This is a genomic window from Lutimonas sp. (assembly GCF_051011215.1).
GTDB lineage: Bacteria > Bacteroidota > Bacteroidia > Flavobacteriales > Flavobacteriaceae > Lutimonas.
Genome location: NZ_JBPCUJ010000125.1, coordinates 1 through 53,180, shown reverse-complemented (window position 1 = coordinate 53,180; position 53,180 = coordinate 1). Strand labels below are relative to the sequence as shown.

General features: G+C 38.3%; 36 protein-coding genes. 26 read left to right on the top strand and 10 right to left on the bottom strand.

The window, feature by feature from the left end; genetic code table 11:
- On the bottom strand, positions 1 to 107 hold a 107-nt coding region (locus tag ACR2MV_RS12275; protein WP_434022213.1), incomplete at its 3' end, for a 50S ribosomal protein L31.
- A gap of 137 nt (positions 108 to 244) precedes the next feature.
- Between ACR2MV_RS12275 and ACR2MV_RS12270 the strand changes: the two genes are divergently transcribed.
- Positions 245 to 1,261 (top strand): glutaminyl-peptide cyclotransferase, encoded by a 1,017-nt coding sequence (locus ACR2MV_RS12270; protein WP_434022212.1) that lies wholly within the window; start codon positions 245 to 247, stop codon positions 1,259 to 1,261.
- Between the two features lie 5 nt (positions 1,262 to 1,266).
- On the top strand, positions 1,267 to 2,793 hold the full coding sequence (locus ACR2MV_RS12265; RefSeq protein ID WP_434022211.1) for a hypothetical protein: 1,527 nt from the start codon (positions 1,267 to 1,269) through the stop codon (positions 2,791 to 2,793).
- A gap of 11 nt (positions 2,794 to 2,804) precedes the next feature.
- Here the strand turns inward: ACR2MV_RS12265 and ACR2MV_RS12260 are convergent, their stop codons facing one another.
- The gene (locus ACR2MV_RS12260) at positions 2,805 to 4,079 is read right to left on the bottom strand and encodes an amidohydrolase family protein (RefSeq protein WP_434022210.1); all 1,275 of its coding nucleotides are present in this window, start codon (positions 4,077 to 4,079) and stop codon (positions 2,805 to 2,807) included.
- A 51-nt stretch (positions 4,080 to 4,130) separates the two neighbouring features.
- Here ACR2MV_RS12260 and ACR2MV_RS12255 point away from each other — a divergent pair, with 51 nt between their 5' ends.
- Genes ACR2MV_RS12255 through ACR2MV_RS12235 form a run of 5 tightly spaced genes read left to right on the top strand, consistent with a single transcriptional unit; the run spans position 4,131 to position 9,255 of the window.
- Positions 4,131 to 4,823 (top strand): SDR family NAD(P)-dependent oxidoreductase, encoded by a 693-nt coding sequence (locus ACR2MV_RS12255; protein WP_434022209.1) that lies wholly within the window; start codon positions 4,131 to 4,133, stop codon positions 4,821 to 4,823.
- A 28-nt stretch (positions 4,824 to 4,851) separates the two neighbouring features.
- The gene (locus ACR2MV_RS12250) at positions 4,852 to 5,451 is read left to right on the top strand and encodes a SprT-like domain-containing protein (RefSeq protein ID WP_434022208.1); all 600 of its coding nucleotides are present in this window, start codon (positions 4,852 to 4,854) and stop codon (positions 5,449 to 5,451) included.
- Positions 5,452 to 5,454: 3 nt separating this feature from the next.
- On the top strand, positions 5,455 to 6,525 hold the full coding sequence (locus tag ACR2MV_RS12245; protein ID WP_434022207.1) for a mannose-1-phosphate guanylyltransferase: 1,071 nt from the start codon (positions 5,455 to 5,457) through the stop codon (positions 6,523 to 6,525).
- Positions 6,526 to 6,567: 42 nt separating this feature from the next.
- Positions 6,568 to 8,016: a DUF389 domain-containing protein gene (locus tag ACR2MV_RS12240; RefSeq protein ID WP_434022206.1), complete on the top strand. Its 1,449-nt coding sequence runs from the start codon at positions 6,568 to 6,570 to the stop codon at positions 8,014 to 8,016.
- Positions 8,017 to 8,046: 30 nt separating this feature from the next.
- Positions 8,047 to 9,255 (top strand): retropepsin-like aspartic protease, encoded by a 1,209-nt coding sequence (locus ACR2MV_RS12235; protein WP_434022205.1) that lies wholly within the window; start codon positions 8,047 to 8,049, stop codon positions 9,253 to 9,255.
- A 1-nt stretch (position 9,256) separates the two neighbouring features.
- On the opposite strand, the gene ACR2MV_RS12230 is transcribed toward ACR2MV_RS12235, so the two are convergent.
- Positions 9,257 to 10,018 carry an ABC transporter ATP-binding protein gene (locus ACR2MV_RS12230; RefSeq protein WP_434022204.1) on the bottom strand — a complete coding sequence of 254 codons (762 nt, stop codon included), beginning with the start codon at positions 10,016 to 10,018 and terminating at the stop codon, positions 9,257 to 9,259.
- Positions 10,019 to 10,759 carry an MlaE family ABC transporter permease gene (locus tag ACR2MV_RS12225; RefSeq protein WP_434022203.1) on the bottom strand — a complete coding sequence of 247 codons (741 nt, stop codon included), beginning with the start codon at positions 10,757 to 10,759 and terminating at the stop codon, positions 10,019 to 10,021. It lies immediately after the preceding gene.
- 95 nt (positions 10,760 to 10,854) lie between these two features.
- On the opposite strand from ACR2MV_RS12225, the gene pafA reads away from it, so the two are divergent.
- Positions 10,855 to 12,498: an alkaline phosphatase PafA gene (gene pafA, locus ACR2MV_RS12220; protein WP_434022202.1), complete on the top strand. Its 1,644-nt coding sequence runs from the start codon at positions 10,855 to 10,857 to the stop codon at positions 12,496 to 12,498.
- 404 nt (positions 12,499 to 12,902) lie between these two features.
- Here the strand turns inward: pafA and ACR2MV_RS12215 are convergent, their stop codons facing one another.
- Positions 12,903 to 14,243 (bottom strand): DEAD/DEAH box helicase, encoded by a 1,341-nt coding sequence (locus ACR2MV_RS12215; RefSeq protein ID WP_434022201.1) that lies wholly within the window; start codon positions 14,241 to 14,243, stop codon positions 12,903 to 12,905.
- A gap of 80 nt (positions 14,244 to 14,323) precedes the next feature.
- Between ACR2MV_RS12215 and ACR2MV_RS12210 the strand changes: the two genes are divergently transcribed.
- On the top strand, positions 14,324 to 14,875 hold the full coding sequence (locus ACR2MV_RS12210) for a hypothetical protein (RefSeq protein WP_434022200.1): 552 nt from the start codon (positions 14,324 to 14,326) through the stop codon (positions 14,873 to 14,875).
- Positions 14,876 to 14,905: 30 nt separating this feature from the next.
- Here the strand turns inward: ACR2MV_RS12210 and ACR2MV_RS12205 are convergent, their stop codons facing one another.
- The gene (locus ACR2MV_RS12205; protein ID WP_434022199.1) at positions 14,906 to 15,295 is read right to left on the bottom strand and encodes a DUF302 domain-containing protein; all 390 of its coding nucleotides are present in this window, start codon (positions 15,293 to 15,295) and stop codon (positions 14,906 to 14,908) included.
- Between the two features lie 787 nt (positions 15,296 to 16,082).
- Here ACR2MV_RS12205 and ACR2MV_RS12200 point away from each other — a divergent pair.
- The 17 genes from ACR2MV_RS12200 to ACR2MV_RS12120 all read left to right on the top strand — a co-directional run bounded on the left by ACR2MV_RS12200 (position 16,083) and on the right by ACR2MV_RS12120 (position 48,379).
- Positions 16,083 to 17,711: a glycoside hydrolase family 16 protein gene (locus tag ACR2MV_RS12200; RefSeq protein ID WP_434022198.1), complete on the top strand. Its 1,629-nt coding sequence runs from the start codon at positions 16,083 to 16,085 to the stop codon at positions 17,709 to 17,711.
- Positions 17,712 to 17,835: 124 nt separating this feature from the next.
- On the top strand, positions 17,836 to 20,640 hold the full coding sequence (locus ACR2MV_RS12195) for a triple tyrosine motif-containing protein (RefSeq protein ID WP_434022197.1): 2,805 nt from the start codon (positions 17,836 to 17,838) through the stop codon (positions 20,638 to 20,640).
- A gap of 282 nt (positions 20,641 to 20,922) precedes the next feature.
- Complete coding sequence (locus tag ACR2MV_RS12190) at positions 20,923 to 23,937, top strand: SusC/RagA family TonB-linked outer membrane protein (protein WP_434022196.1); 3,015 nt, start codon at positions 20,923 to 20,925, stop codon at positions 23,935 to 23,937.
- 4 nt (positions 23,938 to 23,941) lie between these two features.
- The gene (locus ACR2MV_RS12185) at positions 23,942 to 25,405 is read left to right on the top strand and encodes a RagB/SusD family nutrient uptake outer membrane protein (protein WP_434022195.1); all 1,464 of its coding nucleotides are present in this window, start codon (positions 23,942 to 23,944) and stop codon (positions 25,403 to 25,405) included.
- A 21-nt stretch (positions 25,406 to 25,426) separates the two neighbouring features.
- A complete protein-coding gene (locus ACR2MV_RS12180; RefSeq protein ID WP_434022194.1) occupies positions 25,427 to 28,612 on the top strand; it encodes a hypothetical protein in 3,186 nt (1,061 codons plus the stop codon).
- A gap of 29 nt (positions 28,613 to 28,641) precedes the next feature.
- Positions 28,642 to 30,282, top strand: coding sequence for a glycoside hydrolase family 16 protein (locus ACR2MV_RS12175; RefSeq protein WP_434022193.1), 1,641 nt, complete (start codon positions 28,642 to 28,644; stop codon positions 30,280 to 30,282).
- 181 nt (positions 30,283 to 30,463) lie between these two features.
- Positions 30,464 to 32,011 (top strand): sugar porter family MFS transporter, encoded by a 1,548-nt coding sequence (locus ACR2MV_RS12170; RefSeq protein WP_434022192.1) that lies wholly within the window; start codon positions 30,464 to 30,466, stop codon positions 32,009 to 32,011.
- A gap of 65 nt (positions 32,012 to 32,076) precedes the next feature.
- The gene (locus tag ACR2MV_RS12165; RefSeq protein WP_434022191.1) at positions 32,077 to 35,550 is read left to right on the top strand and encodes a hypothetical protein; all 3,474 of its coding nucleotides are present in this window, start codon (positions 32,077 to 32,079) and stop codon (positions 35,548 to 35,550) included.
- Positions 35,547 to 36,830 carry a glycosyl hydrolase family 17 protein gene (locus ACR2MV_RS12160; RefSeq protein ID WP_434022190.1) on the top strand — a complete coding sequence of 428 codons (1,284 nt, stop codon included), beginning with the start codon at positions 35,547 to 35,549 and terminating at the stop codon, positions 36,828 to 36,830. The genes ACR2MV_RS12165 and ACR2MV_RS12160 overlap by 4 nt, the downstream gene beginning before the upstream one ends.
- Before the next feature lie 89 nt (positions 36,831 to 36,919).
- On the top strand, positions 36,920 to 38,347 hold the full coding sequence (locus tag ACR2MV_RS12155; RefSeq protein ID WP_434022189.1) for an MFS transporter: 1,428 nt from the start codon (positions 36,920 to 36,922) through the stop codon (positions 38,345 to 38,347).
- Positions 38,348 to 38,418: 71 nt separating this feature from the next.
- A complete protein-coding gene (locus ACR2MV_RS12150; RefSeq protein ID WP_434022188.1) occupies positions 38,419 to 39,183 on the top strand; it encodes a glycoside hydrolase family 16 protein in 765 nt (254 codons plus the stop codon).
- A 91-nt stretch (positions 39,184 to 39,274) separates the two neighbouring features.
- Positions 39,275 to 40,732, top strand: a complete 1,458-nt coding sequence (locus ACR2MV_RS12145) for a sugar porter family MFS transporter (protein WP_434022187.1) — start codon at positions 39,275 to 39,277, stop codon at positions 40,730 to 40,732.
- A gap of 12 nt (positions 40,733 to 40,744) precedes the next feature.
- A complete protein-coding gene (locus ACR2MV_RS12140; protein ID WP_434022186.1) occupies positions 40,745 to 42,145 on the top strand; it encodes a CotH kinase family protein in 1,401 nt (466 codons plus the stop codon).
- A 69-nt stretch (positions 42,146 to 42,214) separates the two neighbouring features.
- On the top strand, positions 42,215 to 43,219 hold the full coding sequence (locus ACR2MV_RS12135; RefSeq protein WP_434022185.1) for a GRP family sugar transporter: 1,005 nt from the start codon (positions 42,215 to 42,217) through the stop codon (positions 43,217 to 43,219).
- Between the two features lie 7 nt (positions 43,220 to 43,226).
- Positions 43,227 to 44,138: a ribokinase gene (gene rbsK, locus ACR2MV_RS12130; protein ID WP_434022184.1), complete on the top strand. Its 912-nt coding sequence runs from the start codon at positions 43,227 to 43,229 to the stop codon at positions 44,136 to 44,138.
- 168 nt (positions 44,139 to 44,306) lie between these two features.
- The gene (locus ACR2MV_RS12125) at positions 44,307 to 45,920 is read left to right on the top strand and encodes an MFS transporter (protein WP_434022183.1); all 1,614 of its coding nucleotides are present in this window, start codon (positions 44,307 to 44,309) and stop codon (positions 45,918 to 45,920) included.
- Positions 45,921 to 45,943: 23 nt separating this feature from the next.
- Positions 45,944 to 48,379: a GH36-type glycosyl hydrolase domain-containing protein gene (locus ACR2MV_RS12120; RefSeq protein WP_434022182.1), complete on the top strand. Its 2,436-nt coding sequence runs from the start codon at positions 45,944 to 45,946 to the stop codon at positions 48,377 to 48,379.
- 169 nt (positions 48,380 to 48,548) lie between these two features.
- Here the strand turns inward: ACR2MV_RS12120 and ACR2MV_RS12115 are convergent, their stop codons facing one another.
- From ACR2MV_RS12115 to ACR2MV_RS12100, 4 genes are all read right to left on the bottom strand, one after another.
- Positions 48,549 to 49,421: an AraC family transcriptional regulator gene (locus ACR2MV_RS12115; protein ID WP_434022181.1), complete on the bottom strand. Its 873-nt coding sequence runs from the start codon at positions 49,419 to 49,421 to the stop codon at positions 48,549 to 48,551.
- A 281-nt stretch (positions 49,422 to 49,702) separates the two neighbouring features.
- Complete coding sequence (locus ACR2MV_RS12110) at positions 49,703 to 51,217, bottom strand: BCCT family transporter (RefSeq protein WP_434022180.1); 1,515 nt, start codon at positions 51,215 to 51,217, stop codon at positions 49,703 to 49,705.
- A gap of 166 nt (positions 51,218 to 51,383) precedes the next feature.
- On the bottom strand, positions 51,384 to 52,136 hold the full coding sequence (locus ACR2MV_RS12105; protein ID WP_434022179.1) for a head GIN domain-containing protein: 753 nt from the start codon (positions 52,134 to 52,136) through the stop codon (positions 51,384 to 51,386).
- A gap of 135 nt (positions 52,137 to 52,271) precedes the next feature.
- The coding region (locus ACR2MV_RS12100) for an adenylate/guanylate cyclase domain-containing protein (RefSeq protein WP_434022178.1) at positions 52,272 to 53,180 on the bottom strand (909 nt) is incomplete at its 5' end.

Below are 53,180 nucleotides of genomic sequence, written 5' to 3'. Positions count from 1 at the left end.
ATAGTCTCCTTTGAATTAGCAGTAGATTTTGTTAAAAAAACATCTCCGTTAGACATGTCTTTAAATGCTACCATTCTATAATTTTCTGGATGTATTCCTTTTCTCATCGTTAACTCATTTAAATTTTATACTTTCGCCTCTCTTAAAAGAAGATTCAGCACTTGCCGAATTTGAGAGTGCAAATTTAAATAATATTTTTAAATCTCAAACATTATTTTAGTTATTTTAAGTAAAAAAAAATAATATGAATAAAATTGCGTCCCTTTTAATGCTGTCATTCTTGTTTTTGATGCATGCCTGTGGCAATAAATATCAATTGAAATTAAACTCTCCTAAGACGATTCAAATTGATAAGCCATTGGAAATAAGCGTAAAAGAAAAGAGTGGAAATCCAATAGATTCTGTACAGTACTTTATTAATGGTAAAAAAATCGCAAATAATGAAGCGATCGATATCAAGGAGTATAAATTGGGTAAACAAGCTGTCTCGGCAACTATATTTTTCGAAGGAAAAAGTAAAAAGCTTAACAACACTATTTATTTTCTAAATGATACACCACCTACTGTATATACTTATGAGTTAATTAATGAATTTCCTCATGACAATCAGGCATTTACCCAGGGCTTTGTCTATCACGATGGTTATTTTTATGAAAGTACAGGTCAAAATGGAAGATCGACCTTGCGAAAAACTGAAATTGCAACTGGTAAAATAGTGCAGAAAATAGATTTAGATCGTCAGTATTTTGGGGAAGGAATGACTATCAAAGACGGTAAAATCTATCAACTTACCTGGCGGAAAAAGGTCGGTTTTGTGTATGACCTTGCCACCTTTGAGTTAGAGAAAACATTTGATTATGGCCAGAGTCTTGAAGGATGGGGTTTGACGCATAATAATAAATACCTCGTAAAGACGGATGGGACTGAGCGCATGTGGTTTGTAGATCCTGAAACGTTCAAGGAGGTTTCTTATATTGAAACCTATACCAATAAAAGAAAAGCGGAAAAGTTGAATGAACTGGAATTTGTCAAAGGAAAAATATATGCCAATATCTGGCAACAGAATTCCATCCTTATTGTTGAACCATCAACAGGCGCTATCGAAGGAATTGTCAGTTTGAAAGGATTGCAATCCAAGGCTGGTCAGGAGGGAGAAGACAATGTTTTAAACGGGATCGCATATGATACTGAGAATGACCGTTTATATGTGACAGGGAAGAACTGGAATAAAGTTTTTGAAATCAAATTGATTGAAAAGTAAATAGCATGCTTCGATTTATAGTGTTGGTTATTTTTGGTTTTTTAGTCTTGCATTCATGTAATGATGACATATTTGAAACCAGCCCGAGTACAGGGGAATTGACTTTTTCCCGAGATACCGTTTTTTTGGACACTGTTTTTACCAATATCAGTTCTAGCACCAGAACCTTTAAAATTTATAACAAAAGCAGCAATCATATTAATATTCCTGAAATTGCACTGGGCAGAGGGCAGCAATCTTTTTACCGATTGAATGTGAATGGACAATCAGGAAAGTCTTTTGAGAATATCACTATTTTGCCAAAAGACAGCATTTATGTTTTTGTAGAGGCTACCATCGATTTTTCAAAGGTTACAAATCCGATCTATACTGATTCGATTGTGTTTGATCAGGGAGCGAATCAACAAGACGTAAAACTAGTGACCTTGGTCCAAGATGCATATTTTTTATTTCCTGAACGCGATGCTGAAGGAATAAAAGAAAAGATCGTCATCGGAGTGGATGATGATGGTGAAGAAATAGCCGTAGAAGGATTTTACCTGGAAGGTGATGTTACCTGGACCGATGAAAAACCTTATGTTATTTATGGATATGTAGGGGTGAACAAGGGCAATAAGCTGACCATACAGAAAGGAGCAAAAGTACATTTCCATCAGAATTCTGGATTGCTTGTGGAGAAGGAGGCTAGTTTAAAAATTAATGGAACTCTCAACAACAGAGTGATTCTTCAGGGAGACAGACTGGAGCCTTTCTTTGAGGATGTGGCCGGTCAATGGGGAACTATATGGCTAAGGCCCGGAAGTAAGGGGCATGAAATTAACCATACCATCATTAAAAACAATACAATAGGAATTCTAATGGACTCCCTGGGAGAGGGTGCTGGCCCTACCTTAAAAATTAATAATTCAGAAATTTACAATACCTCTAATTTTGGCTTGTTTGGCAGGGCAACTCATATAAATGGATACAATCTTGTGATTGCTAATAACGGAAGATCATCCCTGGCCTGTACAGTGGGCGGTACATATAATTTTACGCATGCTACTTTTGCCAATTATTGGTCTGGAAACATTCGTGAGTTACCGGCTGTTTTGATCAGCAACTTTCAGATATCAACTTCTAGCGGAGGAGCGGAGGAGTTGATTGTAAATGATCTGAAGGCTGCCAATTTTACCAATTGTATTATTGAAGGGAATCAAAGCATCGAATATTTATTACAGGAAAATACCCAGGCGGCTTTTAATTTTAATTTTAAAAATAATTTAGTACGCTTTTTTGATCCGGGAGGGAGATTTTCTGAAGATCCGTTGTATGATTTTGAGAATACCTCTCTTTACCAGGAAGTTATTTTTAATGGTGAACCCGATTTTAAGGATGTTGATCAAAACGAATTGATCATTGGCCAGGAGTCGGATGCCAATAACAATGCTGACAAGCCATCTGCTCAAAAAGTTCCCTTTGATATTTTAGGGGTTAACAGAATTTTATCTCCAGATATCGGAGCCTACCAGCATATCATCTTCGAAGAATAGCGTTTTCCTTCTTAGTTTTTATAAATGATTCCGTCTTTCATCACAAAGACCACATTTTCAAGGGTCTTGATATTTTTTGTGGGATCTTCCTCTACGGCGATAATATCTGCATAGTTACCTGGAGTGATAAATCCGATCTGCTCATTTTTTAAAACAACTGCATTCACTATTGTCGCTGCCTGTATGGCGTCCATTTCTGTCATCCCGACTTCTACCATATAGTGAAATTCTTTACCATTGATCCCGTGAGGGAATACACCTGCATCTGTTCCAAACGCAATTTTCACACCTTTTTTATAGGCTCTTTCGAAGGTGCCTTGAATTTTCGGTCCAATTTCCAGGGCCTTTGGAACAATGATGTCGGGATAATAACCTTTAATTTTAGCCTTATCACTCACTTCTTTTCCTGCGGTTAAGGTAGGCACATAATAAACATCATGTTCTTTCATCATTTCCATGGTCTTGTCGCTCATGAGCGTTCCGTGCTCGATGGTTTTTACACCTCCCAGAATGGCGCGTTGCATTCCTTCATCTCCATGGGCATGGGCCGCCACATGCATGTCGTAATCTTTGGCAGTTTCGCAAATTGCCCTGATTTCTTCAAAAGTGAACTGAGGGTTTTGACCACTTTTGGCCATGCTTAAAACACCTCCGGTGGCTGTTATCTTGATGAGGTCAGCACCGTTTTTATAGCGTTGTCTTACGGCTTTTTTTGCATCTGCCGTGCCATTCACCACACCTTCTGCCGGTCCTGGATCTCCCATGATCTCTTTTCGTACACCATTGCTGGGGTCTGCATGGCCTCCGGTTGTGCCAAGCGCCTTTCCAGCAGTATAAATTCTCGGGCCCTCTACAAAGCCATTATTGATCGCATTTCTTAGTGATATATTAGCGCCACTACCTCCTAAATCTCTTACCGTAGTAAATCCTGCCAATAGTGTTTTTTTTCCATAAAATGATCCTCTTAATGCCCTGTCCGAAGTGTTGAGTGTAAATTTTTGTAAATAAGATGTTGGATTGGATTCTCCCTCTAAATGAACATGCATGTCGATGAGTCCTGGTAAAACAGTTTTATCCTTTAAATCAATAATTTGGTCTTGGTCAGAATTTGCCATTGCAAAACCATTCTCAACCTGAGTGATCTTATTGTTTTCAATAGTAATGGTCATTTTTTCCAGAACTTTTCCATTTTTTGTATCAATCAGTTTCCCACAATGGATCAAGGTGTTTTGACCGATCATAAAAGAAGTAAAGGATAAAAAGAAGAGGATGCTTAAATATTTCATATTTTTGGTGGTTTGATTGCTATAAATATAACAAGCTTAATTGAATATTAAATGAATCCTAAAAAAATTATAGTCACTGGCGCCAGCAGAGGAATAGGAGTGGAGCTGGTGAAACAACTGCATGCTATGGGCCATGAATTGTTGGCCTTGAGCAGAAATGTTGCTTCTGTTGATGCTGCTTTAACCGCCAAAAATGGCATCACTTTTTTGGAAACAGATATTGTATCTGAAGCAGGATTGGATGAAGTAGTTTTATTTGTTGAAAAACATTGGAAACAGGTGGATGTCATTATTCATAATGCCGGTGCGCTTCTGCACAAACCATTTGCTGAAACAACAACAGAAGACTTTTTGAAAATTTATGGAGTGAATGTTTTTGCAGTAGCGGCATTGACCCGGAGACTGGATGCTTATTTAGTAAAAAACAGTCATGTGATCGGTATCAGTAGTATGGGAGGAATTCAGGGAAGTATGAAGTTCCCTGGGCTTGCCGCCTATAGCTCTTCAAAAGGAGCCTTGATTACCTTGATGGAATTGTTGGCTGAAGAGTATAAAGAACGTGGAGTTTCTTTTAATGCACTGGCCTTGGGAGCCGTTCAGACAGAGATGCTGAAGGAGGCATTCCCCGATTATGAGGCGCCGACAACTGCCGAACAAATGGCTCGATACATTACCGATTTTGCCATCAATGGAAGCACTGTTTTTAATGGGAAAGTGTTACAGGTTTCAAATTCAACACCATAATATTTTTTTCTGATAAAATTATAATTGTTTGAGTACAAAGAAAGAAATTCTTGAAAGATATGTTCCGGCTGAGGCATTGACCTTGGTGGTCGATATGATTGATCGCTATCCCTGTCATCTTAAAATTGTCAATAAAAGAGCGACCAAACACGGTGATTTCAGACGTTATACCGATGGAAAGATTCAAATCACCATCAACAATGATTTAAACCCTTACCGCTTTTTGCTCACCCTTGTACATGAATATGCGCATCTGGTGACTTTTGAAGAATACAAAAGGGTGAAGCCGCACGGGGCAGAATGGAAGCGTAATTTTAAGATGTTAATGTTGCCTTTTCTCAGACCGGAAGTTTTCCCTGAGGAACTTTTAGCGGCACTGGCATCGCACTTGATCAATCCGAAGGCAAGCAGTGACAGAGATGTTAATTTATCCTTGGCATTTCGGAAATATGATGGGGTTCATGATCAAACCCTTATTTTTGAACTTCCTGATAACAGCAAGTTTCAATACCGAAACAGGACTTTTATCAAAGGGAAAAAAAGAAGAACTAAATTTGAATGTGTTGAATTACTAACAGATAAGAAGTATATATTTCATCCTCATGCAGAGGTCGAACTAATAAAATAGAATATGAATAAGAATTATTATGCCGTCATTATGGCGGGAGGAGTAGGGTCCCGATTTTGGCCGGTAAGTACCCCAAAAAACCCTAAACAATTTCACGATATGCTGGGAACAGGGCAATCATTGATACAACAAACCTTTAGCCGTTTGTCAAAAATCATACCGGCTGAACAAATTTTAATTGCTACCAATCAGCGCTATAAGGATCTGGTGATGGAACATTTACCGGAAGTAACCGAAAATCAAGTCTTACTTGAGCCTGCAATGAGAAATACTTCGCCTTGTATTTTGTACAGTGCCTTAAAAATAGCAGCGCAAAATAAAGATGCGGTAATGATTGTAGCTCCTTCTGATCACTATATAGAAAATGAGGAGGAATTTGTAAAAAATGTTGAAACTGCGTTCCAGACCTGTCAGAAAAACGATTTTTTGATGACACTGGGTATCAAACCTACTGGGCCCAATACTGGTTACGGTTATATTCAATTTGAAGCATCAGAACAAAGTGTCAAAAAAGTAATCAATTTTACAGAGAAACCTGATCTTGAGACGGCGCAAAAATTCCTGGAACAAGGAGATTATGTTTGGAATGCAGGTATTTTTATCTGGAGTGTACAGAGTATTTTGAGCTCTTTTAAAAAGAGTCTTCCAGCTATGTATGCCTTGTTTGAACAAGGTGCTTCATGTTGGAATTCTGAGGAGGAAGCAGCATTTATAGAAGTCAATTATCCAAAGGCGGATAATATTTCCATCGATTATGGAATTATGGAGAAAGCCGAGAACGTATATGTTATAGGTACGGATTTTGGATGGAATGATTTAGGAACCTGGGGTTCTTTGTATGATAAATTACCAAAGGATACACATAACAATGCCGTTGTGAAAGCCAGAGGTCATTTTATTGATGCAGCCAATAATATGGTGAGTACTCAGAGCAATAAACGAATTGTTGTAGAAGGTTTAAGTGATTACATTATTGTTGAAACGGCTGAGACCATTATGATTTATCCTAAATCTCAAGAGCAAAACATCAAACAAGTGTCCAAACAGATGGATGAGCAATTTCCTACTGATTAATTTTTAGTACATTTACTTATAAGATTTACAGCACCCTCATTTATGGATGAAAAAGAAAAAAGTCAGATAGAAGAAGACAAGAAATTCAAAGAGCAGAAGGAAGATGTTCAAAAGGAATTTAAAGGGTTTTTTCAGAGTCTGAAAGAGTACATTCCTCAGCTATTAAATATTAAAAGCGATACCGATAAGGAAGCAACTGCTAAAACCATCCGAGAAGGTATTTCTATTAAAGGTCAGACGGCGTGGATTTTAGTTTTTTCTATACTCATTGCGTCTATTGGCTTAAATGTGAGTTCAACTGCTGTAGTTATTGGAGCCATGCTTATTTCACCATTGATGGGTCCGATTTTAGGTATTGGATTTTCGATAGGTGTAAATGACGTGGATACCTTAAAGTCTTCAGTTATCAACTTTGGTGCCATGGTTTTTCTGAGTTTGCTCACCTCGTTCCTATTTTTTAGCGTTCCTTTATTTAAAGAAGCAACTCCTGAAATTTTGTCAAGAACAAAGCCAGATGTAAGAGATGTGCTGATCGCCATGACAGGTGGTCTTGCCTTGATAATTGCCATTAGTAGGCCCAAGGCCCAGTTTAATACTGTAGCCGGTGTTGCGATTGCCACTGCCTTAATGCCTCCGCTATGTACGGCAGGTTTTGGTTTGGCAACGGGTCAATTCAATTATTTTGGAAGTGCCATTTTTCTGTTTACCATTAATTCGATATTTATTGCCTTAGCTGCATTTGCAATTACAAAATATTTAAGATTTCCCATGCTTAAATATATCAATCAGGCCAAACGAAAAAGAATATCGAGAATTGCTTCTTTGATAGCGGTTATTATCATGGGTTTTAGCGTGTATCAGTTTTATCTTTTATACCTGATCAATGATTATGATACGAAAGCCGAGCGATTTATTAAGGAATTACAGGAGCAGGGGGTCAATATCATAGGTGACCCAAGTGAAAGTATTGATTATGCGGGGAAAGAATTAAAATTATATGTTTTTGGCAACAATTTTAATGCAGAGGATAAAGAACGTTGGCAAGACGATTTGGTTGACTTAGGCTTAAAAGACACCAAGCTAACGATATTGCAAAGTCAAGATGATTCTAGTATTAGAGAAGATATTGATCAGATTAAAGATATGTATATGGATAGTAATCGCATGTTGATTTCTAGAGATGAAACCATAAAAGAGAAAGAAATTAGAATTAGTAAATTAGAAAAGGATTTACGCCGGTATTATGACAACGAAGTACTCTTTGATAGGGTCGTAAAAGAGATCGGTATTAATTATAGTGGCTTAAAAAAAGTGAGTTTCGCTCAAGAGTTTGTCTCCGATTTTGAAAAAATTGATACGGCAAATATAATTTCTGTCAAATGGAAGCCTTTGGTGGCCAAGAAAAAAAGAAGGCAAGACGAGAAGAAGCTGAAAGAGTGGATGGAAGCTCGTTTAAATCTGAAAAATATTGAGATTAGAGAACTTCCATAAGAATCACATCTAACACTATTCATTGATTTTATGAAAATTCGAATTATAGTTTTATTCTTTGTTTTTTCATTGAATATCTATGGTCAAAAAGTAAAGTTTAACAAGGGGAAGGCCTTGCAGCGAAACTACTATACCGAGCTGGCTTATGAGCAGTTAAAGAGCAAATTGATTATTCCGGTTGAGATTGAAGGCAATAGCTATCGCTTTTTATTTGATACAGGGGCTCCCAACTTAATCAGTCATTCCTTAAGAGATATAATTCAGACCAGAATGCTCAGCAGCATTGATGTGAAAGATGCCAATGATAAAAAACAACCTTTGGATGTTGTTGTAATTCCATTGTTGACTCTTGGTGAAGTTAGTTTTAAAAATGCACCAGCCATCGTAAATGATGCGAATAGCAATTTTTTGTTCGAATGTTTAAAAATTGACGGCATTATTGGTAGTAATTTACTGAGAAAATCGATTGTTCAGGTAGATTCAAAAAGAAAACGATTGATCATAAGTGACCAACTTGATAAGATGAATCTGCAGGACTTGAATTATCTTGATATGGCGCTGGATGCCAATCAGAGCAGTCCTTATATTTGGATCGATCTTTCAGGTGCAGGTAAGGCAAGAGAACAGGTGCTGTTCGATACGGGAGCCGAAGGCTTTTATGACCTGTCTTTTAATAGTTTTAAAAAATTAAATGAGCTGGGTGTTTTTTCTCATATGGAAAAGGCGGAAGGCTTTAAAGGATTGGGGCTGTTTGGAGTCTCGGAATCAACAGTGCATTACAGGGTGCAAGTTCCTGCCATAGGGGTGCTGGGGGCCGTATTTTCAAATGTTATCAGTGTTTCAACTCCGGCAGTAAAATCAAGGTTGGGAGCCGATATCTTTGATTATGGAATAGTGACCTTAAATTTCAAAGATCAAAGGTTCTATTTTGAGCCCTTTGGCAATAAGGTAGATCTTCATGAAGAGGTGTGGGCCTTTAGTCCAACAGTACAAGACGGAAAGCTAGTTATTGGTTTGGTGTGGGATGATGATTTTTCTAATCAGTTAAATCCTGGAATTAAAATTCTGAAAATAAATGATTTAATTACTGATTCAATCAATATATGCGATCTTTTGGTCATGGAATCCCCGCTGAAGGGGCTGGATACATTACAGATTTTAGTTGAAAATGCAACAGGTGAAGTCTATGAGTTGCATTTAAAAAAATATAGTTTACAGGAAAACCCCAGTCAAAAATAGCTTACCCTTTATTGTAGAGTTCCCTCACTTTTTTATAGAGATTTGACGAATAAACAAAATCTGTAACTGCTTTGTTGTCAGTTTTAAAAATTGTTTTAAAGGAACCTTCCCATTCTTTAAGGCCTTGTTTTAGAAATATGATTTTTTCTCCAATTTCCATGACTGAGTTCATGTCATGAGAATTGATAATCGTGATCATCTGGTATTCATCTGTTATTTCCTGAATCAGATTATCAATTACGATGGCGGTTTGAGGATCGAGACCTGAATTGGGTTCATCACAAAACAAGTATTTTGGATTCATGACGATCGCTCTGGCAATGGCTACTCTTTTTTGCATCCCTCCAGAGATCTCTGCCGGAAATTTAGTATTTACATTTTCCAGGCGAACCCTTTTAAGAACAAAATTAACCCGCTCAAGCATCTCTTCCTCAGATTGATTGGTAAACATTTTAAGCGGAAACTTTATATTATTCTCAATCGTTTCTGAATCAAACAAGGCACCACCCTGAAATACCATCCCTATCTCTTTTCGCAATTCTCTTCTTTCAGAGATACTCATTTTACTATAATAACGATTGTCATAGCAAATATCTCCTTGTTCCGGGGAGAAGAGTCCCAGTAAGCATTTTAGAAAAACAGTCTTTCCTGAGCCACTGGAGCCTATGATCATGCTGGTATCTCCTTTGTGAAATGTGGCTGATACTCCTTTTAATATTGGCTGATCACCAAAAGATTTGTATATGTCTTTAACTTCAATCATTTATCCTAAAAGCATTTGAGTTAAGAAATAATTTAATAAAATAATGACAATACTGGTCCAGACAACGGCCTGAGTACTTGCTTTTCCCACCTCAAGCGAGCCTCCTTTTACATAGAATCCATAAAATGAGGGGATGGTTGAAATAACAAAGGCAAAAACCATGGTTTTGATAAGCGCATATCTGATCAAATAAGGTTGAAAGTCCATTTGAATACCCGCAACATAACTATCTGACGTAAAGAGTCCGGTCATAAAACCTGATACCCATCCTCCAAAAATACCTAAAAACATGGCTAGCAATACAATAAAGGGATAAAAGAATACAGCTGCAATTACCTTTGGAAATACCAGGTAGTTGAGCGCATTTACTCCCATAACCTCTAAGGCGTCAATTTGCTCTGTAACCCTCATGGTTCCTATGCTTGAAGTGATATAAGACCCTACTTTTCCGGCTAGAATGATGGACATAAAAGTGGGAGCAAATTCGAGAATAATAGACCTTTTGGTGGCAAAGCCTATTAGGTATTTGGGAATCCACGGACTGTCAACGTTCAGGGCTGTTTGAATAGCAACAACGCCACCAACGAAAAAAGAAATAAATGCCACAATCCCTAAAGATTTCAGACCTAATTCTTCTATTTCTTTGAAGAGGCTTTCTCTGAATACTGATCCTTTTTGAGGCCTTTTAAAAACCTGACCAAGCATAATAAAATAGAGCCCGATATTTTGAAGGTATTTCATAACGTTTAGAATAATGCTAAAATATTAAAATTTAGCAGACATATAGTCATATTAAAATTCTTTTATCCTTAAATTTGGCCATCAAAAAAAAGAGAATGAAAAAAACACTTTTTGTTTTAAGCCTTTTACTGAGTACGATACAAGTTGAGGCACAAGAGATTACAACGGTAGATAGGCCCAAGTTGGTGGTTGGGATAATTGTGGATCAGATGCGATACGATTATCTCACTAGATTTTATGACAGATACAGTGAAGATGGTTTTAAGCGAATTTTAAGAGAAGGTTATAATTTTGAGAACGCTCATTTTAATTATGTGCCAACCGTTACAGCCGTTGGGCATGCTTCTGTATATACAGGGACAACAGGCAGTGGTCATGGAATCATAGCTAATGACTGGTATGACAAGTACAAGGGGAAGATGATTTATTGTGTGGATGATTTTGACTATCAGGCAGTCGGTACAGAGAAGATCTACGAACAGAAGTCGCCAAAAAGATTGATGGCAACGACGGTTACGGATGAATTAAGGATGTCTCAGAACATGGGTGGTAAAACTATAGCCATTGGTCTGAAAGACCGATCTGCCGTGCTGCCAGGCGGTCATACTTCAAATGGATCATATTGGTTTGTAGGAAAAGAAGAGGGGAGTTTTATTACCTCATCTTATTATATGGAGTCGCTGCCGAAATGGGTAAATGATTTCAATAAGAAACAATGGCCAAAAAAATACATGAAAAATGATTGGGAGACCTTGTATCCGATTAAATCTTATAAAGCAAGTATCGCTGATGATAATCCATATGAAGGTGTTTTTATAGGGGAGGAAAAACCAGTCTTTCCTCATGAGCTTAAAAAATTAAGCGAGGAGAACGGACATTTTGACCTGATAAAAGAAACACCCTATGGTAATTCTCTTTTAAAAGAATTTGCCTTCGCTGCTATAGAAGGCGAGGAATTAGGAAAGAGAGATTATACAGATTTCCTGGCCATTAGTTTTTCGAGCCCGGACTATATAGGTCATAAGTATGGTCCTGACTCTAAGGAAATTGAAGATACTTATTTAAGGCTTGACTTGGAGGTTGCTGAGCTTCTTTCATATTTAGATAAGGAGCTTGGAAAAGGCAACTATAGCCTGTTTTTGACAGCCGACCATGCAGTGGTTCCGGTACCGGCCTATCTAAAATCTTTAAAAGTTCCAGGTGGATATTTTGATTATTCCAAGTTTAGAGAGTACCTCGATAATTTGACATCTGAATATTACCAGGTGTCTCATTTGGTTGAGAATGTATCCAATAATCAAATATTTTTGAATCGCGCGGTTTTAGATAGTTTAAAGCTGGATGCGACTGTGGTTGCTGAGAAATTATCACATGAAATCATCAATTATAATGGTATTTATCGGGTTGTAACAGCCAAAACACTGCAGACTACTGATTTTCAGTCAGGCATCTTGAATTATGTTCAAAACGGATATAATCAGAAGTTTTCCGGAGATATCATGATGGTTCCAAATCCGGGTATTATATCAACATATCATGAGAATTCAGGGACCACCCATGGTTCAGGGTATGCGTATGACACGCATGTGCCTATCATGTTTTTTGGTAAGGGGTTTAAGAGTGGCAGGAGCAAGGATTATGTCGAAATCATCGATATTGCTCCTACAATTTCGAATTTGCTTCAAATTTCATTTCCAAATAGCGCAACAGGAAAGGTTTTGTCAGATGCCTTAAGGTAGAACTGAAAAAAAATAACACTGTTTAAAAACAAAAAACTCTCCAATTTATTGGAGAGTTTTTCTTCTTTAACAATAACAATTTTCCCTAGTTTTAAAATAAAAAAAACTAATGAGTTTATACAACGCGACAAAGTTTTTTATATTGTTGAGATGGAAAAATAAATTAATATTTTTTTAAATTATCACTTTAAGTAGGGGTAATTTCTGAACCGTTTTTCAATAAACTAAAGCGCATAAAAAAACTCTCCATTTTACCGGAGAGTTCTCTTCTTTAACAATAACAATTTTCCCTAGTTTTAAAATAAAAACTAATGAGTTAATACAACGCATATACATTTCTAATATTGTAATGCGTTCAAAAAAAAATGCAGAAAAATTCGGATTATTTTTTCTTTGAAGAAATTCTATTTTTTTCCTTTTGTCTTTTGACCTCTGGTTTTAGGCTTTTTATACTTTTTTTTGATCTCTCTTTTATAAGATCCTCCCAGGTTCACTTTTTTATTTTTTTCGCTTTTTTCATGAAACGCGGCACCTGATTTCGTAAGGGTCTTTTTTTTGCTGCCTATTTCTTTTTCGGAACTGCGGTCCTTTTCTTCTGGCATTAATTCTTTTGAAACCTCTACTTCCTCCGGAAGAGGGTTAATAGGGATTTCCTGTTGCATTAAAATTTCGATCTCCAGCAAGGTTTCTTCTTCAGAGGGAACAAATAGAAAGATGGCATCACCGCTTTTTCGAGCGCGTCCGGTTCTTCCAATTCTGTGAATGTATTGCTCCGGATATTTAGGAGCATCGAAATTAATTACATGGCTTACACCCTCTATGTCCATACCTCTGGATACAATGTCTGTTGCAATTAGGATTCGTGCGCTGCCATTTTGAAAGTTTTCTATGGCTTGAAATCGGTAATTCTGAGACTTGTTCGAGTGAATTAAATCCATCTCTTCCGTAAAGACTTCTTCCAGTTCCTGATAGAGTCTGTCGGCAATTTTTTTATTCTTCGTAAATACCAATACTTTTTCAAAAGAGTCTGAAGGAAGCATGTATTTTAGGTAATTTACTTTGGTTTTATAATTGGGAACGGAGATTCCTGATTGCGTGATCTTTTCTAGTGGGGTTCCAACGGGGACAATTTCTATTTTTCTGGGTCTATGAAAAAAGCTATTAATCATATCCTCAACATCTTCAGTGATCGTTGCTGAGAACATGATGTTTTGTCGTTTTTTTGGCAATATATCCAGTATGTTAAGCAGTTGTGGCCTAAAACCGATAAAAAGCATCTCGTCCACTTCATCAAGAACTAGTTTTTGAATCGACGAGAGTCTCAGTACGCCTGAAACAGCCAGGTCAAAAAGTCTTCCCGGGGTGGCAACCAGGATGTCTAAGCCCTCCACGATCATTTCTTTTTGTGTGTTAATGTTTGCACCTCCAAAAACTCCTGCAATTCTGACATTTTGATAAGTGGTTAACTCTTTTGCAACAGTTACAACCTGAGCCACCAGTTCTCGTGTTGGCACCAATACCAGTATTCTTGGGTGTATTTGTTCCGAATAGGTCAGTGATTTAAGTATAGGGAGCAGGTAGGCAAGCGTTTTGCCGGTTCCGGTTTGTGCAAGACCAACCATGTCATTTCCTGAGTTCACCGCGGGAATCGATTTTGCCTGAATGGGTGTGGGAGATGTTATACCCATATCATTCAAGGCCTTTAATTGTGGTTTGTTGATTTTCAGATCCTCAAATGATTTCATAGGGAGTGTTTTGATTTTACAAAATTAATTATACATTCGGGAATTCTAACATAAGTTTGATAAATATTAATTCTTACGATATGATTCAACGTTTTGTAGTTGTTTTTCTACTGGTTTTTATGGGGTGTGTTTCTTTGGTGTCCTGCTCAGGCAGCGATACGCCTACCGAGGCTATTGAAAATGAATATGAGCTGGATCGGGAAGTTTTTCAGATTCAGACTGATATGTATCGGGTGATGGGAGATAATCAGGGGGCAATTCAGCAGTTGAGGATACGAGAGCCCTTGTCAAATGCGGAAACATTTGATGTAATTGTGATCAGTCCAAAATCAAGTTCCGGATCGCTTGAGGGCACTTATGTATATAGTCAAACGGGAGATGTAGGCACATATAATCTTGAGTTTGTCCATGCGCTTGATAATCGGGGTGATTCTGATTGGTACACATCCGGAGATGATGGCGAGCGTTTAGAAATCACCTATATGGGTAAAGAAGAAGGGCAAGATATCTACAGGGTTGTTATCTCAAGTTTTACACTCAATTATGGTTATTGGGATTTTTTAGCGAGTAAATGGGTTTCAAGTGGACAAAAGGCTTTTAAGCTTTCGTACGAAGGCATTATTGAAATGTAAGTATTTATTTGTCAGGCTAAGGAAGCTGTCTTAGATGGCTTTAATGCAGTTCTCAAGTTTTGTTTTTACCTCTTTGGCAAGTTGACCAAGGTTGTTGTTTTCTACTGCCTGCATGGATGCCATTGGGTCTACGGCAGAAATCTCTATATCACCTTTGTTTCTTTCTTGCACAATTACATTACAGGGGAGCATGGTTCCAATTTTGTTTTCCGATTGTAATGCTTTGTAGGCAAAACCAGGATTGCATGCGCCGAGAATTTTATAATTGTAAAAATCGACATCCAGCTTTTTTTTAAGGGTAGCTTTCAGATCAATTTCTGTCAAAATACCGAATCCTTCAGTTTGAAGGGCAGCTGTAATTTTTTCAATTCCTTCTTCAAAAGAAGTGTTTTTTAATGTTTTACTGATGTAATAACTCATGATATTAAATTGAAATTATTGATGGTGTTTCTACTTCTAAAGTTAGTTATTTTAGTCTTAGATTTTTAATTTTTTTTGAGTTTATTTTATAGGAGCAGTCTTGCTGTTTTGGACCGCTTTTTTTTTCGGTTCTGATCATTATTATAGAAGAAAAATGGGGTGTAGAGTGGGGTGGCCGGATTGGGTTTTTATAGTTTCTGACTTGGTTTTTACAGGAAAATGAAAATCATGCCATTTAATTGCTAAATAACTGTTAGTAAGCATATTGCATATAAAAATAACGGCAATATAGATATTCTCTATAGTGCAAAATTGACTAAAATTATAAAATAATAATTTTTAATAAAATGGTAATTACCAGCTATTTTGATAAGATTATTTTAAGTGTTGAGTTAAAATTAGTCAAAAAATAGATAAAAACTGAAAAATGATGGTTAAAAAGAGTGCAGAAGGTCAAATTTAATCAAATAATTGACATGCACAAATTGATATATGTTTTAAAAAAAAACCTGATTATTCGGGCTTACTTTTTCTTCATTTCAACATGTTGTCCAGAGGAAATTTTAGATTTTTTATGACCCTGAATGGACCGTACATTGATTGGTTTTTCAATTAAAATTGAGAGCTTGGAATTGGAGGCTGCTTGTTAATGTTTAATGTTCTGATATAATATCATATCAAAAGTTCAACGCAACATTTAATTCTTTATAGAAAGTCGAAATTCTTGAACTGAAAATTTTTTGAATCCGATTACTTTATTTAAATTCCCAAAAAAAAATACAGCGTTATGATGAACAGGTTGATGTTATTATTGATTTTTGGTTTTGGTATGATTTCTTGTGGAGGTGATAGTGATCCTGAAACGCCCCCTGTGGTGTTGCCACAGAATTTAGTTGTTACCTATGAAATTGAAGGAGCCACCAGTAGTGATCCCGAAGGAGATGGAAGTGGCAACGTAACATTTAAAGCTACAGCAAGTAATACAACTTCATTTAGATTGGAGTACGATGGAAATTCACAACCTATGCCTAATGGAGAGTTGACCGTGACTTTTGAATTACCAGGAGTGCAGGCTTATGATGTGAAAGTAACGGCTTTTGGGGCAGGAAATGCCTCCATAAATAAAAGTGTAAGTCTGGATGTAAAAAAGGAATATGAAGTACCCGCTGATATTTTGAGTCTTTTAACGAACAACGATTCACAGAAATGGAGAATCAAAAGTGAGTCTGCAGGTCATATGGGGGTAGGTCCTTTGGGGGCAAATGCACCTGATTACTGGACGGCAGCGGCGTTTGAAAAAGAAAATACAAGTATGTATGATGATGAATTTGTGTTTAGTACCGATAAATCCTTTAGTCACAAAACTGGAGGTGCTGTATACGGGAAAGCAGGTCCTTTGGAATCAGATCTGGGATCCTCTTCTGAGCCAAAGAATGACGAAGATGAGATTGAAAACTATGCCTTGGCTGATTACTCAGGTACCTGGCAATATGCGCCCATCAGAGGGCAGGATGTTTTGTATCTGTCGGATAATGGGTTTTTAGGTTTTTATGTTGGTGGAACACATGCCTACACGATTTTAGCAAAAACCGACAAAGAGCTGATTCTAAGAACTGATGGAGCAGATGACCTGAGTTGGTTTTTTATCTTGACCACGGAAGAAGAGGCGGTTATTCCTGCGGATCCTGAATATACAAATTTAGTTTGGTCAGATGAATTTGATGCAGACGGTGCTCCGGATGACAGTAAATGGACGTACGATATAGGAGATGGCAGTGGTCCAGGTGAACCTGGTAAAGGTTGGGGTAACAATGAGGAGCAATATTATACAGATAGGTCTGACAACGTGATTGTGGAAGATGGAGTTTTAAAGATCATTGCAAAAAAGGAAATCTTCGGTGGTTCCCCTTATACATCAACAAGAATGAAAACTCAGGGAAAATACGACTTTACATATGGTCGTGTTGATATAAAAGCTAAATTACCTTCAGGAGGTGGCACGTGGCCTGCCTTATGGATGTTGGGCTCTAATATTACAACTGTAAGCTGGCCAGCCTGTGGTGAGATAGATATTATGGAATATGTTGGAAATAATCCCGGAAAGGTACAAAGTGCGTTGCATACGCCTTCAAGTTCTGGAAATACAGTGAATTACAGGAAAACTGATATTGAGAATGAAAATGATCAGTACCATATTTACTCGATGATCTGGTCTGAGGATCAAATTTCATTTTTATTAGACGGTGAAAGGTTTTATACGTATAATCCGCTAATCAAAGATACTAGCAACTGGCCGTTTGATAAGGACCAGTTCCTGATTATGAATATCGCCATGGGTGGAGTTCTCGGAGGAAACATCGATGCCTCCTTTAGCGAAGCGGAAATGGTTATTGATTATGTGAGAATTTATCAGTAAAAAGAAATTTGTAGTTTAACCTTCGATTTTTTTTGCTACTATTCAAATCGACAGATTGAACAGGTTGATTTTGCAATTGTGCATATGTTGGTAGCGGAATGCTTTAAAAATGAAGGGAAGAGGCATGAGGTGTATCTTAATTACCATTTATCTATTTTTAGTTCATTTAGGACTGACAGGTCAGGAACTTCCTCCTGTACAGAATTATGGTACGATAGATTATAATGCAGGAAACCAAAACTGGTCAATTACACAAGATGCCTCCAAACACCTGTATTTTGGAAATAACAATGGTCTTTTAGAATTTAACGGCTCTTTATGGACCTTATATCCATCTCCCAACGGTACGATCATTCGAGCCGTTTATGAGAAGGATGGTTTGATCTATTCTGGATGTTTTATGGAATTTGGTTTCTGGCAAAGGGATCAATTCGGAGATTTGATCTACACCTCTTTAATAGATAAGTTATCAGTGCCTCTTATAGAAGATGAGCATGTTTGGAATATTACTTCTCGAGATAAATGGATCTTGTTCCAGACCTTGGATCGGTTATATATATACCATACGGAAGAAAAGACATTTAAAATTGTCGATTTTGAAGTGTCCAGGGCAAAAATATTCAACCTGAAGGATAAATTATTTCTGCAGAAAGGTGATGGAGGCTTGTACAGCATACAAAATGGAAAGCCGGTACTTGAATCCTCGGATAAAATCTTATTGAATAATTTTATAGTTGGTCTTTACCATGATAAAGACCGGCTACTGCTGTTAACAGAGCGTGGAGATTTTTACCATTTCGATGAAGGGGTGTTGACAGCTTGGGAGGTGGAGGCATTGAAAAATGAAACGGATCTGACCCTGTATTCCAGTCAAAAGCTGAGTGATGGTGGTTTTGTTCTGGGAACGATTTCTAAAGGATATATACGTCTGGACAAAGATGGAAAACCCTTAGAGCGGATGAATCAGGAAAATGGACTGGTGAATAATACAGTTCTGACTGTATTTCAAGATGTTGATGATAATTTATGGCTGGGACTTGATAATGGTATAAGTACGATTAATTTAGAATCTGCCTTTAAGGTTTATACAGATTCAAAAGGGAAGTTCGGTTCAGTGTATACATCGCTGGAGCATCAGGGTATCTTGTATTTAGGAACGAACCAAGGTCTTTTTGCAAGAGAATTAGGGAGCTCACAAGACTTTCGGCTCCTGAAAGGAACGTCGGGGCAGGTTTGGAACCTCTCCAGCGTGTCAGATGTATTAATTTGCAGTCATAATGAAGGGACCTTTATCATAGATGGCTTTAATGCAAGACATATTTATGCTGGTTCCGGAACCTGGGAAGTAAAAACAGTTCCTGAGCATAATGATCTGTTGTTACAGGGGAATTATGACGGTTTTAGTGTTTTAGAAAAGTCAAATGGAAGATGGACTTTTAAAGGGAAAATAGAGGGTTTCGAAATTTCATCAAAATCATTTGAATTTGCAGGCCCTGAAAAGGTGCTGATGAATCATGAATACAGTGGAGTTCATATCATCGATATGGATCCGACTTTTACCTCTGTCAAAAAAGTCGCTAACCTTGAGCCCAAGGGGGTAGACTCACAGGTGTTTAAATTTCGGAATAGAATTTTATATTCTTCCAGTGAAGGTGTTTTTAATTTTGACAAGAAGACATTGGAAATGCAGAAAGACAGCCTGTTAACAGCGGTGTTTTATAATCCGATGGATCCTATCTCGGGAAAGTTAATTACAGACAAGAAAAATAACCGATTGTGGGGATTTTCAGCAAATAATCTTATCTATCTGAGTCCTGATACTTTTGATGGTTCACCAAAAAAAATGCAATTACCTATTCCAACGTTCTTTCGAAGGAATCAAGGAGTATTGGGTTATGAAAGCATTTCATTACTGTCAGACGGAAATTATGTTATTGGATCGTCGAATGGCTATTCAATTCTTGATTTGAAAAAAAGCCATGAAAAAGAATATCGTATAACAATCAATAGTTTTTTGCAAAAATTTCTTCATAAAGACAATGAAAAACTTGATTTAAGTCAAGAACTAACTTTTAATTATGATGAGAATAACTTGATCTGTTATTACGGTATTCCTGAATATGACAATTATGCAGAAGTGAAATATCAATATAGGTTAATAGGTTTCGATGATGAATGGAGTAAATGGTATTCGGAGCCATTTATATCATTGGAGAACTTACCTTTTGGCACCTATAGTTTACGGATTCGAGGGCGTGTAGGCAATTCCTTGACAGAAAACACAGCGTCACTGGATTTTAAGGTGAGCAGACCTTGGTATTTGTCAATTACGGCGATTGTTTCTTATGTTTTACTTTTTTTAACAGCCATGCTTGTTATTAATAGATTGTTTGTTGTGTATTACAGGAGGCAACGAACCAAACTGATCGAGGATAACAATAAGCAGCTGGAATTTAACCGCTTGGAAAGTGAGCAAGAGATTATGAAGATTAAAAATGATCAGTTGAGGATTGAGCTGGAAAGTAAGAATCGAGAATTGGCAACCACAGCCATGAGTATGATCAATAAGAATGAGTTGCTCCAAGGAATAAAGAATGATCTTTTACAGCTCGAAAATAGTGCATCAAGAAAAGAAGTAGCCAAGGTTATTGATCAGAATCTCAGTAATAACAATGATTGGGAGTTTTTCAAAGAAGCGTTTAATAATGCTGATAAAGACTTTCTGCATAAGATAAAGAAACTTCATCCCAGCCTAACGGCGAATGACTTAAAATTCTGTGCATTTTTGCGACTGAATCTAAGCTCAAAAGAAATAGCTCCTTTGTTAAATATTTCTGTCAGAAGTGTCGAAATTAAACGCTACCGCTTAAGAAAAAAAATGAATTTAGAGCATTCAGAAAACCTTATTGAGTACATTTTGGCTATTTAAGCCCCTACAACTGTTAAAAAATTCTGAAATTTACTACAACATTACCACAACATTATAGCGTAAACCCTTGTTTTCGGATACATCATTGATTTTTTTTTTTTTGATTTTCAAGTTTGGTATCATGTCTTCAGAACCCTAGTATTTGCGCACAATTGATACTATTTTATCATAATTATATACTTAATTATCTTCCGTAAAGCATCAAACGTATGCTTTTTGTATAGGCTTGATTTATGGAATTGCGGTTTGAGTCGATTAATTTTCAACTTCAAATATAATTGTATGAAATCAAAAATAATTTTTTTCGTTTTCCTCTTTGTTGTTGCAGGCTTATCGGCTCAAAATGTAACAGTGAAAGGAACGGTTTATGAAAATGCTGATTCACCGCTTCCAGGTGTGAGTATTTTGATAAAAGGTACAAGTACAGGAACAGCCACCGATTTTGATGGAAATTTTGTCCTGGAAGATGTACCACTTTCTTCCGTGCTGGTCTTTTCTTATGTCGGATTTCAGGAATATGAAATGGTCATTGAGAATGGAGATCCTTTAACGATTACGTTAATAGAAGATGCAGAATCTTTGGATGAAGTAATATTGATCGGTTATGGAACCCAGGCCAAAAAAGAAATCACAGGTGCTGTTGCAGTTGTTGGATCGGAAACAATTGAGAAATTAAATCCTGTCAGGGTGGAACAAGCCTTACAGGGACAGGTTTCCGGTGTGAGTATTACGGCGCAGTCCGGGTCTCCTGGTAGTGCCTCCAACATTAGAATAAGGGGTGTGACTACAAATGGTAACAATAATCCTTTAATACTTGTAGATGGTAACGTGATTGAAGACCTGAGCGTTATCAATCCAAATGACATTGAAAGTATCAATGTACTGAAGGATGCCACAGCAGGTATTTATGGTGTTAGAGCAGCAAATGGTGTGATTCTGATTACCACCAAAACAGGTTCTAAAAGTAGTGATGTAACTTTTGATCTGGATACGTATGCAGGAGTCCAGCAAACGACCAGGGAAATACCCGTGTTAAATGCCACTGAATATGGTGTTTTGGTAAACGAAAGTTATGTAGCAGGAGGAAGTACGCCTCCGTTTTTGGATTTTACCCAATTGGGTACCGGTACAGACTGGCAAAATGAAATTTTTCAAACGGCCCCGATTGCCAATGTAAACTTTGCAGTTAATAAAGGTTGGGAAAATTCAAAACTATCAGTTGGAACCTCCTACCTAACTCAAGATGGTATTGTTGGAGGCAGCGACGCTCGATTTAAACGATTTACAGGAAGGGTTAACTATAATTTAGATTTTTTGAAAAATTTCAGATTAACTACTTCAGCCATATATACGAATACCGATAGAAAGAATCTTCTTGAAAATACTTTGGGATCCGTTTTATTCAATGCCCTGAACATGGCGCCTAATTTAACGGTCAGGGATGCCAATGGAGATTACACACTCGCTGAAGGCTTAGGGAATGAAGTGATCAATCCTGTGGCACAAATAGAAAACACCTATAATGATACCTATGTAGATAAGATTAGTGGTGTATTAGGACTTAACTATACTTTTTTAGAAAATTTTTCTGCCGAATCAAGAATTCAATTTAATTATTCCGAAGTAAATGGAAAGGTGTTTATGCCTGAAGTATATTATGGTTCAGGAAAAGTATTCAATGTGACAAGAAATAGCGTCAATGAGTATCAGAATATTTATAGAGATTATACCTGGGATAATTTTATTACCTATAAAAACAATTGGAATGAAACTCATGACCTGACAGCATTACTTGCAATGTCGGTGAGACAGGAAACCGGACAATTGTCGGGGTTCACAGGTTTTGACATACCAGATAATTCATATGAAAATGCAAGTTTGGAAAACGCTTCAGATATAGAGGATAACTATATCAACGGAGGTGATACATATGACACCAGATTACTTTCCTATTTTACAAGAGTTCAATATGGTTATAAGGGAAAGTATCTACTATCTGTTGTTTTAAGAAGAGATGCTTCCACGAGATTTGGTCCTGAAAACAGGGCAGGATATTTCCCATCTGTTTCGGCAGGTTGGGTAATGACTGATGAATCCTTTATGGAGAAAAGCTCGTGGTTGAATTTCATGAAGTTAAGAGTAAGTTATGGTATTGTGGGTAATGATAGAATTGCCGATTATGGATACGTATCGCTGCTCAATGGAGAAGGAACCTATGTTCTCAATGACGAATTAATCTATGGAAAGGCAGAAGGTGCTTTGGCAAATCCCGAGATTCAATGGGAAAAGCAAAAAACATTTGATGTTGGTCTGGATATGAAATTCTTGGATAATAAAATAGATGTTACCATGGATTACTTTAATAAAACAACTGAGGATCTGCTATTGGTGCCTCAGGTATCTGGAATTTTAGGTGCGAGTGCACCAGGATCAAGACCGCCTATTGTAAATGCTGGTTCTGTAGATAATAAAGGTTTTGAATTTTCTATCGCCTACCGGGATGATTTCTCTGATGATTTTCAATTCAATGTTAGCTTTAACATGACCTACTTACAAAATGAGGTAACAGCTGTAGCAGGTGAAAATGCTTTTGTACCAGGAGGTTCATTCGGTGTGGGACAGGAACCGCCATCAAGAATGGAAGTGGGACAGCCTATGGGTTATTTCTATGGACTTGAAACGGATGGAGTATTCCAAAATCAAGAAGAGGTGGATAGTCATGCTACGCAAACCAATGCAGCGCCGGGCGACCTGAGATATGTTGACACGAACAATGACGGGCAGATCAATGAAGAGGACAGAACATATATCGGTGATCCAATTGCCCCATGGACCATGGGTATGAATATTGGGATGAACTATAAACGTTGGGATTTTGGCATGTATTTATTCTCTTCCATCGGCAATGAGATCGTTCGAAATTATGAGCGAAACCAGCCATTGACAAACAGAAGCTCTTATTTTCTGAATAGATGGACGGGTGAAGGAAGTACAGATTCTTTCCCAAGGGTAACAACAGGAGCAAATTCAAACGGATTATTCTCAGACTTTTATGTAGAGGATGCTTCTTATTTGAGAATTCAGAATATTCAATTGGGATATACATTTGATACTGATAACTCAAAAGCGCTTAATAAATTCAGGTTATATGCATCTGTAAACAATGCCTATACATTTACAAAGTATCAAGGGTTTGATCCATCAGCATCTACAGGAGAACCGATTGGAGGAGGAATTGATCAAGGTTTCTATCCGATTCCAAGAACCTATATGTTGGGTGTAAATCTAAAATTTTAAAAAAATGAAAACACTTAAAATAAAAACAATAGTAGTTGTATTCGCTTTCGCTGCACTTACAGCCTGTAGCGATGATTTTGTGGATGTGGAATCAAAGGATCAGAATTCGGAAGATTTCTTCAACAGTGAAGGAGATTATCAGGAAGCTTTGATAGGAGCCTACGACCTGCTTCAATCTTCCTATATCAACGTTATGCTGGGTGAGATCGCTTCCAACAATACGCTTGCTGGAGGTGAAAGTGCCAATGATGTAATTGGAATACAGGAAATTGATGATATGATTCATACGCCGGTAAACCAGCAACTCAGAGATATCTGGGGATGGATGTACTCTGGAGTAAACAGAGCGAATTACATTATGGAATTTCAGGATAAAACAGATTTTCCAAATAAAAACATCGTACTGGCACAGGCTCGTTTTTTAAGATCCTATTATTATTTTGAATTGATAAAGTGGTTTGGAGATGTTCCTTTTCAGATTGATAAAAGAATTCAGTTTGGAGATCAATTTGAATTGGATAGAACGCCAAAGGCTGAAATATATGCGCAAATAGAGCTTGACCTCATCTTTGCTGCAGAGAATCTTCCGGTTTCATGGGAAGAATCAGAAACAGGTCGTGCGACAAAAGGATCCGCTCAGGCACTTTTAGGCAAGATCTATTTGTATCAGGACAAATTTTCTGATGCAGCAGGAGCCTTTGAATTGGTTATTGCCGGGCCTTACGATTTGATTGATGATTATAATACCATTTTTGAACAAGAAGGTGAAAACAATATGGAATCAATCTTCGAAGTGCAATACACGGATAAAGAAGGAGCCGGGTTTGGTTGTCTTCAATGTAGTGAAGGGAATGTAGCCGTCGGATTTAATGGCATCAGAAACTACAGCGGTCCTACGTTTGATTCAGGATTCAGTTTTAACGTTCCTACCCAGGAAGCGGCAGATCAATATGAAGAAATCGATCAGAGAAAGGATGTTGCGATACTTGATATCGTAGCTTGGTCGGCAGAAACCGGAGCAACTTATGCTGAAGGGTATGAGCATACAGGGTTTTTCAATAGAAAATACATTGCTCGTCAGGGAGATCTCAATACTGGAGATGCCAATTTAACAAATCCAAACAATTACAGAGCTATTCGTTTGGCCGATGTTTTATTGATGGCGGCAGAGGCTTATAACAGAGGAGGGCTTGATGACAGTAAGGCGCTACTTTACTTAAATCGAGTAAGAGTAAGAGCCGGATTACCTGAAGTTACACAGACAGGTACTGAGTTAACCAATACCATTTACCAGGAAAGACGATTGGAGCTATTAGGTGAAGGGCATCAGTTTTTTGACTTGGTGAGAACTGGCAGAGCTGCACAGGAAATACAAGGATTTACAAGTGGGAAACACGAATTGTTCCCAATTCCTTCCATAGAAATAGAATTAGCAGGAGATCGTTGGGCACAAAACCCCGGTTATTAAAAAATATAAAAAAGAAGAAAGATGAAATATTTAAAAACCCTTTTAGTATTAATTATTTTTGGATCGGCATTTGTTGCTTGTGAAAAAAACGATGTTTCTTATGCTTTTCAAGAAATATCAGCCCCTACGAACGTAACGAGCGTGTTTGACATTGCTCAGGATGATTCAGGTGTGGTAACGGTAACTCCTTCAGGTGAAGGAGCCCAATCATTTAATGTTTATTTTGGAGATGTTGAAGACGAAACGCCGGAAGTGGTTACTCCCGGAGGATCGTTAGACCATGTATATGACGAAGGTCAATACAGTGTTCGAGTCATAGGAGTTGGTTCTACGAACTTAACCAGTGAATTTACTCAGGTAATTAATATCTCATTCAGTGCCCCTGAAAATCTTGAGGTGGTTATAGATCAAAGCAATCCTAACCCCAAAATAATAAAGGTAAGTGCAAGCGCAGATAATGCAACGATGTTTGAAGTATACTTCGGTGATGTTGAAGATGAAGAACCATCTCAACTGATGCCAGACAGTGAAATTGAACATACCTACGAAGCTTCCGGTGATTATACCGTAAGAGTAGTAGCGATTGGAGCAAGTGCCGAAACAATAGAATCTTCAGAGGATATTACTATTGGCGAGGCTTCAGGAGCGATGGCATTACCAATTACATTTGATGATCCTTCTGTAAACTATGCATTTGGAACATTTAACGGAACAACTTTTGAAGTAGTGGACAACCCAGATCTTTCAGGTGTAAATACAGAAGAATCGAAAGTAGGTGCAGTTACAAATTCCGGTGTGAACTGGGAAGGCGTAGCCGCTACTTTAGGCACTCCGGTTGATTTTGGTGGAGACAATAAAACCATTATGATCAAGGTTTGGTCGAATGTTGAATTACCAGTGTTATTGAAATTTGAAGGTGGTGAAGACGGAGCACGTGAAAATGAAGTAACTGCTACTCATGGTGGTACAGGATGGGAATTACTCAGCTTTAATTTTGCAACCGACGCGGTTAAGAGTTATATCGACGGTAATCAAGGTGCGGGAGAGCCTTTCGTACCTACCGGAAAGTACGGCACTATGGTTATTTTTATTGACGGTCCTGGAACAGCAGCAGGAACATTCTATTTAGATGATATAGAACAAGAGGCCGCTGACCTGAGTTGTGTTGCAGAAATGGATGAAAATATTGATCCGGCTGCAGGTGATATTAACTGGACTTTTAAGACAAAAGACATCGCGCATAGTTTTGAGCCATTTGGAAATATTGCCTCAGAAATCGTTGATAATCCGAATACGACTGGGATCAATGAAAGTTGTAATGTACAGAGTTATATCAAATCAGCAGGTTGTGAAACATGGTCTGGTGTTGGTAAAGGACTTGACAATGCTATTGATTTAACAACGGCAACGAACAAAGCATTCAAATTGATGGTCTATGGTGAATCTAAAACAACAACGGTAACATTACAATTAGAGTTTGAACCGTTCCCAAATACAGAGCCATTGGTAGCCATCGATCAGGAGATGACCAAAGTTGGCGAATGGGAGGAGTTAACTTTTGATTTCTCTGCACATTCAGATAAAACTTTTAAGAGTATTATTGTTTATTTTGATAGAAATAACGCCTGTGATGATGCCGTTTATTACTTTGACAACCTGAAGCAGGTTGCGGGAGATGATAATGGTGGCGGACCAACAGGACCAACAAGTTTCCCAATAGACTTTGAAACTCCAGAAACTGGAGCAAGCTCAAAATGGGATGTTTTTGAAGCTGATACGCCTCCTTTAGAGGTAATCGCCAATCCAGATGCATCTGGTGCGAATACAACTGCCACTGTAGCTAAATTTACAGCGCCACTTGGCGGTGCAGATTATGCAGGAACGGTAACTAAATTGGCGCAGCCTTTTACTTTAGACGCTTCAAACAGTACAGTTTCTATTATGGTATGGAAATCAGTGATCAGTGATGTTGGTCTAAAATTTGAAGCGAATGCGGCTTCAACAGGAGAAATAAAAATTAAGAATACGAAGGTAAATGAATGGGAAGAGATTGTATTTGATTTTTCAGGTAAAATAGGAGAGGCTTCATCAACAAATATTGATGCGATCGTTGTTTTCCCGGACTTCGATGCAAGAACCCAGGAAAACATTGTTTATTTTGATAATATCACCTTGTCGGCGTCTTCAGGCGGAGGCGGATCAGGTCCGGATATGGCGGCACCAATGCCAACACCAGCGGAATCTGACGTGACTTCTATTTTTAGTGATGCCTATACAGATGTTGCTGGAACAGACTTTTTCCCGGACTGGGGACAATCTACTAGCTTTGAGCAAATCGATTTAATGGGAGATGCTGCGATAAAATACGCAAACATGAACTACCAGGGAATTGCCATAGGTTCAACAGTAGATGCGTCTGCACTTGGCAATATTCATATTGATGTCTGGTCGGATGATTATACTGAAGTACCCTTCTTTTTGATCAGTGCCGGTTCAGGAGAGAAAAGTGTGAACCTAATGCTGGAGGCCAATAAATGGAATAGCATAGATATTCCACTTACGGCTTTTACCGATCAGGGAATGAACGTAAATGATATCATTCAGTTTAAATTTGATGTTCAGCCAAATGTTGGAGGAGCTATTTATATCGACAACCTTTATTTCTTTGCAACTAGTTCCGGAGGCGGAGGAGGAACTCCTGCCACTGAGCCAACAACAGCGGCTCCAACCCCAGGTTTGGCCGCAGCAAATGTAATTTCATTGTTTAGTGAAGCCTACGATGCTGTGACAGTGGATACGTGGAGAACCGATTGGTCATCTGCTACACTCGAAGATGTAATGGTTGATGGAAATGCTGCTAAAAAATACAGCGCTTTGGATTTTGTTGGGATTGAAACTGTAACTTCTCAGATTGATGCTTCGGCCATGACACAATTTCATTTGGATGTATGGTCAGCAGACTTTACGGAATTCAAAGTGAAGCTTGTTGATTTCGGACCGAATGGGGCCTATGACGGAGGTGGAGATGACGTGGAGCATGAAATTACCATCACGAGTCCTGCTCAGGGAGAGTGGGTGAGTTTAGACCTGGATCTTTCCGATTTTACAGGCTTGACGACCAGAGCAAATATCGCGCAAATTATTTTGGTTGGAGCACCAACCGGAAACAATACTATATATGTTGATAACGTATATTTTCATAACTAGAAATGTCTAACCGTATAAACGACTTTAATATGAAAACAATCAATAAAATCGTATTTACCCTGATGGCCTTATTTGTCATCAACGGATGTCAGGAGGAAATTCCTGAGTTGGGTACCTTATACGTACCCACAAACCTGGCGGTTACTGCAGACATTTCCTCAGATGGTTCTGGACTTGTTAGCTTTCAGGCAACAGCTTCAGAGGCACTTAACTATCATTTTTATTTTGGTAACAGTGACAGTGAAGATCCCTATGTTTCTTCTAATGGTGTTGCTGCCAATACCTATAAAAAAACCGGTGTAAACCAGTATTTGGTAAAAATCGTTGCCTTTGGAGAAGGTGGCGTGTCGTCTAGCATTACCGAAGAAATAGAAGTATTTGTTGATTTTGAAGTTCCTTCAGAACTTATAAAATCACTAACAAATAACAGTTCTAAGAAATGGTACTGGAAACAGGATGTTTCAGGACATTTAGGTGTCGGGCCTCAGTTTGATGATGCTGGTGGTGTTGTTTCAGACCCTACATTTTATGCTGCGGCACCGAATGAAAAAGAAGGCTTGTGTTTATATGAAGATGTGCTGACTTTTACTGATAATGGCGATGGAACCTATGGATATACGTTGGAAAATCAAGGAAATACGTTCTTCCATGCCGATGAGATCCAGGATGCAATTGGCGAACCCGGACCTGGGTTTGACGCTTGTTATCCGTATGATACATCGGGAAATAAAGAGGTTTTATTTAGCCCAATTAGTTCAGGAGTGAATCCTTCAACGGGTGTGAACATGGATTTTACCAACGATGGATTTATGAGTTATTTTTTGAATTCAAGTTCTTATGAGATTATGTCGATCACAGATGCAGAAATGAAAGTCCGTGTGATTCAACAAAGGAATGGATTGGCATGGTACCATATTTTTACCAGCATTGAACCAGGGAGTGGACCTGGCCCTGATCCAGAATTTACAAACTTGATCTGGCAGGATGAATTTGATGTAGACGGTGCACCAACAACTGCCAACTGGAATTATGATATTGGAACCGGCAGAAATGGCTGGGGTAATTTTGAATCTCAGTATTATACAGATCGAGCAGATAATGTAGTTGTGGCGGATGGGGTATTAAAAATTACGGCCAAGAAAGAGAATTATGAAGGAGAAGAATATACTTCTGCCCGTTTAAAAACAGAAGGAAAATTTGATTTCACTTATGGTAGGGTTGACGTAAGAGCGAAGCTAGCTGCTGGGGGAGGAACCTGGCCTGCCATTTGGACACTTGGTGCTAATTTTTCAACAGTAGGATGGCCAAAATGTGGTGAAATTGATATCATGGAATATGTAGGGAATAATCCTGGCACGGTTCAAAGTGCATTGCATACTCCGTCTAGCTCAGGAAACACTGTTAATAAGGCAAGTACTTCCATAACCGAAGAAACGACTGAATTTCATGTGTATTCCGTTATATGGTCTGAAGGGCAAATCAGCTTTCTTATAGATGATGAAAGGTTTTATACCTATAAGCCATCTGTGCAAGATGAGAATACCTGGCCCTATACAGCCCCACAATTCTTAATATTAAATGTGGCGATGGGTGGTAATCTTGGAGGAAATATTGATCCTGATTTTGATACATCTGTAATGGAAATCGACTATGTAAGGGTATTTCAATAATTGTCGAAAGGAATTGATTTAGAGCATAAGAGAATGGGACTTATGCTCTTTTTCCTTTCGTTTAATGTCAAAATAGTATCAGGAAAAGTAAATAATTAATTTTAAATTTGACTAAAATCATACTTTTCTTAAATCGTTCAATATCGTTGAGAGATAAGAATACGAACCTAAAACCAAATCCATGCCAAAAAAAATAATATTCATTGCATTTGTAGTATCAATTGGCGGATTTCTGTTTGGGTTTGATGCCGGAATTATTTCCGGAGTCATGTCATATGCCGGCCCTGAATTTAATCTAAGTGATATTCAATCAGGTTGGGTGGTAAGCTCACCTACTTTTACGGCCATGTTGGCAATGTTGATTTCAGGAAGGTTAAGTGATATTGTCGGTCGAAAGAAAATCCTGATCGTGGTGGCATTTTTATATGCTGTTTCAGCATTGTTTTCAGCCTATGCGACTTCCTATGAAATGTTATACATCGCCAGAATGGTGGGTGGAGTAGCTTTTGGTGCAGCCTTGGTGCTGGCCCCGACCTATATCGCGGAAATATCATCAGCAGAAAACAGAGGAAAATTGGTGTCTTTACAACAATTGAATATTGTCCTTGGTTTTTTTGCTGCGTTTTTGAGTAATTATTACTTCAACAGTCTTAACTCGGGCGGTGAGTCATCATTCCTGACAGATGCCAATGTCTGGCGTTGGATGTTAGGGGTTGAATTCTTGCCGGCAGTGGTTTACTTTTTTAGTTTGTTTTTTATCCCAAAAAGCCCGAGATGGCTATTTACGCAGCATAATGATGACGAGGCTACCAAGATTTTGATTGATATTCATGGAGAAGAAAGAGCTGAAGAAGAAACAAAAACTATTTTGGCCAGTTTATCAACCGAAAGCAAAGAAGAAGAAGAAAAGGTCAAATTGACCGATCTTTTAAAGCCGGCGCTGAGATTTGTTCTTACAGTAGGATTGATCATCGGTGTGTTACAGCAGATTACAGGGATCAATGCAGTTTACTTTTATGCGACATCCATTTTTAAACAAACAGGAATTGGTACAGATGCCTCATTTTCTCAGGGAGTTTTACTGAGTTTTACCTCATTGGTTTTTACCATCGTAGCAATTTTACTGATCGATAGAATGGGACGACGTCCCTTGTTACTTTATGGACTGGCAGGAATTGCCATTAGTCTGCTCTTGTGTGCTTATGGCTTTAATGCTGCCACCTATAAACTGGAGGCCGATCAGATAGCTGGTTTTGAATTTGTGGAAAAAACGGAATTAGAGCAATATGCAGGAAAAACATTTGAGAACGATGTGGCCTTTAAAAACGCCATGAAATCTTCTTTGGGAACACAGACATACGGTAAAAATGAAGGAGCTATTTTAGAGGCTGCAACGACAATAAATGCCAACCTGGTTTTGATAGGGGTTTTAGGTTTTATTGCCTGTTTTGCATTTTCATTAGGTCCTGTTATGTGGGTCCTCTTATCAGAATTGTTCCCCAATCGTTACAGAGGATTGGCCATAGGTGTGATAGGTTTTATCAATTCCTTTGTCAGTTGGTTGGTTCAATTCATATTCCCGTGGGAATTATCCAATCTGGGAAATGCCATGAGTTTTTTAATTTTTGGATTAATTGCCCTGGCAGGATTCTTTGTCTTATTGAAAATACTCCCGGAGACCAAAGGAAAATCTTTAGAAGAAATTGAAAAGGAATTAGTAAGAAGCTAAGAGCTTAAAATCCGGGCGAAATCAGACCGGTAGAAATAGAATGTAGATGATAAAATAATTTTGTAATGAGTACGTACAAATCAATTTATTTAGGTGAAAACGAAGCTTCTTTTGAGGCACAGAAAATCAAAGGTGAGTTACTTTCTTTTGATAATGAAGATTATTATATGATCTCGAACAACGATGCAATGCGACCCTTTTTTATGAGTATTGTAAGTGATTCGAATCATTGGATGTTTATATCAAGCAATGGCGGATTAACTGCAGGAAGAAAGGATTCAGGATCTTCATTGTTTCCTTATTATACAGATGATAAAATAACTGAATCAACTGAGATAACCGGGAGTAAAACAATACTTCGTGTTGAAAAGAATAACAAATTATATCTGTGGGAACCTTTTTCAGATAAATATGAAGGAATTTATAAAATTCACAGAAACTTATACAAGAACAGCTTTGGTAACAAGGTGATTTTTGAGGAGATTAATAAAGACCTGGGACTCATATACAGGTACCAGTGGAATTCAAGTGATCGGTTTGGGTTTGTGAGAAAATCAACCTTGATCAATACGACCAAATCGAAAACCAATGTGAGTTTGGTGGATGGATTGCAGAATATTCTTCCTTATGGTGTGAATGCTCCCCTACAAAATGACAGAAGTAATTTAGTAGATGCCTACAAGAAATGTGAATTAGAAGTAGAATCGGGAATTGGAATCTATGCATTAAGTGCGATTATTGTGGATAAGGCGGAGCCAAGTGAAGCTTTAAAGGCAAGTATTGTTTGGTCTTTGGGGATGGACAAACCAACTCATTTACTAACATCCTTGCAATTGGATACCTTTAGAAAAGGGGGTGAAATTGAGCAGGAGGTTGATATGAAGGCAGAAAAAGGAGCTTATTTTGTTGGTACAGAAGTATCCCTGGGAGGTGGTGAAGAGAAGCACTGGATCATTGTTGCGAATGTGAATCAATCCATGGTGACAATTCGTGAGATCTCCGATTTGATCCAGCATGAAAAGGATCTTAGTAAGATAATACAGGACGACATTGAATTAGGTTCAAAAAACCTATTGGCCTTGAATGCTGCTTCCGATGGAATGCAATTGACGGCAGATAAATTGATGAATACAAGACACTTTTCCAATACCTTGTTCAATATTATGCGTGGTGGCATCTTTGATAATGGATATCAAATTGAAAAGTGGGATTTTGTTCAGTATTTGGAAACTGCCAATAAAAAAGTGTTTAAAAAGAAGCAAGAACTTCTTGAGAATCTTCCTGAAGTATTCAGTTTGAGCCATTTGAAAAGCCTGGCTGAAAAGGATCAGGATAAAAATTTTAAGCGATTGGCTATTGAATACATGCCATTAAAGTTCAGTCGCAGACATGGGGATCCCAGCAGGCCCTGGAACAAGTTTTCGATTAATACAACCAACGAGTTAGATGGGTCGAAAATATTGGATTATGAAGGGAATTGGAGAGATATTTTTCAAAACTGGGAAGCCTTGGCTCATTCCTATCCTGAGTTTATGGAGAGTATGATCCACAAGTTTTTGAATGCGACGACCTTTGATGGGTACAATCCTTATCGTGTTACAAAAGACGGGTTTGATTGGGAGACAATTGAGCCGGATGATCCCTGGTCATACATTGGATACTGGGGAGATCATCAAATCATCTACCTCTTAAAATTTTTAGAGTTTATTGAATATCATTATCCAAATCGACTGGCACATTACTTTGATAAGGAGATGTTTGTATATGCCAACGTACCGTATCGAATTAAAAGTTATGAAGATATCCTGAAGAACCCAAAGGATACCATTGACTTTGACCATGAGGCTGATGAAAGAATTGCTCAAAAGAGGTTGGAACTGGGAGCTGACGGAGCTCTTTTAAGAGATGAAAACTTCTTTATTTATAAAGTGAATTTGATTGAGAAGTTACTGGCAACAGTTCTGGCTAAAATCTCGAACTTTATTCCTGAAGGAGGAATTTGGATGAATACCCAACGACCGGAATGGAATGATGCAAATAATGCTCTTGTGGGTAATGGTGTTTCCATGGTAACCTTATATTACCTGAGACGCTTTTTGCATTTCTTTGAAGGCATTATTGAAAAGATGGATGAGCAGTCCATTGAAGTGTCGGTTGAATTATCACAGTTTTTCAGCCGTGTGACGACTACCTTTAAAGAGAATCAGCAAATTTTAAATGGAAAAGTCTCTGATAAGAAAAGAAAAATTGTCCTGGATGGCCTTGGGCAGGCAGCCAGTGATTTTAGGTTAGGTATTTATGATAATGGCTTTTCGAGTGATAAAGAACTTATTTCAAAAGCGGATTTGTTGGGGTTTTTGGAAATCTCTAAAAAATTCCTTGATCATTCTATTGAGGCAAACAAGCGGAATGACAATTTGTACCATGCATATAACCTGATGACGGTGGAGAATGAGAATGAAGTCTCTATTTCGTATTTACCGGAAATGTTGGAAGGACAGGTGGCTGTGTTGAGTTCAGGCTATATCAATGGAGCGGATTCTCTGGAACTTCTTGATGCACTGAAAAAGAGTGCTCTTTTCCGGGATGATCAGTATAGCTACATACTTTATCCTAACAAAGAATTGCCAAGATTTGATGTGAAGAATAATATTCCCTCTGAAAAGGTGGAGTCTTCTGTGTTATTGAAGCAACTTTTAGAAGATGGTAATGTTCAGATTGTACAGCAAGATATGGCAGGGGTATGTCATTTTAATGGTGCATTTAACAACGCGGACAGTTTAAAAGAAGCGTTGGGTAACTTGCCCGAGAAATATGACAAACTGGTTGAGGAAGATGGTCCGTTATTACTGGATATTTTCGAAAGTATTTTTGACCATAAATCATTTACCGGGAGATCAGGAACATTTTTTGGATATGAAGGCTTAGGATCTATATACTGGCATATGGTATCTAAATTAGTTTTAGGGATTCAGGAAACCTGTTTGGCTGCGATAAAAAATGGTGTGGATAAAAAAACCATTGGTAGATTATTAGATCATTATTATGAGGCAAATGCAGGAATTGGTGTACATAAATCACCAGAACTGTATGGTGCTTTTCCAACGGACCCCTATTCTCATACACCGGGAGGTAAAGGGGCACAGCAGCCTGGTATGACAGGTCAGGTGAAGGAGGACATTCTAAGTCGTTTTGGTGAATTAGGTGTTTTTGTCAGGGATGGAAAATTATCATTTTCACCCAACTTATTGCGCAGAGAAGAATTTTTAACAAGCGCACAAACCTTTCACTATGTGGATCTGGATCATAAACCCCAAACCTTGAAGGTAGGTGTTGATGCGCTTTGTTTTACCTATTGTCAGATCCCGATTATATATCAGGTGTCAGATCACACTGGTATACAGGTTGTTTATGATAAAAATAATGTTTCTACTTTTAGCAGTTTGAGCCTCGATGGGCGTACCAGTAAAAAAGTGTTTGAAAGAACCGGAGAAATTGAGAAGATTATTGTTTCCATAGAAAATTCAAGAATAAAATGAGAATAAAAGTAAAGAATGGATTATTGGTCCTGCTGCTAGTTGTATTCGTAGGTTGTAATACTTCTTCGAAAAAAGATCAGCAAACAACGATGGAAGAAAATGATACTGAGGTGAAAGAGATGACAGCAGCAGAGATTCTCGGAAATCCGGAATACTTAGCCATGTCCTATGGAGGGTACAGGCATGTTGATCATGATATTGAGCCTACCATTGAGGAGTTGAAGGAAGATATGAAATTGATGTCTGCACTGGGTGTAAGAATTGTACGAACCTATAAGGTTCACCTTCCACAAGCGGCCAACTTATTACAGGCAATTGATGAACTGAAGAAAGAAGATGCAAGTTTTGAAATGTATGTGATGTTGGGAGCCTGGATTGATTGTAAAAATGCCTGGACGGACTTAGAACCGGATCACGCTGTAGAAAGTGAGGCAAATAAACCACAGATTGAAGAAGCAGCCAGATTGGCCAATGCTTATCCGGATATTGTAAAAGTAATAGCCGTTGGGAATGAGGCCATGGTGCATTGGGCAGCTACTTATTTTGTGCAACCTTCAGTTATTCTAAAATGGGTCACTTATTTACAAGACTTGAAAGCAGCGAATAAATTACCGAAGGATCTTTGGATTACAAGCTCTGATGATTTTTCTTCCTGGGGCGGTGGCGGAGCTGAGTACCATACCGAGGACCTGGAGAAGTTATACGATGCCGTTGATTATGTCTCTATGCATACTTATCCTTATCACAATACTCATTACAATCCTGAGTTCTGGATCATAGAAGATGATGAGAAATTAACGGATATTGAAAAGGTCGATGCGGCCATGTTGCGTGCCCGTGACTTTGCCAAGGCTCAATACGACAGTGTTGCCGGTTATATGAAAAGCATTGGAGTTAAAAAGCCAATACATATCGGAGAAACAGGATGGGCCACCAAATCAAACGGATTTTATGGAGAAACAGGATCAAGAGCCACCGATGAATATAAAGCGGGAAGGTATTATAAATTGATGCGTGAGTGGACTAACAAGGCTGGTATTTCATGTTTTTATTTTGAAGGTTTCAACGAGCCTTGGAAGGATGATAAAAATCCTTTGGGATCCGAGAATCATTTTGGGTTATTCACGGTAGAAGGTCAGGCTAAATATGCCTTGTGGGAGATGGTAGACGATGGAGTTTTTTCTGAATTAAGCAGGAATGGCAATGCAATTTCAAAAACCTTTGATGGAAATAAAGAATCCCTCATGACCACGGTCTTTGCGCCACCAACCAAAGAATAAATTAGTTTTCCTTAAAAGCAATGACAAAATAATAATTGTAATTTGGGAGAGATAATCAAATCATACGTATCAATTAAAACTAAATAAATATGTCTACAGAAACTGGTAAAGTACCAATGGGTCAGAAAATTGCCTTCGGGATAGGTATGCTCGCAAATCAAATGTTCCCGGCGGCCATGGGTATCTTCATGGTAGTATTAGTACAGGACCTGGGTTTCCCTGGTTGGATGTGGGGGGTTATTTTCTTTTTACCAAGGGTATTTGATTCGCTTACAGACCCGATTATGGGTTTTATATCAGATAACACAAAATCAAAATGGGGCAGGCGAAGACAGTATGTAATGATCGGTGCCATCATCATGGGAGTTTCGTTTTCTATTTTATGGCAGTTGCAACGTGAGAATGGTGTAGATTATAATTTTACCTACTTTTTAATCTGGTCCTTGGTTTTCTATTTAGGTCTGACCATTTTTAGTGTGCCTTATGTGGCCATGGGTTATGAAATGAGTAATGACTTTCATGAGCGAACCAATATCATGGCAGTCGCTCAATGGATTGGGCAATGGGCCTGGGTGATCGCTCCTTGGTTTTGGGTAATCATGTATGATCAGGGCTGGTTTGAATCAGCGGATGTGGCAACGCGCACCCTGGCCGTATGGGTGGCTATTTTTTGTATGATCTTTGCCATGGTACCCGCTATATTTATTAAGAGTAAGTCTACTTTGGAGGAGGATTATCCACCGATGACCTTAAAAAATATTGGCAGCAGTTTTGGTGGCCTTGTGGATGGGTTTGTTGAAGCCTATAAAAACAAACCTTTTAGAAAATTATGTATTGCAACTTTTCTGGTGTATAATTCTTTTTATACTGTTTCTGCGTTTACCTTTTTTATTATTGTTTATTACCTGTTTAGCGGAGATGCAGATGCGGCAGGAATTTGGCCAACACTTTTCGGAAGTTTAGGAGCTTTGGCAACTACATTTTTGGTGATTCCGATTGTCACCAGAATGTCAAAAGCCTTGGGTAAAAAGAAAGCTTTTATGCTGTCTCAAAGCATATCTATTTTAGGATATCTATTGTTGTGGTTTTTATTCGTTCCAGGTAAACCGTACCTGTTTATAATTGCCTTACCATTTTTTGCTTTTGGTATTGGCAGCCTCTTTACGTTGATGATGTCGATGACCTCTGATGTGATCGATCTTGATGAGTTAAATTCAGGACAACGAAGAGAAGGGGTATTTGGCGCCATATATTGGTGGATGGTAAAATTTGGCTTTGCCATTGCGGGTTTATTAAGCGGAATCATTCTATCGGTAATCGGTTTTAACGCTGATGCTGCAACACAGACCGAGGGGGCGATCACAGGCTTAAGACTCTCTTTTTCTGGTCTCCCTATTCTGGGGACCTTAATCGCTCTATTCATTATGAGAGGCTATGATATGACCGAAGAAAGAGCCCTTGAAATACGAAGTGAGCTTGATAAACGCAATGAAGAAGCGGTGTCAGAAACTCAATAGAGGTGGCCCTTTTTTGGTTGAATGTAAGGTGATAAATAATTTAATAACTAGCGTATAAAATCACAATAGATATGAAGTGCAGAAAAATCATGTTAGTCTCACTACTGTTGGTAGTAATTTCGGCGGTTGGACAGGAAAGAAAGTTGGTATGGGAAGAAAACTTTGACGGGAATCAACTTGAGTCTGAGGATTGGAATATTATACAGGGAGATGGTTGTCCTCATTTATGTGGCTGGGGAAATAATGAGAAGCAGATCTATGCTGAGGCCAATCAGCAAGTAAAAGATGGTTATTTAACGATCGTTGCAAAAAAAGATGGCGACACTTATACTTCTGCAAGAATCAATACAAAAGGTAAAAAGGAGTTTCAATACGGTAGAATTGAGGTTCGAGCTCAGTTAGCGACGGCAAAAGGTCTTTGGCCTGCATTTTGGATGCTGGGATCTAACATAGACAAAGCAGGTTGGCCACTAAGTGGAGAAATAGATATTCTTGAATATGTGGGCAGAGAACCGGAAACTATTTTTACAACCTTGCACACCGCAGACAGTCACGGTAATTCTAAGAATACAAGAAAAGATAAGGTGGAAGGAATCGAAGAAGGCTTTCATATCTTTGCTGTTGACTGGACCAAAGATAAAATGGATTTCTACATTGATGACGCCTTATTCTACAGCTTTGTTCCTGAGAATAAAACGGTTGAGGTGTGGCCGTTTGACCAACCATTTTATATCCTGATTAATTTAGCCATTGGCGGAAATTTTGGCGGTGCTGAGGTAGATGACTCCGCTTTACCCAGTGAATACATAATAGATTATGTGAGGGTTTATCAATAATTTGTATCGGAATCTGATTGAATAAGATGCCTTATTAATCAAAAATAACTTCTATATTGCAGAGCAAATTTTTTAAAATCACTTATTTATTATGGGACAAACTAGTACAAAAAGAATCAATATTTATTTCGTAACCATTGTAATTACCTTAGGAGGTTTATTGTTTGGATATGATACAGGTGTGATCAATGGAACACAGTTTTACTTTTCGAAATATTTTGAGTTAACCGGATGGTTAAAAGGTTTTATTGTAAGTAGTGCTCTCTTAGGAGCTCTTGTAGGTGCTGCTTCGGCAGGTGTGATTTCAAAATCAATTGGTAGAAAAAAGTCCTTGATTATTTCAGCGATTTTATTTGCAATTTCTGCCTGGGGATCCGGGTTGCCATCTATGTTGCCCGAATCTATGGGACTCATGGTGTTTTTTAGAATACTGGGAGGAATTGCCATTGGTATGGCCTCTATGAATGCGCCCATGTATATTGCAGAGATCGCCCCGGCTAAAAATAGAGGAACCCTGGTAACATATTATCAAATGGCGGTAGTGATAGGATTTTTTGTCGTATTCCTTGCCACTTACTTTATTGGTTCAGGGCTAACTGAACAAGAGAACATTGACTATGGATGGAGATATATGTTCTGGTCTGAATTGGTGCCGGCACTTGCCTTTTTGCTATTGCTCCTTATGGTTCCAAAAAGTCCGAGATGGTTAATGATAAAAGGAAAAGAAGAAGAAGCGAAGGAAGTCTTGGTCGCTATTCACGGACAAGACGTTGCTGATAAAGAATTTGCAGAAATAAAGGATTCAATTGTAAGTGAAGGCAGCATAAAAAAGGCCTCAATTTTTCAAAAATCTTTGTTTCCAATAGTTATAATTGGAACAGTACTTTCTGTGTTACAACAGTTTACTGGTATTAATGCGGTACTGTATTATGGTGCTGACATTTTCGAACAGGCACTTGGTTTTGGAAAAGAAGATATATTATTACAACAAATTTTATTGGCAACAGTGAACCTGTTGTTTACGTTTATCGCTATGTTTACTGTCGATAAATTAGGTAGAAAACCATTGTTAATTATTGGTGGCGTAGGTATGTTACTCGGTTTTCTTATCATGGGTTTCACCCTTTACTTAAGTGATTATTCAGCAGTGAACTCTGCCGGTTTACCAGCTATTTCCAGTACGGAAGGAATTATTTGTTTGGTTGGGATTTTAATGTTTATAGGATCCTTCGCTATGTCTATGGGACCGATCGTTTGGGTATTACTAGCTGAAATATTTCCGAATAGAATCAGAAGTACGGCCATGGCAATTGCTGTAGCTGCGCAATGGTTGGCTAATTATTTTGTATCTCAAACTTTTCCGATCATTGTAGAAAGTGATGCCAATAGATTGGTGGCAGATGGTGGTACCTGGAATAATTCCCTGCCCTACTTTTTGTTTTCAGCGTTTATCATTTTCATTATTTTCTTCACCTGGAAGTGGATTCCAGAGACCAAAGGAAAAACTTTGGAAGAGATGGAAGCTATATTTAATAAGGGGAAAAGCTAAGAACTTTTAAGTATGAAAAAGAGAATGAGCAGGCTGATTAAATACTTAGCTCTGTCATTGATGCTCTTTGTTTTTTTAAGTCAGTCAAGTTGTAGTAACGACAATGATTTTGAGGAACAAGAGCAGGGACAACAAGAGCCTGGACAAGAGGAAGTTTCGGATGAAGCCGTACCCTTTATAGAAATAACCACGCAAGGCCCCATCGTTGATGACCCAAAAGTAAAGGCTAGCATTAAAATATCAGAAAAAGGCAACGTAGTTCATGAGGGTCATATTGGTATTGAGCTAAGGGGAGCATCATCTTTGCATTTTGATAAAAAATCATATGGTGTGGAAACCTGGGATGCCAATGGAGAAGATATAGATGTTTCGCTGCTTGGAATGCCTGCCGAAGAAGATTGGGTGCTTCATGGACCTTACAGTGATAAAAGTCTGATGCGGAATAAATTGATGTATGACATATCCAATGATATGGGTAGATATGCCAGTAGAACTCAATTCGTAGAACTGAAAATAAATGCCTTTTTCAAGGGGGTCTATGTTTTTATGGAGAAGCTGAAGCGGGATAAAGAAAGAATAGACATCAAGAAATTGAATATAGATGAAAATTCAGGAGAGGATCTTACTGGTGGATATATTCTTAAAATTGACAAAACTGCCGGATCGAATTTAGGAGATGGATATAACCATCAAAATTCATTCAGATCAGAACACAAACCGAAATTTTCAGAGGCCAATATTAACTTCCTGTACGAATATCCCGATGCTGAAGATATCACCAGTCAGCAAAAAGAGTATATTTCTTCTTATGTAAAAGGATTTGAGAATGCCTTGGCTTCGGATAATTTTAAGGATCCTGAAGTGGGATATAGAGCTTTTATTGATGTTCCGAGTTTTGTGGATTTCTTTATTCTGAATGAACTGTCGAATAATGTAGATGGTTATCGTATTAGTACCTATATGCATAAAGACAAGAATGGCAAATTGAAGATGGGGCCTATTTGGGATTTTAATCTTGGTTTCGGAAACGCAGATTACTGCAGTGGTGAGAGCACGGAAGTGTGGGCCTATAAATTTAATGAACGATGTCCCGGAGACTATTGGTCGGTTCCATTCTGGTGGTACAGACTTTTAGAAGATCCTTATTTTGTAGAAGAACTCAAGCAACGATGGAATGTATTAAGAGGCAATGTATTGTCTGTAGAGAGTATTAAGGGGAAAACAGCGGCCTATGAAACCAAATTGAATGAGTCAGATGCAATCCACACGAACTTTACGATCTGGAATATCCTGGGAGAGTATGTCTGGCCCAATAATTTTGTAGGGACCTCACATACGGCAGAGAGAATTTACCTGGAAGAGTGGGTGTCTGAAAGAGTGGCTTGGCTTGATGTACATATCAGTCAGTTGTAACAGTCTTGATGAAAGTACTGATTTTCAAGAGGCTGTAAGAAGAGGAGAACAATCCTAAACGAACATATTATGGTCATTATCAATTCTTTTGCAGTAGCAGTGGTGTTACTTTTTATAACCATGCTCTGTTGGGGCTCATGGGCCAATACCCAAAAACTGGCAACTAAAAAATGGCCCTTCCAACTATTTTACTGGGATTATGTCATCGGAATTCTGATTTGTGCCCTGGTCTTAGGTTTCACTTTGGGAAGTTTTGGTACCGCCGGCAGGCCGTTTCTGGAAGATTTAATGCAAGCGGATCAAAATACTTTTTTTGCCGCCTTTTTAGGAGGAGTGATCTTTAATCTTGCCAATATTTTATTAGTGGCCGCTATTGACATAGCAGGTATGGCCGTGGCCTTTCCAATTGGAATTGGTTTAGCGCTTGTCTTAGGAGTCATATTGAATTATATCAAATATCCGATTGGTGATCCCATGTACCTTTTTGTAGGTGTTTTTCTGGTAGTAGTCGCCATAATTCTGGATGCAAAAGCATATAAAAATATTGATAAGAGCGACGGAAAAGTTTCTTCAAAAGGGATACTACTCTCCCTGGTGGCCGGTTTATTAATGGGTTTCTTTTTTCGATTTGTCGCGGATTCAATCTCTTCAGATTTCTCAAATCCAGCTCCGGGTAAATTCACACCCTACAGTGCCTTTTTTGTATTTTCGATAGGAATTTTAGTATCCAATTTTCTGTGGAACTCTATAGTAATGGCAAGACCTTTTAAAGGGGAAGCGGTGCCTTATAAAGACTACATTCGACTTGGAAATCTTAAGTTGCACAGCATTGGATGGTTAGGTGGTATTATTTGGGCAATTGGTATGTCATTTAGTTTATTAGCCTCTGAACAGGCCGGTTTTGCGATCTCTTATGGCTTGGGTCAGGGTGCCACTATGGTTGCAGCTATTTGGGGTGTTTTTGTCTGGAAAGAGTTTAAAGCTGCCGATGCCAAAACCAATCGTCTTATTAACTTTATGTTTTTGTTTTTTATAATAGGTCTTGTGCTGATCATATATGCAAGATTAAAATAGTCTGATTATGAAGAAAAAAATAGTTGTTGTTGGAAGCTGTAATACGGACCTTGTCATCAGAACTTCTTCCTTTCCGAAACCAGGAGAAACGGTTATGGGAAGTGATTTCAATATTTTTGCAGGTGGCAAAGGGGCCAATCAAGCCGTTGCGGCAAGTCGCCTTGGAGCCGACGTTGTATTTGTAACCAGGGTCGGAGATGATTCATTTGGCAATACAGCTATACAAGGGTTTAAAAAAGAAGGCATGCTTACAGATTATGTATTCAAAGATACATCACATCCAAGCGGCGTTGCTACCATTACGCTCAATGAGTCAGGTGAAAATTCTATTATCGTCGCGCCGGGTGCCAATAATGCCCTTACGAAAGAGAATGTTGCATCGATCAAAGAAGAATTACGGGGCTCTGAAATTCTTCTGGTTCAATTAGAAGTGCCATTACCTTCTGTTCTTCACGCCATCGAACTTGCTCATTCATTACATAAGAAAGTAATTTTAAATCCTGCTCCGGCCTGCGAACTTCCAAAAGAAGTCTATGGTAAAATTAATGTGATCACACCCAATGAAACAGAGGCCTTTCTGCTGACGGGCGTCGATGTGGTAGACGAGTCTTCCGCTTCAAGGGCGGCAGCGAAATTTTTAGGCTGGGGAGTAAAACATGTGGTGATCACGATGGGTGAAAAAGGGGTGTTCTTTAAAGATGCGGCTGATGCCTATTTGATGCCTGCCATTAAAACAAATGTGCAGGATACAACAGCAGCTGGAGACATCTTCAACGGTGCTCTGGCCGTAGGTCTTGCAGAAGGAGAAAGTTGGTCCACAGCCTTAAAATTTGCAAATATTGCAGCATCCATTGGCGTGAGTAGATTAGGAGCGCAGGCTTCCATTCCATTTAGAGAAGAGGTCCTTAAGTATTTGTAAACAAAGCGTTTAAAACAAGTGTCATTTGTGTGTTACCGTTTTCTAGAGAAGGTGATCGTTTGTGTTTTCTTCAAAATTCCTAAAAAAACATTCGTAAATGACAAAATAGTATCAGTTCTTTTCTTGATAGATATGTAATTTTGGATTGCAATTATTAAGTATAAAAAAATGTCAGTAGAAACAAAGTTATCCTTAAAGGAAAAGCTGGGTTATGGTCTTGGCGATGGAGCAGCCAATATAGCCTGGAGGGGAGTAGCCACCTTCTTATTTATTTTTTACACTGATGTTTTTGGATTGAGTCCGGTTACAGTTGGTGTGTTGATGCTTGTCGCCAGATTTAGTGATGGAATCAGTGATGTTCTGATGGGTGTTATTGGAGACAGAACCAAATCGAAATACGGAAAATTCAGACCTTGGATTTTATGGACCGCTATACCCTTGGGAATCATTTTATCTTTATTATTTACATCACCCGATCTTAGTGATTCCGGGAAAATTATTTATGCCTATATCACATATATCTTTTTTACCTTGATCTATACTGCGAATAATGTTCCTTATGGAGCCTTGATGGCGGTAATGACAGGTGATGATAAGGAAAGAACAAGTTTAGGTTCGTTCAGGATGGTAGGTGCTTTTGGAGGAGGAATGCTGGTACAGGGAGCCCTCTTGTTTTTAGTAGCCCATTTTGGGAATGTGAATCCTGAAATCGCGATAGATCAATTGGCCGAGGAGAAGTTTAGAGTTACCATATCAGCGCCATCAGATGTAGAGAATGTCAACATAAAAACTGAAAATGGAATTGCCGATTTTATATGGGATGACAGCAGCCTGAACAGTGACGAAAATATTCCGACTCATAGCAAGAGTTTTTCAATTGAAGCAAATAAAGAATACGCCTTTATCGTAAGCGGGGAGCCTGGTTTAGAAATAGCAAGTATATCACTTATAGATCAGAAAAAAGGATATAGTAATTCAATGTATATTATGTCTGTATTTCTGAGTCTCTTTATGTTTATAACATTCTATACCACCAAAGAGAGGGTACAGCCCCCAAAAACACAAAAGAATAACTTAAAAAGAGATTTAAAAGATCTTGTACGAAACAAACCTTGGTTGGTACTGTTGGTGATTGGACTCTTATTCAATATTTATAATTCCATTAAGCAGGGTATTGTAATCATATATTTCACACATTATTTGAATAATCAATTACTGGCAGCTTCCTTCCTGGTTGCGCTCATGCTGGCATCTGTGGCAGGGGCAATGATAACGGCACCTTTAGGAAAACGTTTTGGAAAGAGAAACTTATTTATCGGCGCTTTACTGTTTTCAGGAGGTATAAATTCTCTTTTCTATTTTTTAAGTCCCTCAGATGTGGAAGCAGTGTTTACCGTTGGAGTCATCTCAGAATTTGCCTCAGCTATTTTCCCGACACTTTTCTTTGTGATGCTGGGAGATGCTGCCGACTATTCGGAATATAAAAACGGTCGAAGAGCGACAGGGCTCATTTATTCTGCAGGTTCTTTTGCCACCAAGTTTGGAGGAGGAATCGCAGGTGCAATTATCGGATTGGTATTGGGAGCCTATGCCTATGACGGACAAGATGCAACATCCATTGAAGGAGCCATTCCTGGGATTATCATGTTAATGAGCTGGGTTCCGGCAATTATCACGGTGATTGCTGCGGCATTTATGCTGATTTATCCTTTAAATCAGAAAAAATTAGACGAGGTTACTACCGAGTTAAACAACAGAAGATTACAAGAAAGTACAAACTAGAACAGCTATTAAATTTTTCACAAATGAAATACGGTCATTTTGACGATGCGAACAGGGAATATGTAATTACCAACCCTAAAACTCCATACCCATGGATCAACTACCTGGGTAATGAAGATTTCTTTTCACTCACTTCTAATACAGGAGGTGGATATACCTTTTATAAAGACGCCAAATTCAGACGTCTTACCAGGTACAGGTACAACAATGTACCCGTTGATGATGGGGGCAAGTATTTTTATATCAAGGACGGAGATACGGTTTGGTCACCGGGATGGAAACCTGTCAAAACAGAATTGGATAGCTATGAATGCCGTCATGGTATGAGCTATACCAAGATCAAGGGCTCTAAAAACGGAGTAAGTACCGAAGTACTGCAGTTTATTCCTTTAGGGTTTTGGGGTGAGATTCAGAAAGTCAGCCTGAAGAATGACAGCAATGAAACCAAGAAACTGAAATTGTTTTCATTTATCGAGTGGTGTCTTTGGAATGCCGAAGATGACATGACGAATTTTCAGCGAAACTTTAATACTGGTGAGGTAGAAATCGAAGATAGTGTCATCTATCATAAAACGGAGTTCAAGGAAAGACGTAACCATTATGCTTTTTATTCAGTGAATGAAGAGATCCAGGGTTATGATACCGATAGAGAATCATTTATTGGTCTATACAATGGCTTTGATAGTCCAGAGACAGTTGACAAAGGAACACCTGGCAATACTGTGGCCCATGGATGGTCTCCGATAGCGTCTCACTATCTGGAGGTAGAATTGCAGCCGGGAGAACAAAAAGACCTGGTGTTTATGTTAGGATATGTTGAAGTGGATGCCGATGACAAATGGGAATCCAAATCGGTGATTAATAAGAATCCGGCCAAAGCCATGATCGAAAAGTTTGATACGGTGGCTAAAGTAGATGCAGCCTATGATGCATTAAGAACTTACTGGGATGATTTACTCTGCACGATATCAATAGAATCAGGTGATGACAGATTGGATCGAATGGTGAATATCTGGAATCAATACCAATGTATGGTAACTTTTAACATGTCTCGTTCAGCGTCATTTTTTGAATCTGGTATAGGTCGTGGAATGGGCTTTAGAGATTCGAATCAGGATTTGATCGGCTTTGTGCATCAAATACCAGAAAGAGCCAGAGAACGTATTTTTGATATTGCTTCCACTCAGTTTGAGGACGGATCATGTTATCATCAATACCAGCCACTCACTAAAAAAGGAAACTCTGCGATTGGTGGAGACTTTAATGATGACCCACTTTGGTTGATTCTATCGACAACCGCATATATTAAGGAAACAGGAGATTTTTCTTTGTTGGACGAATTAGTGCCTTTCGATAATGATAGCGCCAGAGCCAAACCTCATTTTGAGCATTTGAAAGCCTCCTTTTATCATGTTGTAAATAATTTAGGACCACATAAGTTACCTCTTATTGGAAGGGCAGATTGGAATGATTGTCTGAATTTGAATTGTTTTTCTGACGACCCGAATGAATCGTTTCAAACTACAGGAAATAAAAAAGGAGATACGGCAGAATCACTCATGATCGCAGGCTTGTTTGTGGTATATGGGAAAGAATATATCGATCTATGCAAATATATAGGGAAGGATGCGGAAGCAGCCGAAGCTGAAGTGCATGTGAATGCGATGATTGAAGCTGTAAAAAAGCATGGTTGGGATGGTGATTGGTATTTAAGAGCCTATGACTATTACGGTAAGAAGATTGGTTCTGATGAAAATGAAGAAGGGAAAATATTCATAGAATCACAAGGCTGGTGTACCATGGCTGAAATCGGAAAGGAAGAAGGATTGGTAGAAAAATCATTGGATTCAGTGAAGGAACATCTCGATTCTGAATACGGCGTTGTTTTGAATTATCCTGCCTTCACAAAATACCATATCGAATATGGTGAAATTTCTACGTATCCAGCCGGATATAAAGAAAACGGGGGTATATTTTGTCATAATAACCCATGGATCATGATCGGTGAAACCATGATCGGAAGGGGAGACAATGCCTATGATTATTATACCAAAATTGCACCGAGCTTTTTAGAAGATATTTCTGAATTGCACAAGGTGGAACCTTATGTATATTGTCAGATGATTGCCGGTAAAGAAGCATTCAAGCCAGGAGAAGCGAAGAATTCCTGGTTGTCAGGAACCGCTTCCTGGAACTTTTATGCTATCACGCAATACATTCTAGGTGTCAGACCTGAATATGACGGCTTGAGAGTTGATCCATGTATTCCTAAAGCCTGGGATGGTTTTAAAATGCAACGGAAATTTAGAGGAGCTACCTACCAACTGATCATCAAAAATCCTGATCATGTGAGTAAAGGCGTAAAGGAGCTCATCATAAACGGAGAACATTCAAACTCCAACTTAATTCCACTTCTTGAAGCAGGTAAAGATCACACAGTCGAAATAATTATGGGATAAAAGATTGAGATTTTTACTGAAAGAAACTCCTGAAAGCATTCGTTTTCAGGAGTTTTCTTTTTTGAGTCAGACAGAAATCATTGATGCGAACTAAAGGGCCTCGATTCTGATCCCTTCACAAGTGACCAACTCACCTTTATGAAGCTGGTAATTTTGTTCTGTTAAAGGATTATAATACGCGTTGCATGCCTACAAATTCTTTTCGGAATTCGCTGGGCGTGCATTCTTTGGATCTTTTAAAGATGCGATTAAAGTTGGCAATATTATTAAAGCCGCATTGAAAACTGATCTCACCAATACTCTTTTCAGTTTCTATTAACGCTCTGCTGGCATAGCTAATACGGGTGTCATTGACGTAATTGATGAAGGTTTTTCCGGTTCGTTTCTTAATAAAACGATTAAAAGATACCGGGCTCATATTGACCAGCTGTGAAATTTCCTCAAGGGCGATTTTTCGATGGTAATTCTCCTGTATAAACTCGTATACCTTTTTGATGCTTTCACTATTCTGGAAATCATTCATTTCAGAGAACTGAGTAGACAGCAAGGTCTGGTCTTCAGAAGTAGCCAGCTCATTCAGGATCGAAATAAATTCAAGGAAATAATTGATTCCATGAAGTTTAGGCAAGGCCATTAATCTGGGCTGGACCTTTGTTGTGATTTCCTGAGAAAAAAGGATGCCGTGTTTTGACCTGTTAAACATATCTCGGATACACTTAAAGATCCTTCTGGATAACATTTTTTCATTCAAAAGATCATGCTGAATATGGATGGTAATTTCGTAAATCTCTTTGCAGGTGCATTTATTAAGCTCCCAGCCATGTGTCAGGTTGGGCCCGACCAAAACAAGTTCTACATCATCAATGACATTGGTATGATCCCCAATAATTCTACGAACCCCACTTCCTTTTGAAATAAAATTTAACTCATATTCCGGATGAAAATGGATCGGGAAATCAAAATCATCTTTAACTCTTTCATAAACCAGAAAGCTATCCTCCGGGCTTAACTGTGTAATCTCTCTGTGTACGCTACTCCTCATAACTCAATCTTCCTTTATAGTCTTATTCTATCAACAAGTGACAATATAGTATTAATTGTAATTTAGGGCATTCATTTACCCGTTTTTTTTTCAACAGATTAACAAGAATCACTGTTAAAGTTCTTTCTTTAATGCTTAAATGCAATATTTATTGCCTTTGAGATCATTGATTTTTATCTGAAAACTTATGATAAAACCGAAAAAATCAGAGTTTTTAACAATGATTTGAGATTTAATGACAAAATGCGCTTAGTTAAAAAGTCAATTTGCAACTTCAATTGCTATCTAAATTGACTGCTGTTTTTGGAGCTGATCAAACTTTTGATAAAAACCAAACTGATAACAATGGTGAGAAAGGCATAGGGTAGGGAGGTGATGACGATTAGTTTGGTCATAGCTCCCAATAAATCGAGATTGGCAAGTTTGTTACCCAGGAGGAGTAACGAACATCCAAAAACAGGTAGAAATACGCCCCAGATATATCGATGCCTTTTTGAAGGGCTCCTGTTGCCATCATCTGAAAACATACTAAGCACATAGATGGCGGAGTCCATGGAAGTGATCAGAAAGGTAAACAAGACCAATACCACCAGTGAATTGATCAAAGTCTGAAAAGGATACACCTCAAAAAACACAAAGATGGATGTAAATACATTGCCAAATTCATTGTTGTAATTGGTCCAATGTTCAAGTCTCAGGAAAGCGTTTTCCCCAAAAGCAGTGAACCAGAAAAAAGTGCCAAGAGAGGGAATCAACAGGATGGCAATTACGAATTCCCGAATGGTTCTTCCCCTTGAAATACGAGCGATAAAGATACCTGTAAATGGCGCCCAGGACAGCCAGAATGCCCAATAGAAATAGGTCCAGGAACTCAGGAATTCTTTGCCAGGATCATATTGACCGATGGCAAGACTCAGGTAAATAAAATCGGTGAAATAGTGGTAAAGGGTGGAAGCGAATCTTTGTATCATTAACCAGATATCACCTTGTAAAAAAACAAACAAAAGTAGAAATAAGGCAATGAGTATGTTAATTTTAGAGATGACATTAATTCCTTTGTTAACGCCGTAACTTGCCGATAGTAATGAAATGGCACTTATTGTCAATAGAATCCCTATAGTTCCCTTTAACTGAAAGTCGAGTTCGGGTATAAGGTGGTTAAGACCTCCTGTAATTTGTGTGACTCCAAGCGCTACAGCAGCAATGACACCAATTACAGTGACCAAAATAGTCAAAACATCTATTCCTTTCAGCAGGTAGCTGTTGGAATTAATGCGTTTTACAGGAGCACTCAGAAGCACAGGTTCTTTATGCACATAGATATAAAAACCTATGATCAAGGCAAACAGACCATACATGGCCCAGGGAGTGAATCCCCAATGATAAAAGGTGTATTCCAGGGCCAGGGTCTGATTATCTTCTGCAGTTTGTATGGGTGGATTGTTGAACATGAACACCGGTTCCTGAACGGCTCGTAAGATTAATCCTGCCCCCATACCGGCACTGAATAGCATGGCTGACCAGGACCAGAGGTTGTATTCAGGTGTATCATCCTTCTTGCCCAGTTTCTGTCTGCCCACTGGTAACATGGCCAATATAACTAAGAGTAAGACGCAGCCCAGACCAAGAATCAGATAAAATTGACCGAAATATTCTCTTACCCATACAGACAGGTTAGAAATCTGAGTAATGGCATTTAAAGGATTGCTGATGATCCAAAGCGAAAATAAAAATAATGATAAAATAGACAGTCCCAGAAGCTTGTAGGTTTGTAATTGGTTTTTAGGACTATTCATGAATGCTCAGATCAGTTTTTTCAAAAGACCTTTAAAAGTAGCATTTTTTTAGCAGAGCTATTCAGGACCGAAGGCTTTCCATCTGTAAATCTATCGGAATAAAAAAGTCGGTAAAACAGACTATTAGCTGTTTTACCGACTTTTCTTAGGTTAAAAAGAATTTCTTTTAATTTACCTGATGGATCGTGGCCTCTCCAATGACCAGACCTCTGTTGACCATGGGGCTTCCTTTATAATGAATAGAAGCTTCTCCATAGGCAGTGACCTTTAAATCATCAGAAACATTGAGTTTGATTCTTCCTTCTCCGTATGCCGTTACTTTTGCACTGGTGTTTTTAACACCAAAAGTATTGATCTCACCTTCACCATAAGAGATGATTCTTTGGCGTGCTGCATAGCCTTCTTTTACTTCAAGGTAAGACTCTCCATACATGGTGGCATAGAATTTATCGACTTCAATTTCGCTCAGGTATACCTCTGATTCTCCATAAATTTTAAGTGTTAATTCTTCACTTTTTAAATTGCTTTTGAACTTATGCGTCTCTTCGCCTCTTAAAGAAACTTCTTCTAAACTTTTATAATATACTTTGGCTGACACAATGGTACCATTGTATATAGCGTCTTTGCCTTTGTAATCGTCATACTCCACCTTTTCTGATTTGGTATATACTTTTGCATCGTCCAGGTAAATGTGCAGCGTATTTCCCTTTACTTCGACGTTCAATTTATCCATAGAGACATCAATATCTTGAATAACGACAGATTCTTTGTCGGCCTGTTCGAAAATTACTTCGATATGAGGGCTTATAATAACTTCATCAAAAGAGTTTAGGTCAAATGTCTTCTTCTGCGCTTCTGCATGTTGGAATCCAAGAAAAGCAACAACAGTAATGATAAGTGTGAGGTAAGTTTTTTTCATGAGATGGTTATTTATTGTTATATGTTCCTTCCAATTTTTTGTCATTGGTTTCTATAAAGATACAGGGAAAACAAAATTGTTACACTTTGAATAAAAAAAATAACTATTCCTTGTTGAGACGGGTATGTTCCTGTTTTATTTCTTTGTCATAGATTGAACACCTTGCCAGTCATCGTCAATTTCCTGAGTAATCAGGTGGGCCGCTCTGTTTAAAAAGAGTTTGGCGGTAAGATCTTCAGGGTTTTGTTTAAAAATTTGTTGAAAGGTAACTGCCGACATCGCGAATTCTTTATTGAAATACAATTCCATGCCCCGATCAAAGGTGCCGAGTGTTTTTAGTTTATGCTTGTAAAGTTTTTTGGGATCTCCATTAATGCATTCATATAATTTTATGGGCTTTTTTTTGCCAATTACCTGTACCGGTCCCAGGTATCTAAAAACAAATTCATCAGGATCTTTTAAGTTGTTCAGGCATTTTCCTGTCATGAGTATGGAGGTGCCGAAGTGCTTGGAAAGCCCTTCTATTCTGGAGGCGGTATTCACCGTATCAGAGATTATAGCAGCATCTAAGCGTTCAATATCTCCTGTGATTCCCATGATCAGGTCTCCGTTTTGCATACCGATTCCTACTTTAACCGCAGTTCGCTGCTTTGTTTTTCGAATTTTATTATAATCATCCAAGGCCGCATGCATTTCTACGGATGCTCTCAGGGCGTCCTGAGAACCTCCAGGGAAAAGTGCCATAAAACCGTCGCCCAGGTATTGCATGATAAATCCTTCATTTTTCCGAATTACCGGCCCCATTCTTTTATTAAAGGAATTGATGAATAAGAAATTATCCTTGGGGCTTAGTCCTTCTGAGAGTGAGGTAAATTCACGAATATCGACAAACATCACTGTGACCTCTTTTTCTGCGAGATCTCCCAAAGACACTTCAGTCAGCCTGTTTTTACCCAAAGATTTAATAAATTCGGTAGGCACAAATTTTTGACTTACCTGATGAATTTTTTTGATGGCTTCTTCTCTTTCCTGTGCTTCCTTAAG

Coding starts and splice junctions, on each gene's coding strand:
- ACR2MV_RS12235 (WP_434022205.1), top strand. CDS start 8,047: ATGAAAATTCGAATTATAGTTTTATTCTTTGTTTTTTCATTGAATATC.
- ACR2MV_RS12150 (WP_434022188.1), top strand. CDS start 38,419: ATGAAGTGCAGAAAAATCATGTTAGTCTCACTACTGTTGGTAGTAATT.
- ACR2MV_RS12270 (WP_434022212.1), top strand. CDS start 245: ATGAATAAAATTGCGTCCCTTTTAATGCTGTCATTCTTGTTTTTGATG.
- ACR2MV_RS12165 (WP_434022191.1), top strand. CDS start 32,077: ATGAGTACGTACAAATCAATTTATTTAGGTGAAAACGAAGCTTCTTTT.
- ACR2MV_RS12215 (WP_434022201.1), bottom strand. CDS start 14,243: ATGAAATCATTTGAGGATCTGAAAATCAACAAACCACAATTAAAGGCC.
- ACR2MV_RS12225 (WP_434022203.1), bottom strand. CDS start 10,759: ATGAAATACCTTCAAAATATCGGGCTCTATTTTATTATGCTTGGTCAG.
- ACR2MV_RS12115 (WP_434022181.1), bottom strand. CDS start 49,421: ATGAGGAGTAGCGTACACAGAGAGATTACACAGTTAAGCCCGGAGGAT.
- ACR2MV_RS12170 (WP_434022192.1), top strand. CDS start 30,464: ATGCCAAAAAAAATAATATTCATTGCATTTGTAGTATCAATTGGCGGA.
- ACR2MV_RS12240 (WP_434022206.1), top strand. CDS start 6,568: ATGGATGAAAAAGAAAAAAGTCAGATAGAAGAAGACAAGAAATTCAAA.
- ACR2MV_RS12260 (WP_434022210.1), bottom strand. CDS start 4,079: ATGAAATATTTAAGCATCCTCTTCTTTTTATCCTTTACTTCTTTTATG.
- ACR2MV_RS12125 (WP_434022183.1), top strand. CDS start 44,307: ATGTCAGTAGAAACAAAGTTATCCTTAAAGGAAAAGCTGGGTTATGGT.
- ACR2MV_RS12265 (WP_434022211.1), top strand. CDS start 1,267: ATGCTTCGATTTATAGTGTTGGTTATTTTTGGTTTTTTAGTCTTGCAT.
- ACR2MV_RS12210 (WP_434022200.1), top strand. CDS start 14,324: ATGATTCAACGTTTTGTAGTTGTTTTTCTACTGGTTTTTATGGGGTGT.
- ACR2MV_RS12200 (WP_434022198.1), top strand. CDS start 16,083: ATGATGAACAGGTTGATGTTATTATTGATTTTTGGTTTTGGTATGATT.
- ACR2MV_RS12195 (WP_434022197.1), top strand. CDS start 17,836: ATGAGGTGTATCTTAATTACCATTTATCTATTTTTAGTTCATTTAGGA.
- ACR2MV_RS12145 (WP_434022187.1), top strand. CDS start 39,275: ATGGGACAAACTAGTACAAAAAGAATCAATATTTATTTCGTAACCATT.
- ACR2MV_RS12190 (WP_434022196.1), top strand. CDS start 20,923: ATGAAATCAAAAATAATTTTTTTCGTTTTCCTCTTTGTTGTTGCAGGC.
- ACR2MV_RS12155 (WP_434022189.1), top strand. CDS start 36,920: ATGTCTACAGAAACTGGTAAAGTACCAATGGGTCAGAAAATTGCCTTC.
- ACR2MV_RS12160 (WP_434022190.1), top strand. CDS start 35,547: ATGAGAATAAAAGTAAAGAATGGATTATTGGTCCTGCTGCTAGTTGTA.
- ACR2MV_RS12245 (WP_434022207.1), top strand. CDS start 5,455: ATGAATAAGAATTATTATGCCGTCATTATGGCGGGAGGAGTAGGGTCC.
- ACR2MV_RS12135 (WP_434022185.1), top strand. CDS start 42,215: ATGGTCATTATCAATTCTTTTGCAGTAGCAGTGGTGTTACTTTTTATA.
- ACR2MV_RS12110 (WP_434022180.1), bottom strand. CDS start 51,217: ATGAATAGTCCTAAAAACCAATTACAAACCTACAAGCTTCTGGGACTG.
- ACR2MV_RS12230 (WP_434022204.1), bottom strand. CDS start 10,018: ATGATTGAAGTTAAAGACATATACAAATCTTTTGGTGATCAGCCAATA.
- ACR2MV_RS12255 (WP_434022209.1), top strand. CDS start 4,131: ATGAATCCTAAAAAAATTATAGTCACTGGCGCCAGCAGAGGAATAGGA.
- ACR2MV_RS12140 (WP_434022186.1), top strand. CDS start 40,745: ATGAAAAAGAGAATGAGCAGGCTGATTAAATACTTAGCTCTGTCATTG.
- pafA (WP_434022202.1), top strand. CDS start 10,855: ATGAAAAAAACACTTTTTGTTTTAAGCCTTTTACTGAGTACGATACAA.
- ACR2MV_RS12120 (WP_434022182.1), top strand. CDS start 45,944: ATGAAATACGGTCATTTTGACGATGCGAACAGGGAATATGTAATTACC.
- ACR2MV_RS12105 (WP_434022179.1), bottom strand. CDS start 52,136: ATGAAAAAAACTTACCTCACACTTATCATTACTGTTGTTGCTTTTCTT.
- ACR2MV_RS12185 (WP_434022195.1), top strand. CDS start 23,942: ATGAAAACACTTAAAATAAAAACAATAGTAGTTGTATTCGCTTTCGCT.
- ACR2MV_RS12180 (WP_434022194.1), top strand. CDS start 25,427: ATGAAATATTTAAAAACCCTTTTAGTATTAATTATTTTTGGATCGGCA.
- ACR2MV_RS12175 (WP_434022193.1), top strand. CDS start 28,642: ATGAAAACAATCAATAAAATCGTATTTACCCTGATGGCCTTATTTGTC.
- rbsK (WP_434022184.1), top strand. CDS start 43,227: ATGAAGAAAAAAATAGTTGTTGTTGGAAGCTGTAATACGGACCTTGTC.
- ACR2MV_RS12205 (WP_434022199.1), bottom strand. CDS start 15,295: ATGAGTTATTACATCAGTAAAACATTAAAAAACACTTCTTTTGAAGAA.